This window comes from Bradyrhizobium sp. MI1.10, from assembly GCF_055811035.1.
Genome location: NZ_JBVVPN010000036.1, coordinates 1 through 54,998, shown reverse-complemented (window position 1 = coordinate 54,998; position 54,998 = coordinate 1). Strand labels below are relative to the sequence as shown.

Genomic DNA, 54,998 nt, shown 5'->3' with positions numbered 1-54,998 from the left:
CGTCGTAATCGCCGTTCTCGGCCATGGCGAGGCCTTCCTCGCCGTCGGCGGCGTGGTCGGCAATGTGCCCGACCTCGCGAAACGCCTTCACGAGGTAGTCGGCGGATTCGCGGTCGTCTTCGATGATGAGGAGGCGCATCGTGCGTTCGGCAACGGTCAAGGGAGTGAACCTTCTCTAAACATGGCGCGAGCGGCAATCGCATGCAAGCCGAGTGAGCGACTCTGGCATCGAGAAAAAGGCGGGCGGTGAAGCTGGGGGGACTTCACCGCCCTAGGCCTTCCGACGGAGGGGGGCGTATTCCACCGGAAGGTAGACAGGGGAAGCAAACGTTGCGCTGCTCCCCCGAAGGGCGCCGTCGGCGGGGGCGACTGATGCCGGCGACACCCTTCATCTCGGAGGCCTCCTGAGGCCTGGCCCTTGGTTACCCCTTGGCGATGGGCACGGCGACGAAGCGCGACTGGCCGCCGCTCTTCACCCGCATCAGGACGCTGTTCTTGTTGTCGGTCCGCGCCGTGTTGATGGCGTCGCGGACTTCGCCGGCGGTGCTCACGCTCTTGCCGCCGACTTCGAGAATCACGTCGCCTTCCTTGAAGCCGCGTTCGGCAGCCGCGCTCTTCGGATCGACTTCGGTGATCACGACGCCTTCCTTGCCGGCGCCGGCCACGGAATCGGCGGGCGCGACGGTCATGCCGAGCTTGGGCACATCGGTGCCACGGCTCGCGCCCTTGCCGCTGTCCTTGTCGATGTCGGCCTTGGCCTCGATCGTGTTCGGCAGCTGGCCGAGGGTGAGGTTCACGACCTTGTCCTGGCCCTTGTGCAGCACGTTGAGCTTCACGGTCGCGCCGGGCGCCAGGCCGCCAATTGTACGGGCGAGCTCGCGGGCGTCCTTGACGGTTTCACCGTTGACCGACGTGATCACGTCGCCGGACTCGATGCCGGCCTTGGCCGCCGGACCATTCGCCTGCGGCTCGGCAACCAGCGCACCTTCGGCCTTCTTCATGCCGAGGCTGTCGGCGATGTCGGAGGTGACAGGCTGAATCTGCACGCCGATCCAGCCGCGGCTGACCGAGCCCTTGTCCTTGAGCTGCGCCACCACGCTCTTCACGGTGCTCGCGGGAATCGAGAACGCGATGCCGACGCTGCCGCCGGAGGGCGAGTAGATCGCGGTGTTGACGCCCATCACCTCACCGTTGGTGTCGAAAGCCGGACCGCCGGAATTGCCCTTGTTCACGGGCGCGTCGATCTGAATGAAATCGTCGTAGGGGCCGTTGCCGATGTCGCGGCCGCTGGCTGAGACGATGCCCGCAGTCACGGTGCCGCCCAGCCCAAACGGGTTGCCGACCGCGAGCACCCAATCGCCGATCCGCGGCTTGCCGTCGGCAAGCTTCGCGAACGGGAAGTTCGAGCTACCCTCGACCTTGATCAGGGCGAGGTCGGTGCGTTGGTCGGTGCCGATCACCTTGGCGGTGTAGGTCTTGCCGTCGTCGGTGGTGACTTCGACCTTGTCGGCGCCGTCGACCACGTGGTTGTTGGTCACGGCAAAGCCATCAGCCGAGATGAAGAAACCGGAGCCCTGGCCCTGCACGACGCGGCCACGACCGCCACCACCCTTCAGGCCCGGCATGCCGTCCGGACCGCCAAAGCGGCGGAAGAATCGCTCCATCGGCGAGCCCGGCTGGAACGGCGACTGCGCGTCATCGCCGTCATCATTGCTCGCGGTCTTTTCCTTGATGTTGACCTTCACCGAGATCACTGACGGCTTCACGCGCTCGACGATGTCGGCGAAGCCGATCGGACGCTCGACCTTGCGGACCTCGTTGTTGACCTGCGCATGCGCCGGGGTCGAGAACAGATCAGCTGGCGAGGTCGACGGGCCAAAGCCATAGACGGCGGCACCGAGGCCGGCGACGACCGAGGCCATCAGCGCGAACTTGCGGGCCGAGAAAATCGACGGGCGGGGCTGCCGGTAGGACGGAAGGTTCGAGAGGTCGGAACGGTCGGTCATGCAGAGATCTCCAAGGCCTTGAAATCCATTTGGTACCTGACGGCGGCACCTTACGAACCTGAAGATGGGGGCTGCCGCCTTACCGTGCGCTGGCGGCGGGGTTAAACTTTTGTAATGAACGGAGAATGTGGATGCGGCAGTTTATCGCGGCCGAAAGTAGCGAGCCTGTAGGAACTTAACGAAGTTCCATAAACGCCCGCGCAGTGCCGACTTCATGCGCGCAGCAACGCAGCTAGTGAGACTTGGCTTCATCCGCCATCAATGCGGCGAGACGCGCCTCTTCCTCCGGCGAGAGCGGCGGAGCCGGGACGTCTGCACCATTTCGCGAGCGCCGGCGGATTTGCAGCCATAACGCCAGGCCGCCGCCAATCAGCAGCAGCGGCGCGAGCAGCCACAGCAGTATGTTTTGGCGCTCGAAGCGCGGCTTGAGCAGCACGAACTCGCCGTAGCGCGCAACCAGGAAATCGAGCACTTGCGAATTGCTGTCGCCAGCCGCGATGCGCTCGCGCACCAGGAGCCGCAAATCGCGCGCGAGCGGCGCATCGGAATCGTCGATCGACTGGTTCTGGCAGACCATGCAGCGCAGCTCGCGCGACAAGTCGCGTGCACGCGACTCCTTCGCAGGGTCCGACATGATCTCGTCGGGCTGCACGGCATGCGCCGCAGGTAAGGCCAGCAGCAGCAGCGCGACGAACGCGACCATCATTCGGCGCATCGGATCACTCCGCCGGCTGCAGGCGCTGCTTGGCCCGCGCCGGTTTTGGCGCACCCACCCGCAGGCGCCGGTCCGACAGCGACAGCACGCCGCCGAATGCCATCAGCACTGGCCCCCACCAGATCAGCAGCACCAGCGGCTTGTGATAGATGCGCACGGCAATGGCGCCCTCGGCAGTGGCGTCGCCGAGCGAGATGTAGAGCTGGCTGGCGCCGCGCGTCAGCAGCGCGGCCTCGGTGGTCGAGGAGCCGCGGGTGGTGAAGCTGCGCTTGGACGGCGTCATCACGCTGAGCTTCTCGCCGTCACTGCTGACGTTGAACTCGGCGATCATCTCGTGGAAGTTCGGCCCTTGACGCTGAAACAGGCCATCCAGCTTGACGTCATAGCCGGCGACATGGGCGACGTCGTTTTGTTTCATGGTCGCGATATATTCGCTATTCCAGGTGGTCTCACAAACGATCCCGATCAACGCGACGCCGAGGCCGGCATGCGCAAATACCGAGCCCCAGGCCGAGCGCGGCAGACCGCGGGCACGATGCAGCGTCGTCGCGAACGGCAGGCGAAACAAACCAGTTCGTTCGGCCAGATCCGTCGCTGCGCCGGCAATGACGAAGACGCCAAGTCCGATTGCCAATGGCGCGAGCGCGCTGCCGCCGCGCGCCCAGCCCCAGACCATGGCGACGGCGACGAGCCCGGCTACGCCTGCCGCGAGCAGACGCTGGGTGACGCCGAGCAGATCGCCGCGTTTCCATGCCAGCATCGGCCCGAACGGCACGGCGAGCAGCAACAGCGCGAACAGTGGCGCGAAGGTGAGATTGTAGAACGGCGCGCCGACCGACATCTTGAAATCGGCGAGCATCTCCATCGCCAACGGATAGAGTGTGCCGAACAGCACCACCGCGCAGGCGACCGTGAGCAGCAAATTGTTCAGCACCAGCGCGCCCTCGCGCGAGATCGGCGCAAACAGGCCGCCCTGCTTCAACGACGTCGCGCGCCCGGCGAACAGCGACAGGCTGCCCCCGATGAACAGGCAGAGAATCAGGAGAATGAACACCCCGCGGGTTGGATCGGTCGCGAAGGCATGCACCGAGGTGATGACCCCCGAGCGCACCAGGAAGGTCCCGAGCAGCGATAGCGAGAAGGTCAGGATTGACAAGAGGATGGTCCAGACCTTCAGCGCGTTGCGCTTCTCCATCACCAGCGCCGAATGCAGCAGCGCGGTGCCGGCAAGCCACGGCATTAGCGAGGCGTTCTCGACCGGGTCCCAGAACCACCAGCCGCCCCAACCCAGTTCGTAATAGGCCCAGTACGAACCCATGGCGATACCGAGCGTCAGGAAGATCCAGGCGACCAGCGTCCACGGCCGCACCCAGCGCGCCCAGGCTGCGTCGATCCGACCCTCCAGCAGCGCCGCGATCGCGAAGGAGAACGAGATCGAGAAGCCGACATAGCCGAGATAGAGCATTGGCGGATGCACGGCGAGACCGATGTCCTGAAGCACCGGATTGAGATCGCGTCCCTCGATCGGCGGGTTGGCGATGCGCAGGAATGGGTTGGAGGTCACCAGGATGAAGAGATAGAATGCGCTGGCGATCCACGCCTGTACGGCCAGCACATGCGCGCGCAGCGACAGCGGCAGATTGTTGCCGAAGGCGGCCACCAATCCGCCGAACAGCGCAAGGATCGACACCCACAAGAGCATCGAGCCTTCATGGTTTCCCCACACGCCGGTGATCTTGTAGAGCAGCGGCTTCATGGAGTGGGAATTCTCGTAGACGTTGACGACCGAGAAATCCGACTCTACGTGCAGCATCACCAGTGCGACGAACGACGCACCGACGAACAGGAGCTGCGCCAGCGCGGTGGACCGCGCCACATTCATCAGCGCGTCATCACGCAGTCGCGCGCCGATCAGGGGCACGATGGACTGGATCAGTGCCAGTCCGAGCGCCAGCACCAGCGCATAATGTCCTGACTCCGCGATCACCGCACTGCTCCCTGCGAATTGCCCTGCGCGGTTGTGGCCGCGGGCTTGACGCCATCGGAAGCTTTGGCGCCGTAATCATCCTTCCAATGCCCCTGCTTCTTCAGGGCATCGGCGACGTCCTTTGGCATGTAGGTTTCGTCGTGCTTGGCGAGCACGGTGTCGGCCTTGAACACGCCATCGGCGTCGAGCGCGCCTTCGGCGACGACGCCCTGCCCTTCGCGGAACAGATCAGGCAAAATGCCCTTGAAGGCGACCGGAAGCTTTGCGCCACCGTCGGCGACCTCGAAGGTCACCGCGAGATTGTCGCCGCGCTGGAGCGAGCCGGGCTGCACCAGGCCGCCGAGGCGAAACCGCTTGCCGGGCGCGACGTGCTTCTCGGCGACCATGGTCGGCGTCGAGAAGAACACGATGGAGTCGCGCAGTGCGTTGAGCACCAGCGCGGCCGCGAGCGCGAGCACGGCAAGCGAGCCGCCGATGATGGTCATACGTCGCTGCTTGCGCGTCATGGCGTATCCATTCCCTGCCCGTCTCGTCCTGACATCGTCATCCGTCGAGCCCGAGTGTCTTGAGGCCTTCATCGAGCTGGCGCAACCGCGCTGCATCGTTGGCAACCGCCTGGCGGGCATCGGTCGATGCCCCCACCGCCTTGTCGCGATCACCCATGACGAGATAGGCGCGCACCAGGCGCAGCCAACCCTCGACGTCGTCGCCATTCTGCTTGAGGCGCGTGGCGAGCCGTTCGACCATGCCGCGAACCATGGCGTTGCGATCGCCCTCTTTCATGTCCTTGGAAGCCGCGAGGGTCTCATCCGACAGCGCCGGCATCGTAGCGCCACCGCCGCCGACTCGCGCGAGCGAGCTCTGCACCAGAGGGCGCCACGGCGCATCCGCCGGCGCTTTCGCCAGCAGCGCTCGCCAGATATTGGCGGCGTCGTCCTTGCGGCCGTCCTGCTCGGCGGCGAGACCGAGGAAGTAGTTCGCTTTCGGATCATCCGCGCTGAGCGCGCGCGCGCGCTCGAACTCGGTCTTGGCTTCGGCGGTCACGACGCCACCGGCGGCGGCCGAGATCGCTTCGCCGAGGTCGGACCGGCGCTCCGCACTCTCGCCATTGTAGGTGAGCGAGTTGCGATAGGCGCGCACGGCGTCGTCGAAGCGGCCGAGCCGCTCCAGCACGGGCGCGATTACGTTCCAGCCGCGCCCGTCGGTTGGATTCTTTTCCAGATGTTGCTCGACCTGTACGACCAGATTCTCGAGCGACTGCGCCATGCCGGACCCGGATCCGCGCTCCCGCTGCGCCAGCGGAAAGTCCTGAAGCCTGGGCGAGCCGAGCGGCACATAGACACCAATCGCAACCAGCGGCAGGCCGGCAAGCGCCAACACGGCCGCCGCGCGGCGCCATTTGAGGCTGGATTTCGGTGCCGTTGCGGGCTCGCTTCCGGCCGCGGCGAGCAGCCTGCGGCTGACCTCGACGCGCGCGGCGTCGGCTTCGGGCGCTGCGATCAGCCCTGCGGCAAGATCACGCTCGATCTCGGCGAGTTGGTCCTTGTAGACCGCGACTTCGCTGCCCTGATTTTGCGCGCGTCCGCTACGGCCGAGCGGCAAAAGCACGGCGAAGATCGCCGCGACCGTCATCAGCGCGAACACGAACCATAGCGTCATCTGGCAAGCTTCCGGCAGCGCGCAAGCCGCGCCCACAGGTCGCTTTACACCACGGCCGGACGATGCGGCAATTGACAATTGTCAATTCGGCGCGACCGCGCACAGTCCCGAAACGGTGAAAATCCAACGGCTTAGCCGATCTCGAAGTCCGCGCTTTGAGCGGCGTCCTCGCCATGCCCGTTAAAGGCCTTCAGGAAGTATGTTCCCGGCTCGATAGCGTCGGGCAATCTGATGCGCAACGCCCCGACGGGAACGGGCGATGCAACCCTGGTGACGGTCTCAGGAAGCTGCCGACCGCTTGCCTTCTCGACCAGCACCACCTTCGCGCCTACCATCAGCCTTTGATATTTGGCAACGACGACGCGATTTTCGATTTCGATGGAACTGATAACGGATTTCATGCGCCCACAGATAGAAATATCAGAAAGTTGCACGGCGACCGTAGGGCCAGCCACCGACACCGTCAACCTGAAATTGTGACTGCTGAAATATGCGCCTGGATCAGCTCGCGCGCGACGATTTGCGCTCGCCCGTGGCCGCGTTCTCCGCGGCGCGGCTCATCAGCGAGGCATAATCATCCCCGAACAGCACCTGGCAGAAGCGGATCGCGGCCTGCACCTGCTGCTGCCGATAGGTGCGGACCTTGTGATCGGCGCCGCGCAGCGACTGCACCAGCTGCTCGGTCGAACGCTCGACATATTGCTGCAGGTCGGAATAGGTGCGCAGTGTCACCTCGTTGATTGCAAGCTCGCTCGCATAATTGCGACAGGTCGCGACGAAATCGATCAGCGCCACGGTTTCCTCGACCTCGGTGCTGTCGATCCGCGCGCCCGGCGGAATGTCCTTCTCGGCGCGCTGGCGCAGGATGCGGCGGACCCGGCCGGGAACACTGTCGATCTCGGATTGCAGCGCGTTGGAGATGTCGGCCCGGATCGAGGTCAACTGCTTGCCCCAGGCGGAATCATTGCGCAGGTCGAGCTCGGTACGCAGGCCCCTGACGCCGTCGTGCAGCGTCTTGAGATTGCCGGCGACATTATCGAAATGGCCGCGCTTAATGTCCATGCGCAGGATGGCGGCCACGCAGGACAGGTCATGCAGCGCCATCGTGACCGCGACGCCATAGGGCGTTGCCGCGACACGGATCTCGTCGTCGGACGCGGCAATCTTGATGGCAAGGCGGATGATCTGCCACGGCGCGGTCATCCGCTGCACGACGATCGAGAGCGCGAAGGGCAGCATCTGCGGCGTCTGGAGGACGGGAATGTTGAGCGCTGCAGTCACCGAGGCGATCTGGGCATCGCCGAAGGCGCGCAAAGAGCGCGGCAGCTTCTCGTTCAAGGTGGCGATGGCGTCGCGGACCGCGAGCACCGCCCCGGTCGAATAGAGATCCTCGATCACGTTGGGCGGACCGACGCGGGCGAGCGCACGCGATTTGTCACCCCCGCCCGGTCCCGTCAGCTCGAAGATGGCATCCGCAGCGACCGCCTGGAGCTTCGAGGCCAGCGCTTCGACTTGCCCTGCGCTGTCGGCCGGCATGCGCGCCAGCGCCGCCTCGAATTCATTCAGCTTGGCCGGAGCACCGTCGCGGCCGAGCCATTGCCAGATCGGAGCCAGCGAAGAGCGGCGGATCTGCCCGGCCCGGATCGGGGCGCCTGCTTCGACCAGGAATGGTTCCAGCACCTGGAACAGCAGCCGCGACAGATCGTCCGTACGCGGCGGTGGGGCCTCGTCGGCTTCCGTCTTGCGGACAATCTTGCGCAGCTGGTCGAGCACGAGGGTTGCCACGGCCGTGTCCTGGCCGCGCTCGAGCGCACGCTCGAACTCCCGCATCAACAGCGCCTGCGCCTGCGGCGGGAGCTGCGCGAGATAGTCCCTCAGCCGCTCGATCGATGTCTGGCTCATGCGCCCGGGTAATGAACGGTAAAATGGCGGACGTGGGGTCCGTCCTGCTCGATCATAGGTGGGGCCACTTAAGAAGCCGTTTAGGAAGTCGCTCCGAATACCCCTGGTTTCGTCCGGATCGGTGTGCCGCAGGCCGAATAGTCGCGTCGGAACAAGGGATTATATTCCGGGGAGGACCAGCTCCGCCCGCAGGCCCCCCGTCGGTGCGCGGCCGAGGGAGAGGCTGCCGCCATAGAGCGCAGCGAGCTCGGTCACGATCGACAGCCCCAGCCCCGACCCGGGCTTGGATTCGTCGAGCCGCTGGCCGCGCCGTGAGACCTGGGTGCGCTCGGCCTCCGACAGGCCGCGGCCGTCGTCGTCGACGATGATATGCAGCCGCGGACCGCTGCTCGCCTGATGCGGCGCTTCCACCAGAACTTCGATGAAGACCCGCGAGGCCGCCCATTTGCACGCGTTGTCGACGAGATTGCCGACCATCTCCTCCAGATCCTGCCGCTCGCCACGAAATTTCGCCAACGGATCGGCCTCGGCCTCGACCACGATGCCGCGGCCGCGGTGGATCTTCTCCATGGTCCGCCGCAATGCCTCGATGGCCGGTGCAACCTCCGTCACCGTCGCGACGACCGAGACCCGCGCCGCGATGCGCGCGCGCTCGAGATGATGGGCGACCTGGTCGCGCATCACGTCGGCCTGCTCCATCACCTTGGCCGCGAACGGGTCGGTGGCATGCGCGCCGGCCTCGTTCACGATGACCGAGAGCGGCGTCTTGATGGCGTGGGCGAGATTGCCGACATGGGTGCGTGCGCGCTCGACGATCTCGCGATTGGCGTCGATCAGCGCGTTGGTCTCGCGCGCCAGCGGTGCGATCTCGACCGGGAACTCGCCCTCGAGCCGCTCCGCCCGCCCGGACCGGATGTCGGCGATGGATTCGGAGATGCGCTTGAGCGGCGCGAGACCGAAGCGGACCTGAAACACGGTGGTCAGCAGCAACACGATGCCGAGCGCGGTGAAGGTGCCGCCGAGGTAGTAATCGAAACTGCGCGTCTCGTCGAAAATCTCGGTGTCGTCGCCGGCGACACTGACGAGAAATTTGCCGTCCGCGCCGAGATCGACCGGCCGCTCCACCATACGCAGATTCTGTCCCTCGGGACCGTCGACATAAGCGATCCGGATGCCGGCGGCGGTAAGCTCGGTGCCCTGCTCTTCCAGCTTCGGCAGCTTCTTGTCCCAGAGCGAGCGCGAGGAGCGCACCTCCGGCTTTTCGGTGTCGGTCCGCGTGATCTGCCAGTACCAGCCGGACAACGGCAGCTCGAACAGAGGCTCGCCGAGCGATTGGAACTGGCGGTCCGGGGGCTCGTCGGGGGTGGCGACCTCGGCGATCAGCGTGCGGAGATAGAGATTGAGCCGGCGGTCGAAGGCGCGCTCGGTGGCATTCTTGTAGACCGACGACAGCACCACGCCGGTGATGGCCAGGATCACCACGAGCCACGCGGTCGCCGACAGAAACAGGCGGTTCGCGAGCGAGCTGGCGGGCATCGGAATGATCCCGGAGGCGCGGGGTGGCATGGGGTCGGAACTCATGACCCGAACAAGGCCTCTGCCGGGCCGCCCGTCAAGCCAAGATACGTCTAGACAAGATAGTCCGAGACACCACGCTTCAAGCGCCGGGGGTCGGCGGGGTCAGGAGATAGCCGAGGCCACGGACAGTCTGGATGATGTCCACGTCGAGCTTCTTGCGGATGCGGCCGACGAAGACCTCGATGGTGTTGGAGTCGCGGTCGAAGTCCTGGTCGTAGAGATGCTCGACCAGCTCGGTGCGGGACACGACGCGCCCCGAATGATGCATCAGATAGGCCAGAAGCCGATATTCGTGCGACGTCATCTTGATGGGATTGCCGGATACGCTGACCCGGCCGGTCCTGGTGTCGAGCGTGACGGGGCCGCAGCTCAGCTCGCTCTGGGCATGACCGGTGGAGCGGCGCAGCAGCGCGCGGATACGCGCCAGCACCTCCTCCAGGTGGAACGGCTTTGCGACATAGTCGTCGGCACCGGCATCGAAGCCCTGGACCTTGTCGCTCCAGCGGTCACGCGCGGTGAGGATCAGGACCGGCATGGTACGGCCGTTGCGCCGCCAGGCTTCCAGCACCGAGATGCCGTCCTTCTTCGGCAGGCCGATGTCGAGCACCACGGCGTCGTAGGGCTCGTTGTCACCGAGATAATGCCCCTCCTCCCCGTCGAAGGCGCGATCGACGACATAGCCGGCGTCGGTCAGCGCCTTGGTAAGCTGGCGATTGAGATCGGGGTCGTCCTCAACGACGAGCAGGCGCACGCTTCTCTCCAGAATTAGGCCGCATGAACACCCGCACAGATGAGCAATTCCGGCGTGAACTGAATATGAACACGGGGAACCGGCCGCGTTACTTTTTGGTCATATCCGACCTGTTCGCGATCAACGCACTGCGCCCCCCCCCCCCCCCCCCCGCCCCCCCGGGGGGGGGGGGGGGGCGCAATGTGCCGCGTTACGCGGCGAGTCGGAAGGTGCGAACCGTCCGGTCGATCTGCCGATCAGGTCCGGAAGAAAACGAACCAGATGACCGCGAGGATCAGGATCGCGAGCCCGGTGGATATGGCGAGCAGCGCCGCCACCGACGGCCCGGGCTCGCCCTGGCGCGCCTCGGTCGGAGTTTCCACGATCTGACGTTGGTCTCGCGTGGTTGCCATGGTGACCTCAATTTCTGGCCGTCGCGTCGGATGGCTGCGACTCCTCGCGGCGGAATGTCCCGTGGCAACGCATGATCGGATATGATGTTCCGGCCTTTGCAGCCGGATCAGGCTGCAACCGCGCGCCGGGCGGCCGGTTAACGCAGATGCAAGATTCAGCGATCCGCCTTGCTATGATTCGGTGTTCCCCGATGGTATCTTCGTCTTCTGTCCCCGTTGCGTTTGGAGTAGCCCATGGCCCCCCGCGCCAATTGGAAGGGTTTTCTGCGTTTGTCGCTCGTGACCTGCCCGGTCGCTCTCTATCCGGCCACTTCGGATACCGAGAAGGTCTCGTTCAACCAGATCAACCGCAAGACCGGCCACCGGATCAAGTACCTCAAGGTCGACGCCGAGACCGGTGACGAGGTGACTTCGGAGGACATCGTCAAGGGCTACAAGGTCGACACCGACACCTATATCGAGGTCACCAAGGACGAGCTCGACGACATCGCGCTGGACTCCACCCACACGATCGAGATCGACGAGTTCGTACCGAAGACCGACATCGACAGCCGCTATCTGATCCGTCCCTATTATCTCGTGCCCGATGGCAAGGTCGGTCACGACGCCTTTGCGGTGATCCGCGAGACGATCCGGAGCATGGACAAGGTCGCGATCGGCCGCGTGGTGCTGACCAACCGCGAGCACATCATCGCGCTGGAGCCGCTCGGGAGCGGCCTGATGGGGACGCTGCTGCGCTACCCCTACGAGGTGCGCGGCGAGAACGACTATTTCGACGACATCCAGGACGTTAAGCTGACCAAAGACATGCTCGACCTTGCAAAGCACATCGTCGAGAAGAAGTCCGGCGCGTTCGAGCCCGAGCTGTTCGAGGACCACTACGAGACCGCGCTGATCGACCTCATCAACAAGAAGCGCAGCGGCGCGCCCATCGCAGCAAAGACCGCGCCCAAGACCGGTGGCAACGTCATCAACCTCATGGACGCGCTGAAGAAGAGCATCGCGAACGAGAAGGACGCAGGCCCCGCGGCGAAAGTGGCCAAGGATGTGACCAAGGACGCCCTCAAGGGCAAGAAGCCGAAAAAGCGCGTCGAAGGCCAGCGCGAGATGCTGCTGCCAATCGCCGGCAAGGGCGGCAAGGACGCTGCTGCGAAAGCCGCTCCCAAAAAAGCCGACAAGCCGGTGCGCGCGCCGGCTCGGGCGAAGAAGGCCGGCTAGCAGCATCGCACAGCGACGACGCCGTGATGCCTCCCCTCGTCGATCGGCCGACCTGACATGCCCTGGTCGACCGCATTCGACGATCCCATTTCGTTACGTGGCGGGCGCAAGCTGCGGACGCTGCAAGAAGCTGCCGATCACATCATGCGACTGCCCGAGGACACGCAGCATGCGAGCCACTGGCAGACCGCGATCGAAACCCTGATCAACGCGGCCGAGACCGGCGGCGGCTGGATGATGTTCGCCCGCATCGCGGTATTGCGGGCGATGAATGCGGACGGTCGGCGCGACTGAGCCGGCGCCCCGCTCAAGAACAGGCTCAACAATCCGTTAAGCCAAGCCCGCGCTTTCAGCGTCTGCCCGCGGTCGCGGGGACGACACGTAGTCCTACGGAAGGCAAAATTAACCGACGCTTCCCGCTCCGCGCAGCATTGTTGCGCCTCGATTGAACCCGGGATTTGCAGGCTCGTGCAGCAGCAGGACGCCAGAAAGAACTACATCGGCATCGTCAACGACGCGGCCGAGGAAGAAAGCCTCGCCGGCAGCTCCGCGCGGGCGCAGCCATGCGCGGTGAGCTATCTGGTCGGACGCCTGGCAACGGTGCTGAAACGCCCCGGCAAGGCCGCGCCGGAACGCCAGATCTCGTCCTGAGACGGGATGACGATATCGCCAAATGCGTCCGAATTGGGTGACGAAACCTTAAGTCAATCGGTGACACCATACCAAACGGCAGGTGAGGACCATCCACCTGGGTTTTGACGCGCCCGCGAAAAATTGCTGAATCAATTTACCATTCCGAAAACGGCACCAGCCTAGGTTGGACGGATGAACAGGAGTTGACGATGACTTTGCTCAAGTCATTTCTTGCCGATGAAAATGGTGCCACTGCCATCGAGTATTGTCTGATCGCCACCGGCATCGCGTTTGCGATCATCGCGGCCGTGAACAACACCGGCAGCGCACTCCTGAGCGGCAAATTCAACTCGGTCGGCGCGGCGGTCAAGTAGCCGGCATTGCCGGCGCGCCGCAATCTCATCAGCACAAGTCCGCGTGCAGCGCGTCGGATGACGGGCTCCTCCTTCCGATGCGGCGACGACCCAGCTTGATTTTCGCGAATTCGCAATATGGCGTTGTGTCGGGCGGTTGCGCCATCGTAGAGCGTAAGCTCAAACTGCAGCGGCCCGATGACATGATTTCTTCTGACAAGCCGACCTCGACAATCCGGGCTGGTCTTGGCTCGGACCGATCGGTGGCGATCACCGTTCTTGCTGTCCTGGCGGCTGTGTCGTTTCTTCCGGTGCGGCTGACCCCTATCCCCGCGATGGTCGACTATCCCAATCACCTCGCCCGGATGTATATTCTGAGCCAGAACGGCACCCCCAACGCCAATCCGCATTACGAAGTGGCTTGGGCATTCTATCCCAACCTTGGCATGGATCTGCTGGTCCCGCAGATGGCGCGGCTGATCAGTGTCGAGAACGCCACGCGGCTGTTTCTGCTCCTGAGTCAATTGCTGATCGTTGGGGGCGCGCTCTTGCTCGAATGGGCGCGGAAGGGACGGGTCCATCTCGCCGGCTTTGCGGCGCTCGCGTTCCTTTACTGCCTACCGTTCAGCTGGGGCTTCGTGAATTTCGAGTTCGGACTGGGCCTCGCTCTCTGCGGCATCGCCGTCTATCTGATGCTCGCGGAACGCCCATGGCCATTGCGTTTCGTCGTCAACATGGTCTTCGTCGCTGCGCTATTTGCGGCGCATTTCTTCTCCCTCGGCATCTACGGCGCGACGCTCGGCCTTTACGAGCTCTCGCGCATCCGCCATGGGCGAATATCGTACGGTGTCGCCGCCGCGCGGCTCGCCGCGCTGGCCGTACCGGCGCTTGCCCTGTTTGGGATCATGCGCATGACCGCGGGATCGATCGGAAGCGAAGGAACGAACTGGTTCTTCGGATTCAAGCCGATCTGGCCGTTGCGCATCATGAACGGTTACAATTTGACGATCGCGGCTGCGACCGGGCTTGCGCTGATGATCTCGCTGTTTTTCGCCGCAAGACGCGGCGTCCTCAAGCTCGAAGCAGCCGGGATCTGGCTCGCGACCGGCTTCGCGCTGCTCTACGTCGTCATTCCCTCGAAGCTGTTCGGAACTTCGTTCGTCGACCTTCGCGTGATTCCCGCTGCGGCTCTGATCCTGCCGGCCTTCTGCTCTATTACGCTGCCCAGCCGGACATGGAGAATGGCAGCGCTCGCCGCGATCAGTGGCATCATCCTGGTCAATCTCGCCGTCGTGCTCGCGGTGTGGTTGCCTTACCGCACCGACTATGCGGCCATCGTCGAGTCGTTCCACAAGATCGATCGCGGCTCGCGCATCCTGGTCGCCAGCACGGACGACAATGGAGACCCGCCCTTCGCCGACCTCACCTCATATCCGATGTATTATGCGCCTACGCTCGCCGTGCACTATGCCAACGCGTTCGTGCCCAATCTATTTACGGAAGCGGGCAAGCAGCCCGTGCGGCCACGCGAGGACGTGCGCCGCCTTGCCATTCCCTACGGGGGGCCGATGCCGCTGGGCGTGCTGACCGCGATTGCGGCAAGCCGGCCGCCGGATGGCGTTCCGCCGTTCGTCAGCACCTGGCCCCAGGACTTCGACTATCTCTACGTCCTCGGGCCGCGGGTCGCGAACCCGTTGCCGGATCTGCTGGAAGCGCTGGATACCTCGAAGCGATTTGTTCTCTACAAGATCCGCCGCAAGTCCTAGGCCGCAAGTCCTGGGCCAAAGCCGCGGCTGCTCGGCGTGGTTAATCGGGCATCACCATCCGCGCCGATTCAATGGAAGCCGCCCCGGCGCGCCACATCCTTAATGGTTGTGGCAAGGCGACCTTAACCACCGCCGGCATAGACTTCCGCTCCTGCAACGAGTTGGACTCTCTCGCATGGCGGCCAATTTCCAGTCGATCCGCTACAGCCTCGTCATCCCCGTGTTCAACGAGGAATCCGTGTTGCCGGTGCTGCTGCGCAGGCTCGACCTGGTCCTGTCGCGGCTCGATGGGCCGGCTGAAGCGATCTTCGTCGACGACGGCAGCAGCGATTCCAGCTCGATCGTGCTACAGGCGCTCGCCACGCGCGACCCGCGCTTTCGCTATATCGGCCTGTCGCGAAATTTCGGGCATCAGATCGCCATCACCGCCGGCATGGACGCCGCGCAAGGTGAAGCAATCATCGTCATGGATGCCGATTTGCAGGATCCGCCTGAAGTGATCGAGCAATTGATCGCAAAATGGCAGGAAGGCAACGACATCGTCCACGCCCGCCGCCTGTCGCGCGACGGCGAAAGCCGATTCAAGCGCGCGACCGCGCATCTGTTCTATCGGCTTCTCGGCAGGATGTCCTCGGTCGGCATCCCCGCCGATGTCGGCGACTTCCGCCTGATCGATCGCAAGGTGCTCGACGCGCTTCGGCAGATGCCGGAGCAAGACCGCTTCGTGCGCGGCATGATCGCCTGGCTCGGCTTCCGGCAGGCCGAGATCGCCTTCCACCGCCTCGAACGTGCAGCGGGCGAGACCAAATATCCGCTGTTCAAGATGGTGCGGCTCGCGATGAACGCCGCGCTCGGCTTTTCCGATCTGCCCTTGCGGCTCGCAATCTGGTGCGGATTGACGGTCTCGGGTCTGGCACTGCTCTACGGCGGCTGGGTGATCCTGTTGTGGCTCAGCAACGACAGTCACCTCGTCACCGGCTGGTCCTCGACGATGGTCGTCGTGTCCCTGCTGTGTGGAATGAACATGCTGATGACGGGTATCGTGGGGCTCTACGTCGGCCGCATCCATGCCGAGGTGAAACGTCGCCCGCTCTATGTGGTGCAGACACGCGCTGGCTTCGACCGCAACGAGACGGCGGCCGCACCCGCGATCCACGCCGTCAACGAGTGAGCCGGCGCATGACCGAACTCTTTGACGGTTATCACGACAACTACCGTGACGTGGTCCAATCCTCGATCGACTTCTCCGGCTTGCCGCATCACTTCTTCATGCGCGCCAAGGCCGATCTCCTGGGCAATCTGATCGCGCAGCGGCTCGACAAGGAGAGGCCCGACATGCTGGACGTCGGCTGCGGCGTGGGCAGCCTTCATCCCCTGCTGCACGGCATGGTCGGCCGCTTGAGCGGGATCGACGTTTCTTCGGCCAGCCTGGCGCAGGCACGCGCTGACAACGGCAAGGTCGACTACCGTGAGTTTGACGGCCGCACCTTTCCTTTCGACGATGCCAGCTTCGATCTGGTCACCGCCGTCTGCGTGATGCACCACGTCGTGCCGGCCGAATGGGCGCAATTCATCGCCGAGATGCGGCGCGTGACGCGACCCGGGGGACTCGTCTGCGTCATCGAGCACAATCCATACAACCCGCTGACCCGCCTTGCCGTCGCGCGTTGTGAGTTCGACCGGGACGCCGTCCTGCTCGGGGCGGGTAAAACCCGAAAATTGATGGCTGCCGGCGGCTTGCGCGAGATCGGTGCGCGCCATTTCCTGCTGCTGCCCTGGGACACCAAGCCGGCACGGCGCCTCGAAGCGACCCTGAGCGGCGTGCCGCTCGGCGGCCAATACGTCGCCTTCGGGACCGCTTGATCTATTTTTGCGGCATATCTCGCCGCTTGTGCACGACCGCCACGTCGTCGCTGTAGACGCGCTGCCATTGGGGCAGCCGGTCCAGCATCGCTATCGCCGGCGTTCCCGGCGCGAGCAGCGTTGCGCCGATGTTGTATTCGTCGAGCAACTTGAGAAAGTCGCCGAGATCGACCAGCGCCAGGGCACGATTGTAGCGGTTGATGAACGCTCCCCCGTACAGTTCACCGCGACCGTCGATAAAGGTGGGAATGCCGGCAAAGATCAAATAGCCGCCAAAGGAATAATCGTTGAGCACGTGCCCCGCCGTGGCGAGCTTGGCTTCAGCGATGGCAGCCTGAGGGGTAATGGCCGGAGCCGGTCGTATGTCACGCGCCAGCGTCGCCCCGCTCACCACGATCAACACACCCAGCGTGGCCAGGTTCAGGCCGCGTGACGAGCCGGGAGCATCTTCTCCCACCGGTCCGCCGAACGTCCGCCCCAGCGGAGCCGCCAGATAGAGCGGCGCCAGCATGGCCAGCAGATCCGCATTGCGGATCTGGGCCAGCGCGAAATGCAGCAAGCCGATCACGACCAACGCACGCACGACCGGCAGCGTCACGCCACGCGAGAGCGCGAAGATGCCGGCCAGCAGCAGTAATTCGAAGAAGCCTATGTGGCTGAAATCCTGCGGCCGCCATTCCGCGATCCAACCGAGCGCGGGGCCGAGGCCGAGCGTCGTCAGCGGCATCAGCAGCGGTTCCGGCCCGTAGGGCGTCAGGCAGGACGCCGCGACCGCGAGCGCGGTGAACGGCAGCCACCGCAGGAACACGCGTGGCCATTCGCTACGCTTCTCGCGCAGCAGCGCCTCGAGCCCCGCAGGGCCGATCAGTCCAAGCGCCAGCACCACACTGCCGTGCAGATTGGCCCACACGACCAGTAGAGGAAGGGCCCAATACGGCGGAGGCCCACCACGATCCATGCAGCGCACCAGGGCAGCCGCCCAGGTCACCATCAGCGGCAGCACCAGCACGTGTGGCCGCGCCAGCATATGCGGCGCCAACAGGATGACGGCCGCGATCACCATGAGCAGCGTCTGGGTCGGCGAAAGCTCGCGCAGCAGGAAGAACGTCAACAAACCAAAGGCGAGCGCTATCGCCGCGGCAGCGACGACGAGGACGCCCTGCCAGCCGGCAAGCGCGTAGGCACCGGCGTAGATGATCTCCGAGAGCCATTCGAAGGTGATCCAGGGCGCGCCGTGCCTCGAAAAGGAAAATGGGTCAGTCGCCGGCAGCATGCCGTGCGCGATGATCCAGCGCCCGACTTCGATGTGCGAATAGCTGTCGGGATCATTGAGCAGCCGCGGTCCAAGAATCAGCAACAGGGCATATACCCCAAGGCTCACCAGCCAGGGAAGCGCAGCACGCGCCGAAAACGGTTGAACCTCGCTGTGGACGACCTGGTCACTCATGGCGAGCGCAAGTTAGGGCGCAAGCGTTAAATTCCTCTTTGACTTCACCGCGCCTGGCTTGGTGCGGCGGGCCGGTCACGCTTTGTGAACTATACTCCCGGCTGCGAAATCCAGGCTGCGGCGCTTTGACGACCATGTGGGTCCTGATACGCTTCACACTGTCAATCCACCAACCACAGCTGCTTGAAGGATGCGGATGAGAAGCGTGATGCTCCTGGCTTTCAGCCTCATCGTTGTCGGCGTCTGGTCGCAGGACAGCGCAAGAGGACAGACTTCGGCCGCCCCGCCGGTTTCGCTTTCTCCGCCCAATGCATCGCCGCCGCATGCGGGCGCCAAAAATTCCAGACCTCCGCCGGCAGCATCCATCAGAGAAGCTTCGCCGCCGGTGATCGGCGGGCTTCCATCGGCGCCGAACCCGGCCGCCGACTACGATGGCTTCAGCGTAGGCCCCGGCGAGGGCAATGACACCTCGAGCCAAGTGGTGCCGCCTGTGAGGTCACGCACGGCGAAGGGCTCCAGGGCGGATCCGGGTGCTAAAGGCGCCGCTGAGCAATTGATCGATCAAGAAGACGAGGCGTTGAAACGCAAGCTGAGGATCTGCCAAAGCTGCAAGTAGCGGTCGTAGCGGATGGAGCGCGGCGAATTCGTCATTGGTATGTCCGGGTAGCACGGCCCCGGATTGCGCTGCGCTCCATCCGGGCTACGGCAGCTCGCTGCATAGCTGACCTACCGCGACTCTCATCGCCCGCGCTTTACCCTTTCCCCGATTCCTGATCCTCTCTTCCCTAATCGGCCGGACCAACCGGCCTGCCCAGGGAGAGAAACGCCATGAAGCTCGGCACCGCGATTGCGGAAATCATGAAGCGCGAGGGGATCGAGATCCTCTGCGGTTATCCGGTCAATCATCTGATCGAGCATGCGGCCAAGGCCGATATCCGGCCCGTGATGGTGCGGCAGGAGCGCGTCGGCATCCACATGGCGGATGCGATCTCGCGGGTGACATCGGGACGCTCGATCGGCGCGTTCTGCATGCAGCACGGCCCTGGTGCGGAGAATGCGATGGGCGGTGTCGCGCAATGCTACGGCGAATCCGTTCCCGTGCTGGTGCTGCCGATGGGCTATCAGCGCAGGCTCGCGCATATCGAGCCGAACTTCAATTCGAGCGAAGCGATGAAGGCGTTTTCGAAATCGTCGGAGCCGATCATCCTGGCCGCGGAAGTCGCCAACATTTTTCGTCGCGCCTTCACCAAGCTGAAGAACGGCCGCGGCGGGCCTGTCATCGTCGAGATTCCCGCCGATATGTGGAACGAGGACGTGCCGGAGCCGCTGAACTATACGCCGGTGCTGCGCACCCGCTATGGCGCGGACCCTATTCATGTGAAGGAGGCGGCCGACCTGCTCGTCAACGCCAAGCGTCCGGTGATCTATGCCGGCCAGGGCGTGCATTACGCGCAGGCCTGGCCGCAACTGAAACGGCTGGCCGAACGGCTCGCCATTCCCGTGACGACCAGCCTTGGGGGCAAATCGTCCTTCCCGGAGACGCATCCGCTCTCGCTTGGCTCTGGCGGCCTTGCGGTGCCGCGCGCGGTGCCGAAGTTCCTGGCCGAGACCGACGTCATTTTCGGCATTGGCTGCTCCTTCACCGAGACCAATTTCGGCATCGCGATGCCGAAAGACAAAACCATCATCCACTCCACACTTGATCCGAACCATCTCAACAAGGACGTGGAAGCCAGGATCGGCCTCGTCGGCGATGCCGGGCTCGTGCTCGATGCGCTGCTGGAGGAGATCGGCAAGACCGTCACCGCAGATCGCGACGCCTCGGCGGTCGCGGCCGAGATCGCGGCCTCGCACAAGGAGTGGCTGGCGAAATGGATGCCGAAGCTCACCAGCAATGATGCGCCCTTAAGCCCCTATCGCGTGCTGTGGGACCTGCAACACACCGTCGACATCGGCAATACCATCATCACCCACGATGCCGGCAGCCCGCGCGACCAGCTCTCGCCGTTCTGGAAGTCGGTCGAGCCGCTCACCTATCTCGGCTGGGGCAAGACGACGCAGCTCGGCTACGGCCTTGGGCTAGCCATGGGCGCGAAACTCGCAAAACCCGACAAGCTCTGCATCAATGTCTGGGGCGATGCCGCGATCGGCTTCACCGGCATGGATTTCGAGACCGCGGTGCGCGAGCGCATTCCGATCATGTCGATCCTGCTGAACAATTTCTCGATGGCGATCGAATTGAAGGTGATGCCGGTTTCGACCGAAAAATACCGGTCGACCGACATTTCCGGCGACTACGCCGCGATGGCGCGCGCCTTCGGCGGCTATGGCGAGCAGGTGACGAGACCTGAGGACATCATCCCCGCGATCAGGCGCGGCATCCAGAAGACGCAGGAAGGCATTCCCGTGCTGCTGGAGTTCATCACCAGCAAGGAGACCGAGGTGTCGCGGCCGGGCACGTGAAGCGGACCGGATTCTGGCAGCAAACTCGCTATCGCGGACGCTGGCTCCGGCCGCAGGAGATGTGATAATCCGCCCTGGTGCCGCGCTTGTCGCGGCATCAAGCCGGATTGCGAATGACCGCCCCTTCCAACGACATCGCGGAACTTGAGCGCCTGTTACAGGCGGCCACAGCCGAGAACGCGCAGCTTCGCAGTGAGCTCGCGATTGCGCGCGATCGTCAAAGCGCCAGCGCCGGGATTCTGCGCACCATCGCGGCCTCTCCGTCCGATGCCCGGCCGGTCTTCGAGGCGATCGCGTCCAGCTCCCGGCGTTTGCTCGGCGGCTTCTCCGCCACCGTGCTTCAGTTCATCGATGACGAGCTCCACCTCGTGGCGTTCACACCAACGAGCACCGAGGCGGACGAAGGGCTGAAGGCGTCGTTCCCGCGCAAGATTGCCGACTTTCCGACCTTCGCGCTGGTGCGCGGCGGCGAGACGATCCAGTTTCCCGATAGCGAAGCCGCGGAGGTCCCGGAGCTGAACCGGAACCTTGCGCGGCTGCGCGGCTTTCGCAGCGTGCTGTTCATGCCGCTGATGAATCGGGGGACGCCAGTCGGCATGATCAGCGTAACTCGTGCCGAGCCCGGCGCGTTCGCAGCCGACCTCGTGCAGTTGCTCCAGACCTTTGCCGACCAGGCGGTGATTGCGATCGAGAACGCGCGGCTGTTCAACGAGACGCGCGAGACGCTGGAACGCCAGACCGCCACCGCCGACATTCTGAAGGTGATGGCCGCTTCACCCTCCGACGTACAGCCGGTGTTCGACGCCATCGCCGCCAACGCCAACCGGCTGATCGGCGGCTTCTCCACGGCAGTTCTGCGCTACATCGACGGCGCCGCGCATCTTGCGGCGTTCACGCCGACCGATCCGGCCGGCGATCGCGTGCTGCAGTCCTCGTTCCCGGTGCCATTCGCGCAGTTCCCGCCCTACCGGCTCGTGGCCAGTGGTGTGGCGGCGCAATTGCCCGACACCGAGGTCGAACCGGCGGCGCGGGACATCGCGCGCGCCCGCGGCTACCGCAGCATGCTGTTCGCTCCCTTGATGAGCGACGGTGAGGCCATCGGCGTCATCATCGCCACGCGGCGCGCGACCGGCGCGTTCGGCGAGCATCATGTGCGGCTGTTGCAGACCTTCGCCGACCAGGCGGTGATCGCGATCAAGAATGTCAGCCTGTTCAACACCACGAGGGAAGCGCTGGAACGGCAGACCGCGACCGCCGACATCCTCAAGGTGATTGCGGCCTCGCCCGCGGATGTGACGCCGGTGTTTCAGGCGATCTCCAACAGCGCCAAGTCCCTGGTCGGCGGACATTCCTCCACCGTCACACGCGTCATCGACGGCCTGCTGCACCTGGCCGCCTTCAGCACCGACAACGAAGCCGGCAACGAAGAGCTGCTCAGCTCGTTCCCGACGCCGCTGTCGGCATCCGGCATTCACAGCCGGGTGGCAAGAAGCGGAGAGTTCGCATTCCGCAGCGACATGCAGAACGAGCCCGACCTTACGGACGCCATGAGAGAGCTGGCGCGGACGCGAGGTTATCGCAGCATCCTCGTGATCCCAATGCAGCGCGACGGCGTCGCGATCGGCACGATCGGCGTGACGCGGCCGGAGGCCGGTCCCTTCCCGGACAAGGCGATCGCCCTGCTCAAGACCTTTGCCGACCAGGCCGTGATCGCCATCGAGAACACGCGCCTGTTCAACGAGGTGCAGGATCGCACCAGGGAATTGGCCAAATCGCTCGACGATTTGCGCGCAGCCCAGGACCGGCTGGTCCAGACCGAGAAGCTGGCGTCGCTCGGCCAGCTCACCGCCGGCATTGCGCACGAGATCAAGAACCCGCTCAACTTCGTCAACAATTTTGCATCGCTCTCCGCCGAGCTGACGGACGAGCTGAACGATGCGCTCGCGCCTGTCCCGTTCGCTGACAATGTCCGCAGCGAGGTCGACGAGCTGACCGGACTGTTGAAGGACAATCTCGCGAAAATCGTGCAGCATGGCAAGCGCGCCGACTCCATCGTCAAGAACATGCTGCTGCATTCCCGCGAGGGCGGCGGCGAGCATCGGCTGAGCGACATCAACGCGCTGGTCGAGGAGAGCCTCAACCTGGCGTATCACGGCGCCCGCGCCGAGAAGCCGCAGTTCGACGTGACGCTGAAGCGCGAGCTCGATCCGGCGGCCGGGCAAGCGGAAGTGTTTCCGCAGGAGATCACCCGGGTGCTGCTGAACCTGATCTCGAACGGCTTCCACGCGGTGGCCAAGCGCAAATCGGATCACGGCGCCGTCGATTACGAGCCGGTGGTGATCGCTGCAACCCGCGACCGCGGCGACAGCATCGAGATCCGCATCAGCGACAACGGCACCGGCATTCCGCACGAGGTAAAGGAAAAGATGTTCGATCCGTTCTTCACCACCAAGCCGGCCGGCGAAGGCACCGGCCTCGGATTGTCGATGAGCCACGATATCGTGGTCAAACAGCACGGCGGCACCATCGACGTCGCGACGGAGCCGGGCAAGTTCACGGAATTCACGATCCGGCTGCCGCGACAGAGCAGCTTTTCAGACCAGAACAAGAGATAGACTCGCCCGGAGGATGCCGTGACGAATCTGGCTTGGCTCGTTCGACGGCAATTGCTCTCGCTGTCCGGTGTCGGCCTCATGCTGGGCGCTCTGTTCTTTGCTGCCGCGCTGACGCCGACGCTGATTCCGCGGAGCTATCTCACGCAAGGCGCGCTTGCCGGCGGCTGTTTCGCGATCGGCTATTTCGCCGGCGTGCTGTGGCGCCAGCTGTGGCATTATCTCGAATTGCCCGAACCTTCGCCGCGGGCAAGATCGATTGCGAATGCGCTGGTCACGGCCGGTTGCCTGCTGGTCGTCGTTATCTTCCTGCGGCGAACCGCCGAATGGCAGAATTCGATCCGCACAGTGATGAAGATGACGCCGGTCGAGACCGCGCATCCGCTCAAGGTCTGCGTCATCGCCCTGATCACGTTCGCCGTGCTGCTGGTGCTGGGGCGGCTGTTCGTGTTTGTCGCCCGCTTCCTCGCCGTGCGCATAAAGCACGCCATTCCGCGGAAGCTCGCCAACGTGCTCGGCGTGCTGATCGCAGGCCTGCTGTTCTGGTCGATCGCCAGCAACGTCCTGGTCCGGACCGCGTTCAACGCGCTCGACTCCTCCTTCCGCGAACTCGACGCCCTGCAAGAGCCAGAGCGGCCGCAACCGGCCGCCCACGATCGAACCGGAAGTTCTGCCTCGCTGGTGAAGTGGCAGGAACTCGGGCGCATGGGGCGCCGGTTCATTGCCTCAGGCCCGACCGCGACGGAGATCAGGGCCGTTACGGGACAGCCCGCGCAGAATCCCGTGCGCGTCTATGTGGGCCTCGGCAGCCGCGACACGGCGCGGGCGCGCGCCAGGCTTGCGCTCGACGAGCTCAAGCGCCAGTACGGCTTTGAACGCAAGGTCCTGATCGTCGTCACACCGACCGGGACCGGCTGGGTCGATCCATCCGCGATGGATACGGTGGAATATCTCCATCATGGCGATGTCGCGAGCGTCGCGATGCAATATTCCTATCTCAATAGCCCGCTGTCGCTGCTGTTTCAGCCCGAATACGGAGTGGAGGCCTCGCGTGCGCTGTTCACCGAAATCTACGGCTACTGGACGAGCTTGCCCAAGGACAAGCGGCCAAAGCTGTATCTGCACGGGCTCAGCCTCGGTGCCATGAACTCGGAAAAATCCGCAGAATTGTTCGAGACAATCGGCGACCCCATCGCCGGCGCGCTATGGAGCGGAGCGCCATTCGAGAGCCGCATCTGGCGCTCGATTACCGATAACCGCAATCCAGGATCACCGGCCTGGCTGCCGGAATTCCGCGACGGCCGCTTCGTGCGCTTCATGAACCAGAACGGGCCGACGGTGGCGCCGGATACGCCCTGGGGCCCGATGCGCGTGGTCTATTTGCAATACGCCAGTGACGCGATCACATTCTTCGCCTACCGCGATGCCTATCAGGCGCCGGCCTGGATGAATGCGCCGCGCGGGCCTGACGTATCACCGGAGCTGCGATGGTATCCTATCGTGACGATGCTGCAGCTCGCCCTCGACATGGCGGTCGCAACCAACACGCCGATGGGTTTCGGCCATGTCTACGCACCCGAACACTACGTCGATGGCTGGGTCGCGGTCACAGCTGTCGGCGATTGGTCTGCCGAAGCGCTCGCACGGCTCAAGCAGCAGCTCGCAGCGAAAGCGCGGAAGACGGGCAATGGCGACGACGATCCCGATCGCGGTGGCTAACCCCTACTCCGCCATCTCCACCTGCTGCGTGACGGACGGACCGGCCAGCGGCCGCTCCTCCATCATGATCAGGCAGAGCGCGGCGCCGGCCATCAGCGCCGTCGCGGCGCCGAAGACGTAGCGGAACGCATGCCGCATGTCGTCGGCGGGAATCGCATTGACAGCGCCGTGATGTTCGCCGGCGAGCGGAACGTCGGCACCGAGCGCGATGAGCAGGATGGCCGCGAACGCCGCGACCGTGAACGAGGACATCAGCGAGCGGAAGAAGTTCAACGCGCCCGTGATGGTGCCGATCTGCGGGCGGGCGACCGAATTCTGCACCGAGACCACGCAGACCGGAAAGGTGGTGCCGAGGCCAAGCGCAAACGCAGCCATCAGCGTCAGCAGTGCCCAGAGCGGCAACGTCGTCAACGTGAGGCCGAGGCCGCACAGCGCAGCCCAGGACGTTCCGACGATGGCGACCCGCTTGTAGTGCTTGGCCCGCGCCATGGTGCGACCGGCGATGGCCGCGCCGCAGGTCGAGACCGCCGCGAGCGGAATCAGCGCGAGGCCCGCTTCGCTGGCGCTGAGGTGATAGACCGCCTCGTAATAGAGCGGCAGCTGCACTGTGAGGCCCGTGATCGCACCGAGCGCGCAACCGCCGGCCGTCAGCCCGAACGGCACAACCGATCCTCCGAGCAGCGGCAGCGGCAGGAACGGCTCGTCCGCGCGGCGTGCGTGCCACACGAAGGTGGCCGCGAGCGCGACGGCGCCGCCCACCATCGCAAGCACGGTTGGCGAGAGCCACGGGAAGCGCGTGCCGCCCCAGGTCAGCACCAGCATGAAGACCATGGCGGAGGCCATCAGCAGCACGCCGCCGAGCCAGTCGACCTTGCGCTTGCGGTGGAACACCGGAATCTTCTTCATCCTGGGCAGCAGCAGCGCGATCGCCGCGGCCGCGAGCGGCACATTGATCCAGAAGATCATCGACCAGTGCAGATGCTCGGCGAACACGCCGCCGATGACCGGGCCGAGAATGCCGCCGACCATCCAGACGCTGGAGAAATAGGCTTGATATTGGCCGCGCTCGCGTGGGCTCACGACGTCGGAGATCACGGTCTGCACGACAGGCATGATGCCGCCGCCACCGAGCCCCTGGAGACCGCGTGCAAGAATCAGCATCGGCAGGTTCGGCGCGATCGCACACAGCACCGAGCCCGCGACGAACAGGCTGAGCGAGATGATGATCATCACGCGGCGTCCGTAGATGTCGCTGAGCGTGCCGAATACCGGCGCGACTGCGGTCGAGGCGAGCAGATAGGCGGTGATGACCCAGGAGAGATTGGAGACGTCGTGGAACTGGCGCCCAATGGTCGGCAGCGCGGTTGCGACGATGGTCTGGTCGAGGGCTGCCAGAAACATCGTCAGCATCAGGCTGATGACGATGGTGCGGACCTCGTCCTGCGACAGCGGCGCCGGCAGCGCGAGCGAGGGAGCGTCGTCGACGCTCAAGACCTCGCTCGAAAGGCGGGACAATTCCTCGGCGATATCGTCGGGCAACGTTTGGGTGTCGGCAGAACTGCTCTGCCGCTCGAACTTGTTCATCTCGATCGGAAGCCATGAGGCGGCCCAACGCCGCGAAGGATTCGTTCTATGCAGCCAATGTAGACAGCAAAGTTCTTCTCGGGCAGGCACCGCGGTGCATGGGAGCATCCCACCCCACGGCCATCCCGAAGACGTGATCTATCTGGTGCGACGGATCAGTCCTTCGGACGTCGCTTCAGGCGGGCCCGTTTCGGCAGCTGCGCCGGCCATTGCACGATGTGGTTCTCGAGCTCATCGTCCGGGATCTCCACCTCGCTGCCTTCGACCCGACCGCGTACGGAGACGCCGGCCTCATGCACGGTATTGGGATCGCCTGACACCAGCGGATGCCACCAATAGAGGTCGCGCCCTTCCGCCACGAGCTTGTAGCCGCAGCTCGGCGGCAGCCAGTTCAGGGTGCGGACATTGGCCGGGGTCAGGCGGACGCAGTCCGGAACCTTGTCGGAACGATTCGCATAGTCCTTGCAGCCGCAGGTCACTCCATCGAGCAGCTTGCAGCCGACATGGGTGAAATAGATGTCGCCGGTGCCATCTTCCTCGAGCTTGTTCAGGCAGCAGCGGCCGCAGCCGTCGCACAGGCTTTCCCATTCTGGCCCCGACATCTCTTCCAACGTCTTGGTTTTCCAGAAGAATCCTTCCTGGCCTGAAGGTCGTTTGGGAGCTGCGGTCATGCGCCTCAACAAAAGTTCGAAAGAGCTACGGCTGGTGCCATCTAGGGCGTGCGGCCGTGGGGCCGCAAGCGACGCCCGCGTGAGGCCCGTAATGAACCGGGGTCAATTAGGCCTGTTGTTCAAAATCGCAAGCGTGACCATTGGTTTATAGGCCCTGCTCGGCTAGAAGGAACAGCAAGTCCCCACCGTCGCTGGCCGGGCGCCTTGGGTTTGCCGCAACACTCCCGCAAGACGTCTCGATGCCGCCCCAGCGGGGTGCTTGAACGCTTTCGAACCAAGCCGCAAGGGTTCTAGGTGCGCCAGATCATACCACCGCATTGGAAGGCCTGGATCCGGAATTTCTTCCTGGATCTCGATGCGCGCATCGACTCCTCGCTGTTCTCCTCGGCCAAGGGCATCCGCGAGCTCTACGAGCGCTACTCGACCTTCATGGACCGCTTCTATGTCGGGCGGTGGAAGCGCTGGGTGTTCATCGAGCCGCTGTCGGAAGCTGCGACCCTCGGCCTCGGCGGCCTGGTGGTGATGCTGACCCTCGCCATCCCGGCCTTCCGCGAGACCGCGGACGAGGACTGGCTGAAGAAGTCCGACCTCGCGGTGACCTTCCTCGACCGCTACGGCAACCCGATCGGCAGCCGCGGCATCAAGCACAACGACTCGATCCCGCTGGAAGATTTTCCGGACGTGCTGATCAAGGCGACGCTCGCGACCGAGGACCGCCGCTTCTACGAGCATTTCGGCATCGACATCGCCGGCACCGCACGCGCGCTCGTCACCAACGCCCAGGCCGGCGGCGTCCGCCAGGGCGGCTCCTCGATCACCCAGCAGCTCGCCAAGAACCTGTTCCTGAGCAACGAGCGCACCATCGAGCGCAAGGTCAACGAAGCCTTCCTCGCGGTCTGGCTGGAATGGCGACTGACCAAGAACGAGATCCTCAAGCTGTATCTCGACCGCGCCTATATGGGCGGCGGCACCTTCGGCGTCGACGGCGCCGCGCATTTCTACTTCAACAAGTCGGCACGCGACGTGACGCTCGCCGAGGCCGCGATGCTCGCCGGCCTGTTCAAGGCGCCGACCAAATACGCGCCTCACATCAACCTGCCCGCTGCCCGCGCCCGGGCCAACGTCGTGCTGGACAATCTCGTCGACGCCGGCTTCATGACCGAGGGCCAGGTGTTCGGCGCCCGCCGCAATCCCGCCTTCGCGGTCGACCGCCGCTACGAGGCGTCGCCGAATTACTATCTCGACTACGCCTTCGACGAGATGCGCAAGCTGGTCGACACCTTCCCGAAATCCTACACCGAGCGCGTCTTCGTGGTCCGGCTCGCGATCGACACCAATGTGCAGAAGGCGGCGGAAGACGCGGTCGAGAACCAGCTGCGCCAGTTCGGCCGCGACTATCACGCGACGCAGGCCGCGACCGTCGTCTCCGATCTCGACGGCGGCATCCGCGCCATGGTCGGCGGCCGCGACTACGGTGCCAGCCAGTTCAACCGCGCCACCGACGCCTATCGCCAGCCGGGCTCGTCGTTCAAGCCTTACGTCTACACAACCGCGCTCCTCAACGGCTTCACGCCGAATTCGATCGTGGTCGACGGCCCGGTCTGCATCGGCAATTGGTGCCCGCAGAACTATGGCCATTCCTATTCCGGCGCGGTGACGCTGACGCAGGCGATCACGCGCTCGATCAACGTTGTACCCGTCAAGCTGTCGATCGCGATCGGCCAGAAGGAGCAGCCGAAGGCGCCGAACCCGGCCAAGATCGGCCGCGCCAAGATCGTCGAGGTCGCGCGCCGCTTCGGCCTCAAGGCGCCGCTGCCCGACACGCCGTCGCTGCCGATCGGCTCGGACGAAGTTACCGTGCTCGAGCACGCGGTGGCGTACGCGACTTTCCCCAACCGCGGCAAGGCGGTGACGCCGCATTCCGTGCTGGAAGTGCGCACCGGCGCGGGCGATCCGGTCTGGCGCTGGGACCGCGACGGACCGAAGCCGCGCCAGGCAATTCCCGCCTCCGTGGCCGCCGACATGGCCGGCATGATGAGCCACGTCGTCAGCGAAGGCACCGCGCGCCGCGCAGCCCTCGACGGCATTCCGACCGCGGGCAAGACCGGCACGACCAATGCGTATCGCGACGCCTGGTTCGTCGGCTACACCGGCAATTTCACCTGCGCGGTCTGGTACGGCAATGACGACTATTCGCCGACCAACCGCATGACCGGCGGCTCGCTGCCGGCGCAGACCTGGCACGACATCATGCTCGCGGCGCATCAAGGCGTCGAGGTCCGGGAAATCGCCGGCATAGGCATGGGCCAGAAGCTGCCGCCCGAGCGGATCGCCAACGCGCAGGCCAATGCGGCGCCGAAGGTGCTGGAGACCAAGCCCGGTCCGCCGCCCGTATTGACCAAGCGCGGCGCTGACGTTTTGGTGCGGGTCGAGAAGCTGCTGGATGACGCGGCCCGGACCGCGACCAAATCGGCCGCCACCGACCCCAAGCAAGCCAAACCGGCATCGTCCACGAGCGCGCTCGCCTTCCCGCAGAACTACGCGGAAGAGAATGCGAACGCATCCGCCCCGCGCAAGAACTAATCGAAACAAGAACTGATCGAAACAAGTGCGGCTGATCCTGATCACATTGACGGCTCTTCTGCTCGCAACCGTGGTGGGCGTCGGCGCGACTTGGATGACGACGACGCGCGGCACCGAGATCGGCGCGCTGACCATCGGCCCGTGGACCGCGCGTCCGCGCACCGGCACCGCCGACGTCGATCCCTATTCGCGCGCCACCATCGTGCGCAACGGCGAGCTGCCGATCGGCACCGGCGACGGCGTCGCCTTCACCGCGACCGCCGATGACAAGAAGAAGGTGCTCGACGGCCGCTGCGACGTCGTGGTCTCCGGCGTGACGCCGCCGGCACGGTTCTGGACGCTGACGCTCTACGACCGCAAGGGTCATCTCGTCCCGAATTCGCTGCAGCGCTACGGCTTCACCAGCCAGGAGATCGTACGGCAGTCCGACGGCTCGTTCGAGATCCGCATCGCCTCGCGCTCCCGCGCCGGCAACTGGCTGCCGACCGGCGGCATCGAGCGCTACGCGCTCATGCTGCGGCTCTACGACACCCCGGTCGGCGTTGCCACACGCACCCAGCGCGACGCACCAATGCCCACGATCACGACGGCGGGCTGCTCATGATCCGGCTGTTGTTCACCATCGTTGCCGGCGTAGTGCTGGGCCTCGTGGTCCATCTCGTCAGCGTGCTGGCGTTGCCGCGGATCGCGACCCAGGACGCCTATTCGCGGCTGACGCCGATGACGAAACTCAACGGCGTCACGCAGCTTCCGCTCGCCGATCCGCAGACCTCGCCGATGCCGTTCATGGACCCGGCCTTTGCACTCGCGATCTGCCGCTACGATCTGTCGAACGGGCCGATCAAGCTGACGGTGCCCGTCAGCCAGGCCTACACCTCGGTGTCGTTCTACACCCGCAACGAGATCGCCTATTACGCCATCAACGACCGTTCGGCCGGCAAGAAGGTGATCGAGCTCGACCTGATGACAGAGCCGCAGCACAACGAGCTGCCCGAGGACGAAGAGATCACCGCGGCCGACCGCCTGATCATCGATTCCCCCAGCACCACCGGCCTGATCGTGATGAAGGCGCTCGCCCCCGAGCCTGGCCTGATGCCGCAGGCGCAAGGCTCGCTCGCGGCCGCGAGCTGCGGACCGCAGACCGAGCCGCCCGCCAAGGCGGAAGCACCGCGGGGACGGCGCTGAGGCGCGCAGCTTCGGCGACGCGAAAACAAAAAGTCGAAAAACAACCCCATGCACAGTAGCGCTAGCATTGAAATCGTTAGCCATTTTGGTTGTGCCAAATAGGCGTTTGGACCGATACATCCCTGCCCGTCGCGCAGTTCAGCTTTGACTCGTCGGGCAAAACACTGGCAGAATGGGAGCATCGAAAGTTCACCCGCGCGGAGCAATCCGGCGCGGGTTTTTTCATGCCGGGGCAGATTGCCATGATCCGCGGATGGCTATCGTTGCCATAGCAGGCGGGCGGAATGTTCGCGGGAGACGGCGGTAGTTTCTGGTGCCCGCTTCAGGTGCGATGCACCGCTCGCGGTCCAATAACAGCAGGGAGGAGTTGCGGCCAAAGATTGAAGAAGAAGACGTAGATGATCGCAACTGCCCACCCGTAGATCATGCTGGCTGCAAGGCCGTACATGAAGCTGCCGACGGTAATCATCTTGAAACCGGGAAAGACCGCCATCAAACCAGCTTCTTGAAATCGCGATTTGACCCACATCAACTGCGGTTGCCGACCGTTGCGGGACCCGACGTTTGATTTGCATCAAGGGCTTTCATGCGAAACCTGCGAGTTTGGTTTTGGTCCTGTTGGCAACAGGGCAATCAGGCAATGGTGCCGTCTTGAGGATGCCGCGATGACCTTGCCGGACCATGTTCACGATCAGTCCGGCGCACGCCGGGGCTTGTCGCGCAACTCCCTCATCGTTATGGGGCTTGCCGTCATCGCGGCAATCTCCGGAGCGCTCCTGTTCACCCAGCATCAGGCTCATGTACTCGGTGCTCTGCTTTGGCTGCCCCTTTTGGCTTGTCCGCTTATGCATTTTTTCATGCACGGTAGGCATCGAGGAGCTGGGGGCCATCACCACGGCTGAATTTGGGAGCGCCCTATGCGCAGCAAAGAATTCGGCTGGTCTGCTTCGTCAATCCTTCTGGGGCTTTCCGGAATCATCCTGATCGGTGTCGGCGGGTATTTCCTTTTCCTTCGGCCTGCGCTGCTGCCGGAGGACATCCGCTACATGAACCTTACGCCTGTCGAGCTGGAATCGATCGGTCCAAGGTTGGCAAGGTGGCTTGCACACGTATTCAACGTAATGGGCGGCTACGTGATGGCGACGGGTGTGCTTACGCTCACTCTAGCCATGACGGCTTTTCGCCAACGAAGTACTTTGGCGCTGGCTGGTGCTATTGTTGCAGGTGTGGTCTCGATAGGCTGGATGGCGGCCGTCAACGTTATGATCAACTCGGACTTCAAATGGGTACTGCTCGGATTTGCGCTCATCTGGGCTGCCAGCATCGCGGCCTTCGCCGCTGAAGTTCGCCGGTTCGACACCAGCCCCGTTTGCTGATGTCCGCTAGGTGTCACAAGCCGCAGATCACGCTCAAGGTGGGTGACTTCCGCTTTACGTCGGTGAGCCGACATTTATGAGCACCCTCAGCCGGAGGGGTTCATCAGGCTAGAGATCAGATTGATGTTCCTCACAAGGCCTGATTGTTCCATCGGCGGAACATAGGCAACAACTTCAGGCGACGACCTCGCGCTTAGAATGGCGGGCTCGTTCGAGATTGTCCCCCGCTTGTGCGGTTGATCTACACACTTACTCTTTGGAAAAAGGCAGGAACATTCCTGCGATTGCCAAGTTTTCCCGATGCCCTTCCCCAAGGGCGACCCCGAGTGGCCCCAGCTCCATGCCCCCCAACATCCCCGCGAGCTGGGGCCCGTTTTTTCTCGAAATTTGGGCTGATAACGGGAACCAAGAACCTTTGTTGAGTTGGGCACCATTCGCCACCGCGCCTCAAATGACGTGGTGCCGACACACGAAGGACCTCAGCTGGCCCAGCTCCGAGCTGAAGTCCTTTCTGTGTCGTGCGCATTTTAAGCCGAATTCGGAACGAATATTCGACCCTTGAATCATTCCATGTCAGCTAAGTGTCGGATGTCCAACCGTGTCGCGCTTAAATCAGTTCGCCCGTGAGGCCGCAGCGGCATTGCTGCGCATGGCAAAAACAACAAAGGATCCCACGGTCGCTGCTGGCTTGGTACAGCGTGCGGCAGACCTGAAAGACCGCACCGGCGAGCTTCCTGCCATTGATGTCGAGGCCATGGCCGAAGAGCCGCCCAAGCCCTTGACGAAGAACTAAGGCTGCCTCGGTGGATGGCGTAGCTGAACAGGCCGCTCTCGACATTGCATGGTCTCGGCATAGTCGCGCCGCCATCTTGGCGCCCAGCTCCTTCTCGACGATTTCGACTGAGTTATCCCACTGCGCGTTCCTGCTCTCCGCCAAGGAGCCCGTCATGTCGAGACTAGCGATCGTATTCGTGTCGGCACTGTCTGTGACCTCTGCTACCGCGCAAAATACTGCGTCCGGACGATCGCACGAGCCGGCCGCTGCCAGCGCGTATGAAACACAGCCTTTCCTATTTGATGGACGGATGCGAGGCGACGGCATGAGGCAGCGAGGGCGTGCCGACAATCGTCACCCCAACGTCGGTGCCATTGACGTGCAACCGAAAGCAAACCAGCCAGGGCGCGAACGATGAGCCCGCGTGCCCGCTTTGATCTGCCCGCCCAGCTGTTCGCCCTGGACGAGGTGATCAGTTGCGCCGGCAATACCTCCAATCGGCCGCTTCCGTTGACGCGATGCAGCTACGTGTTGGTTGATGGGGCCACCGCGGAAATTTGCCGCTGAGCACCGAACCGACGCCTGTGACCCAAGCGGGCATAGCGCACTCCGGCGCGACGTCTGCACCTTAACTCATGGGGAGGTCGATCTCACGCGGCTTGCACTGTCAACTCGCTGACGCGATCTGGTGCATCGAGCATGGCCATGTGCCCAATGTCCGGCAATTCGAACGTGGCCCACGATTTGTCGCTTTTGCAGTCTGCCAGTGCCCTGTCGAAGGCCGGCTGAGGAAATTTCGGCAGGCGGATGTATGTCTTCTTCGCCACTTTTTGGAGCGCTCCGGAAAGCTTGACCTGCTGGAGATAGGTGCCGATCGGATGCGGAGTAACCTTGGACTCGGCGAATACCCGATCGCGTTCGGCAACGACACTGGGCGGATATGTCGGCGATCCACGGACGCCTGCCTCGCCCTTGTCGATGGCCGCCTGTATGCCTTTGCGAACCGGCTCGGCTGCGAAGTCCGCCACCCTTTGTCCATTTGCGGGAATGTAGGCATCAAGCCATACAACCGAGGAGACGCGATCGCCGATGCTTTCGAGCGCGCCCGAGCCTACGAAGCCCGCGTAGGACCACGCCACAAGACAGACGTTGTCGAGACTTTCCCATTTGATCAGGTTGACGACGTCGGCGATGTGGGTGTCCAGATTGACGTCCTTGCTCAGCAAATGCGAGCGCTCGGCTAAACCCGTGAGCGACGGAGCGAACACTTTGTGGCCGCCCTGTTCGAGCCGGTCAATGATCCGGCGCCATATCCAGCCGCCGCAAAAAGCCCCGCTGACAAAGACGAAGGTCTTTCGCGCCGATTGGGCGCGGGCGGCACCAATCACGCTGGATGCCGCTGTTGCCATCAGACCGCTTGCTGCAGCACTGCGAAGCAAGCGGCGGCGACTAACGTGAATTCCTGCCACGACGCGTATCCCTCTCGTGAGGCAATCCGCTACTATGAGTTGTCGATCATAGAGAGTATCCGCCAAAGCGGCAAGGCGGCTCGTGGGGGCGCGCCGCCCAGCTCAGAGAGGTCCGCTCAGCGATGCATGGTGCACGTGATTTGCTCAGGCCGAGTTCTTCGCTTCTTGACCCTGAGCGGAAGTCCGAGCCTCAGGATGCCGTTAGCTTGGCTGGGTCTCGGGAATTGTTCTAAGTTGCCGATTTGTTTTCAGGGAGCCTATTCGTGGTGTTTCAGAGCGACCAACTCCACCTGCGAACACTTGTACGGTACTTGCGGAATGAAATTTCCAAGCTTGTGTCGCGGAGGTTATCGTACTTCAGCACCTTCAAACTAGTCGATTTGTCCCGACTGACATACTTTCGTGTTTCACTCCCGACGGACGAGGTGTGGCTGATGTCATTTGGTGCCGGAGGCTCCGAGGTCATACAGTCGATGATGCTCTCGATCGATGAAACCAGGCAAATCTTCCGATCGATCGAGCGCGTGTATGATGATCAAGAATTGGTGGAGATCAAGCTTGGCGATTTGTCATGGAAGACAGACTGTCGGCTCCGGACGAATCCCGACAAAGTCACGATCTCTTTCAAACGTGGTGGGGAGCGAACGCGCGAAGACGTCAGGCGGCAAGACGTAGCCAGGGCAATCGCCGAGTTTCGCAGTCTATTTTGAGCCAAAGGGATGCTGCTAGTGCAGGTCAGCCCGTGGCCCATCAGCGAAGTAGCGGCGCACCTCGTTCAGGTCCACTAAGCGATGCATAGCGGACCAGGTTTGATCAGGTTGAGTTCTTCGCATTTGCCCCGAAGCGGACGTTAACGGTCAGTCTTTCATGCCATCCAGACCGGGATGATCTTTGTAAATGTTGTCCTGAAGCACCGCGTCTATCTGAGAGATGATATCGCCCACCGACATCCTCAAGCTCAGAAACTCATCTGCTGGAGAGGCCTCTTTGGCGAGCGTGAGCGCCAAGGATAACTCCTCAATGACCCGCTCTATGTGCCATTTAAATCGTGCGGCTGATTTCGCGTCCATAGAACCATCTTGCGGGAACAGGGTCTGCCTTGCAAATGGCAGCATACCCATCTCAGTTGTACCACTGAGGGAGCGAGGATCTCTACCATCAGGCGGCGCTCCGATCAGCGCTCCTCGATCGGATGCACTCATTTGCAGGGTGCGATGCTTTGCATCGCCGTCAGCTTGAATCATGTGGACGGGCGGCGCCGATCGTCGCTTTTGGCATGACCGGCACTTCAGCGACACCTTCAGCTTCCAGATCAGCGGATCGCTTGTGCGGCAAGGACGAGCATGATAGCAAAGGCCATCGGGTCAAACACAACCGCCCGACCAGCTTTCGAGCCAAGCGTTGTTTCGCTCCATTATGGAGGTGAAACATGTCTTGCGACAGCACCACTGGCTCAATCGGCACATCCAGCTCAGCCTTCGTTCCTTCTCCAAACCCTGGATGGTTCTGGAAACTCACGCTCGCACTGCTGGACGGCATCACACGGCGCCGCCAATACGACGAGCTTCTCGAACTGGACGACCGGCTTCTCGCGGACATCGGCTTATCGAGAACAATCGTTGGCGAGGCTCGACGGTGTTACTTCTCAGGTTGGCGCGACGATGGGTGATCGTCAAATCCTGTCAATGAGCGGCCACACCTGAGCGTGCGAAGGCGGCGCGTCTGCTTATCCCTGCGGATCAGACGGCCGCCAGGCTCGCGAAAAGGCTGAAGGACTTTTTGACCGCGATCTTTACGCCTCAGAAGTCCAGCTTGTCGCGTACGGCGTCAATTCCGGCTTTCGCGCACGCTTCGTCCGCGTCGCCGCCCGGAGCGCCGGACACGCCGATCGCGCCGACCAGGGAGCCGCCGGCTTCGACGATCAGTCCTCCGGCGATGACGACCGCTCCGGGAAGGTTGCGAATGCCCGCCTGCATCATGCCCGGCTGGCTGATCGCGTTCAGCTCGGTCGTGCTGGTCTTGAACGAGGCGGCTGTCCACGCCTTGCCTGCTGCCGTCGAGGGCGTGTGAGGACCTGCAAAGCGGTCGCGCAACATCACTTGCGTGACGCCGAAGCGATCGACGACGGCAACTGCAACCTGGTATCCACGGGTGCGGCAGTTCGCCAACGCAGCGCGCGCAAGATCGAGCGCCAGTTCCGGACCGAGCGATTTGTAGGCGACCAGACCTTCCTCCGCCCGCAGTGGGCAGATGGACACAATCAGCAGGGCCGTCGCGACCGACAGGCATCGAACGTTCATGGCAATCTCCGGCATAGGTGACCAAACGCCTATTTGGTCTCACCATATGTCAGATCATCGAACAGGGTCACGCTATCTGCCTTGGTCCACAGGCCGATCATGCCGGCGTCCGGAATGGTGGCGTCTTCCACCTCGAACAATTGCTTTCCGTCATAGCTCACCTTGAACCGACGTCCTGCGAAGTCGCAGCGCAGCACGTGCCATTGCCCGGATGACACCGGCGCGCTGACGCCATAGCCGCCTTTGCGACCCACGATCTCAAGCGACATTCGAACGCCCTTGATCGTCTTGTACAGCACGACATTGTCCTCCAGCGCGTTAGCCCGGACCACGTAGTAATTATCGGCATCCTTCGCACGCCAGATAACTCCCGCGGCGCGATCCTCGGAGCCGGCGACGGTCTTGAATTTCACCTCGACAAAGCCGTCGCGGATGGCCGTATCGCGCTTGATGGCGAGGGGAAACGTCGCCCGTCCCGATTGCTTGAGAACGTTCGGCTTGCTGGGCGCCGTCGCCTCGGCCTCCACGGTCCATTTCGGCTGTCCTTTGCCGGTCATCGTCAAGGTCCATCCGTCGGGCGACGTTCCGGCAGCAGCGTTGTCGAAATTCAGGGTCTCGGCCATGGCGTTCCCTCCCACGAATAAAACCAGCATGGATGCCAGCGCAAGCTTGCCCATGAGCTTGTTCATGTGCGTGTCCATGCATCAGCCCTTCGTGCTCGCCGTCTTGTCGAGCGCCGCACGGAGGCCCTCTGCGAGCTTGAGGGCATCGTCGTTGGCCCAGAAGTGCATGAAGAAGAGCCGCGGCTGTTCGTCCAGCATGTGGCTGTGCAGCGCGGTTACCTCGATTCCGTGCGTTCGAAGCGCCAGGATGACCGGGTTCACCTCGTCGCTGGTCAGCACGAAGTCGCCGGTGATGGCCGCCCTGCCCGTGCCCGTCGGTTGGAAATTGATGGCGATCGCGACGCCCATCGCGGCGACGGGGGTCAGCAACATGCCGTCTTCCGTGACGGGGTCGCGCCGCTTCACGTTGAACTGGTAGACGCCGCCATTCGCTTTCCCGTTCACTCCGATGATCTGGTCAAGTTTCGCCGTGTCGAGGTCGATGGCGGGCGGCGGGTTCGCCGGCGCCGTGACCGTCAGCGGGGTTTTGCTTTCGGCCAGGGCATCATGGAGCGCCGAGGCCAGTTTGACGGGATCGCCGTGTCCGGCGACGTGCATGTAGAACGTGGCCGGGCTCGCGCGCAGCAGATGATTGTGCACGGCTGTGATCTCGAGCCCGCTCGCAATCATTTTCGCCATCACGGGATTGATCTCGGTCTCGAGCAGCACGAGGTCGCCCATGATCATTGCGCCGCCATGCGCAGGCTTGAACGCGATCCAGCCGCCAAGAGCCAGCGCCGGCTTGATCGCAACCCCGTCCAACGTCACGGAGAGATCGCTGCGGGGAAAGCCGTAACGGCGGACGTCGTCCGAGACGGCGGGCTTGCGGCCCAGGGTCTCGTCCACCTTCTGCCAGTCGGCATCTTGGGCATATGCCGGGACGAATGGACCGAAGCGAAATGCAAGAAGACAGATGCCAATGCCGACCACGGCCCAGATGATTCTTTTCATCGTGCTGCTCCCTAGGCTTAGTTTCGCTCTTTGACCTGACCGCTGCTGTCGACGACCAGCGTCACCGCCTTGCCGTTCTTCACCGCCTTTGCGGTGATACCCTCGGCCGTCGACTTGATGTCGCTGACTTGCGCGTAGCCGGCCGCCTGGATCCTGGCGACGAGTTCCTCCTGCGTCAGAGCGTGCACGCTCGACAGCCCGCCCGCGACCGCAAGCAGCAGAACCGTGCGGAAGATTGTTCGTGTTCGCATGACCATTCTCCTGGTTTGTCCTGCCCCAGGTGAAGTCCGTTTCGCGATCTTGCCCTACGCGATACCCACACGGCGCAAGAGGCGGCGGGCATCGATGCGCACAGCGATGCGACCGGCGCGGACGCCGTGCCGAAAAGTCGAGCCGGTCTGACGGATGAAATCGGGGGTATATGATGACATGCTGCGCCCTTGGTGATCAGGACGCGATGCTTGGGCATGTCGCCTCACGGGGAGATCGCATATCCCCGAGCCCCAAGTAAAAGCCCCCGGGCGGGAGCTGTCAACCGGCGGGAGCTTCGGGCTGCCCACCAAAGCCACCGGCGAACGTCACGAAGAATTCACTGCTCCGCGGAACCGCGCCAGCCACATCTTGAAACTCGCGGACGGCCCCGCTAGTGTCCTTTGCGTGGGGACAAAGCAGACTCCCCGTGAGGCCTCGGTCCAAGCTCTGCGCAGCACGCCATTCGTGGAGCTTGCGCATGGACACCGAACGACACCCTTCTCACCAACACACCGTCGCCATCCTCTCACGCGGAGACGCTGCCGCGCGCCGCGACGCGACGGCACAAAACAGCCGCTTCGCGCAGCTTTTCGAAGCCCTCGCCGCCGTCGGTATCGCGGCGCGCCCGGCGATCTATGATGAAAGTTTCGCCGAGGACGTCCGTGAACAATTGCTCGGGGTGGACGGCGTGCTCGTCTGGGTCAACCCCATTCAAGACGGTCGGGATCGCGCTGGTCTCGACGCATTGCTGCGCGACGTCGCCGCACGCGGCGTGTGGGTCAGCGCTCATCCCGATGTCATCCTCAAGATGGGCACCAAGGAGGTTCTGTATCGTACCCGCTCGATGGGCTGGGGAAGCGACACCACTCTATATCAAACCGCTGCGGCGATGCGCGCCGAGTTACCGACGCGGCTCGCCGCCGGTCCGCGCGTGATCAAGCGCAACCGGGGCAATGGCGGCCAAGGCGTCTGGAAGGTCGAGAAGCTGCCGGCTTCTCCAATGATAAAGGTGCTGGACGCAACCAGGGATGGCTCCGAGGAACTGACGCTGGATGATTTTGTCCGCCGTTGCGCGGAGTATTTCGAAAATGGCAGCGTGGTCGATCAGCCATTCCAGCCTCGCTTGAGCGAAGGCGTGTTGCGTTGCTACATGGCGGGCGATCGCTGTGCCGGCTTCGGCTATCACAAGGTCAAGGCCCTGGTGGACTCGCCGGCCGCCCGTTCCGAGGCCGGACCACGGCTCTATTCGTCCAACGCAGACCCGCGCTTCCAGCGGCTGCGTCGGTTGATGGAGGACGAGTGGACGCCGCAGCTGACGTCGTTGCTGGATATTGCGCAACTTGACCTGCCTGTGATTTGGGACGCCGACTTCATGCTTGGCCCGGTCCGTCCCGACGGGACCGACAGCTATGTCCTGGGCGAGATCAATGTCAGCTCGGTGCATCCTTATCCGGACGAGGCACCGGCGGAAATTGCAGTGCGGGTTGCCGATCGGCTCCGGCGCAAGCTTTGACACATGCTCACGGTCCGCGCGCTCAAGCGCTTGCACATCTCCGTTTCATTCGACTTGCAGGACGGCGAATGCGTCGCCCTGCAAGGGCCCTCTGGCGTAGGGAAGACCCAACTCCTTCGCTCGATCGCGGATCTCGATCCCAACGAAGGAATGGTCAAACTGGACGGAACGCTCAGGGAGGCGATGCCTGCCCCGGCCTGGCGCAAGCGAGTGACCTATCTCGCCGCCGAACCGGGCTGGTGGTCCGACATCGTGCAAGACCACTTCAGCGGCTGGGATGATGCCTTACCGTTGGTCACGAGACTGGGGTTGCCGCGCAGTTGCGGTCCCTGGCCGATCCAAAGACTTTCGACCGGCGAGCGACAACGGCTGGGGCTGGTGCGAGCGCTGATGCTGAGGTCGCGGGTTCTTCTCCTGGACGAGCCGACATCGGCCCTCGATTCGGCATCGACGGCGGCCGTTGAATCCTTGATCGCGGAACGCATTTCGAATGGAACGAGTGTCGTTTGGAGCACTCACGACAACGCTCAGGCCCGCCGCGTCGGGTCGCGGGTCCTTGTGATGAATGCCGACGGTGGAATCGAGGAAAATCGGCCGTGAGTTACATTCATTTGGCATACGGCGATTTGGTTCTGCCCGCGCTCCTTGTCGTCATGGATGGCGCGCTCTCGCTTGCTCTCCGCCTCAAGCTTGAAAAGCAGCTGGCCATCGCCACCGTGCGGATGGCGCTTCAGCTGATACTCGTCGGATACGTATTGACGTTCCTGTTTGCCGTGGTCTCGCCGCTCTGGACCGCCCTCGCCGCCTTCATCATGGTTCTCTTCGCATCACGGGAAATCGTCGCTCGGCAAAAGCGACGCCTGCCGGGTATCTGGAGCTATGGCTTAGGGGCGGGATGCATGTTGCTCGCGGCCGGGACCGTCACGATGTTCGCGCTTCTGACGGAGCTACGCCCGGATCCGTGGTATCATCCGCGCTATGCGCTGCCATTGTTGGGCATGATCCTGGGCAACACCATGACGGGAATAAGCCTGGGCCTGGACGTGCTGACGAATAGCCTGGTGCGCGAACGAGCCGCCGTCGAAGCTTGCCTTGCTCTTGGCGGTACCCGCTATCAGGCGTTGCTGCCGGTCCTGCGGGACGCATTGAGAAGCGGCTTCACGCCAATCATGAACAGCATGGCCGCGATCGGCCTTGTCTCTTTGCCGGGGATGATGACCGGTCAAATCCTTGCAGGCGTCGAACCGATCGACGCCGTCAAGTATCAGCTCTTGATTATGTTCTTGATCGCCGGCGGAACGGGATTGGGAACTCTCGCCGCCGTGACGGGAGGCGCTCGCCTTCTCACCGATCATCGACATCGATTGCGCCTCGATCGAATTCTCACTGCCGAGTAGAATTGCGCGACCTCACGCCGATTGCGCCCGAACAGACTGGCCCTTCCGCGCCCACAGCAGCGCGAATGGACCCAACGCGATACCAGCCGCAAGGACAACGAACGCCAGCAGCCAGCCGGTGGCGCTCTGCGGGCCGCCGGCTGCGTCGAGCGCGGCGCCGGTGCCCCAGGCGCCGACGGCCGACAGGCCGAAGCCGACCGTCGAATGCAGGGCCAGGGTCGCGCCGCGATGTTCGGTTACGGCCGCGGCCGACATGCCGGCGGTCAACGCGCCGGAATCCGCCGGCACGGTCAGGCCATAGACGAGCAGCAGCAGTGCGAGCACCCAAGCCGGCGCCGTCGTGTTGAGGCCGATAACCAGCGCCACGCAGGCCGACGCGATCATCACGACCGTGATCGCGCGATGGCGGCCGAACTTCAGCGCGGCCTCGTTGCCGAGGATGCTGGCCGGCATCGAGATCACCGCAAAGCAGAAGCTCAGCACGACGGGGCTCAACCACGACGGCGCACCTTGATGCGCGACGACGAAGGTCCAGAACCCGACCAGCCAGGTGCGGATACCGTAGAGCTCGAAGCAATGGGCGCCGTAGCCGAAGATGTATCCGAGCGCCTCGCGGTTGGCGAAGACGGGCGCGAAGTTCAACAGACGTCCCGCCTTCGGCGCGGGCCGCTGCGCCTGCATCAGAAGGCACGCGACGATCATTGCGATCGGACCGAAGCCGGTGACAAGGAAAGCGGTCCGCCATCCCCAGCGGTCGGCGATCACTTGCGCGACCAGGAACGAGAGGCCGACGCCGACCGAGAAGCTCGACGTGTATAGCGTGACGGCGCGCGAGGTGTCGCCGGCGGGAAGCCGGTCGGTCAGCGCCTTCAGGCCCGGCATGTAGGCGCCGGCAAATCCAAGCCCTGCCAGGGACCAGATCGCGGTCGCGGACCAAAACCCTTGCGCGAAGAGTCCGAACGCGATGGTCGCCAGCCCGCTGACGATCGAGCCCCAGAGCAGGACGAGCCGTGCGTCGATCCGGTCGGTCAAGGTCGTCAGCACGGGCACGGCGAGCATGTAGCCGAACGCGTAACCGCTCGCCATCAAGCCGCCTTCGGCCGCCGACAGGCCCCACGCCGGCATCAGATGCTGCGCCAAGTTCGCGGAGAGCGTCACATGCGGCAGCAGATTGCCGACCTGGCCGATGCACATCACCGCGATCAGGGACCGGCCGCTCAGCTTACGAATGCTGTCCTCCCCCCAGCTCGACACGGCGCACCAACCACAATGGGCAACTCTCCGGCTTCTCCTGCAAGAACTAATGTCATGAACAACCGCACCCCGCGCCACCCGCCTTCTTCGCCGTTTCATCGGCGGCGCAGCAGGCCGATGGCTCTTCCTTCGCCGGCCCGCCGCAGCATCCCGCTGCGGCGCCCGACTCCACGCCGCCACGCGTGCAGACGCCGGTCTCCGGCAGCACGAGCTCCAACCTCGCGGCGGCTTTCTTGTCGCCGGCGAGATCGGCCGCAATCGACCGCACCTGCTCATATCCTGTCATCATGAGAAAGGTCGGCGCGCGGCCATACGACTTCACGCCCGCCATGTAGAAGCCCGGCTCATCGTGCGCGAGCTCGCGCGCGCCGTGCGGGCGCACCGTGCCGCAGCTGTGCTCGTTGGGATCGATGAGCGGCGCGAGCGCGACCGGCGCCTCGATGGCGGGATCGAGCCGCAGGCGCAATTCGGACAGGAATGAAAAGTCGGGACGAAAGCCCGTCGAGACGATCAGGTCGTCAACGATCACACTTCGCGCACCACAACCCGAGCCGGCCGCGATCTCGAGGCGGCCTTCGGAGTCCGACAGTTGCGTGACGCTGAATCCGGTTTCGACCCTGATCTTCCCGGCGGCCACGAGCGCGGCGAAGGTGGAGCCGAGCTCTCCGCGTGCAGCGAGCTTGTCATTCCGGCCGCCGCCAAAAGACTTGGCGGGATCGGCGCCCCGCAACAGCCAGATCGCTTGCGTCCCCGGCACTTCCTCGGCGAGATGCACGAGATCGATCAGCGTGCCCACCGCGGAATGGCCGGCGCCGAGCACCGCAACAGTCTTCCCGGCATATCTGGCGCGGCCGGCACCACGGACATCGGGCATGCCATAGGCGATGTGGCCGGCGCATTCGCGCTCGCCGATCGCGGGCAGACCATTAGCTCCGGCGGGATTGGGCGAGAACCATGTGCCTGATGTATCGATCACGGCATCCGCGCGCAGCACTTCAGGACCTTTGCCGTTCTGGTAGCGGATTTCGAAAGGCGCCTGCTCACGCCCCTTCGTCTTCGCCTTATCGAAGCCGACGCGGCTGATGGCCGAGACGCGGCTGGACGTCCGGATCACCTCGCGCAGTGGCGTTCGCGTCGCAAGCGGCGTCAGATATCGATCGAGCAGTTCGCCACCCGTCGGATAGGAGCCCGGGTCCGGCGAATTCCATCCCGTCGGCGCCAGCAGGCGCGCCGCGGCCTTGTCGATGTTATATTCCCACGGTGAGAAGAGCTGGACCTGCTGCCACTGGCGCACCGCGTGCCCCGCTTCGGATCCTGCCTCCAGCACGAGGGGTGACATGCCACGCTCCAGGACGTGCGCAGCTGCTGCGAGGCCGACAGGCCCTGCCCCGACGATGGCGATCCTCTTAGCGTTCATTCGGCTTCTCCCATATTTCTAGAATCATCGAACAATATCAGCCAAAAAGGATCACGCCGCGGTTTGCGTCGTCTTGCATCCGACTTCGTCTGCGCAGCACTCCGCCGCCAGGAAATCGACCAGACCCCGCATCGCGTCGAAGTTTGCGTGGCAGATCAGCGTGGTCGATTCCCGGACCTGACTGACGAGCCCGACCGAGACCAGGGTCTTGATGTGATGCGACAGCGTCGATGCCGGGATCTTCAGCTTGTCCTGCAACCGACCGACGGGCATGCCGGAGTGTCCGGCCCGGACCAGGGCACGATAAATCTGGAGTCGCGTCCGGTTGCCCAGGGCTTCAAGGCGTGCTGCTGCGTCATCGATCTTCATGCGTGCCACGATGTGCCGGCGGATGCCAAACTGTCAAACTATATTTCTGGAATGTTCGAAATACGGGCTGGGTCGCCCAGGGGGAATTCCGGATTGACGCGCTTCAATTACTTCCATAAATCTGGATATATGGAAACGGAAGAAGCTGGCCTCGCGCTCGCCGCCCTGGCCCAGTCGACCCGTCTGGAGGCCTTCCGCGCACTGGTCAGGCACGAGCCTGATGGTCTCGCTGCGGGCGATCTCGCACGGCTGTTGGAGGTCCCTCAGAACACGCTCTCGGCGCATTTGTCGATCCTGACGCGCGCGCGCCTCGTCACCTCGGAGCGGCACAGCCGTTCGATCGTCTACCGCGCCAACCTCACCGAATTCCGGGACGTCGCGGTCTTCCTGCTGCGGGATTGCTGCGGCGGGCGGCCGGAAGTTTGCGAGCCGGTCGTCGAAACCCTGCAAGCCTGCTGCAAGCCAAGACGCAAGGAGCGAAGCCGTGCCTGATCAATTCGATCTTCCGCGCCGCCTCGCGGCCGAGGCGCTCGGTACGGGCATTCTCGTCGCCACGGTGGTCGGCTCCGGCATTATGGCGGAATCCTTGACCAAGGATGTCGCGCTTGCGCTTCTCTGCAACGCGCTGCCGACGGGAGCCATTCTGGTTGTCCTGATCACGGTGTTGGGCCCGATCTCCGGCGCGCACTTCAATCCGGCGGTCACGCTGGTCTTCACCGGCAGGCGCGAGCTGCCGGTTAACGAGGCTGGACTTTATGTGGCGGCGCAGATCGCCGGCGGCATTGCGGGAACTATGGCGGCGCATCTGATGTTCGGACTGCCGCTGATCGATCTCTCGACGAAAATGCGAACCGGAGGACCGCAATGGTTCGCCGAAGCCGTCGCTGCTTTCGGTCTGGTCGTCACAATCCTGGCCGGCATCCGGTTTCAGCGGACTGCCGTCCCCTGGCTGGTCGGCCTGTACATCACGGCGGCCTATTGGTTCACGGCTTCGACCTCATTCGCCAATCCGGCAGTGGCCATCGCAAGGTCGCTGACAAACACGTTCTCGGGCATACGTCCCACCGACCTGCCCGGATTCATTCTCGCGGAGCTGTGCGGAGCCTTTGCCGGCATGCTGTTGATGAATTGGTTGCTCGGACGGCCCCAGGCGCAAGGCCCCATCCCAATCGCGGAGACTACCTCATGAGCGTCACGATCTATCACAACCCCGCCTGCGGCACCTCGCGCAACACGTTGGCGATGATCCGGCAGAGCGGCGTCGAACCCGTCGTGATCGAATATCTGAAGACGCCACCATCCCGCCAAACGCTTGTCGAGCTCATCAAGGCCCTGGGCATCTCCGCTCGCGCGCTGCTGCGCGAGAAAGGCACGCCCTACAAGGAGCTCGGCCTCGACGACCCCAAATGGTCCGACGACGAGCTGATCGACCAGATGCTCGCGCATCCCATCCTGATCAACCGTCCGATCGTGGTGACGCCCAAGGGCACACGCCTGTGTCGTCCCTCGGAAGCCGTCATCGATCTCCTGGACAACCCCGTCGGCCGGTTCGTGAAGGAGGATGGCGAGGTGGTCGAAGCGCGATGATTGCCGACATGGCCTCGCTCGCGTTTGCCTCGACTTAAAATTTCAGGGTCGTGCGCAATCCGAAAACCGAGGCATTTCGCAATGCCCTTCCCGGCAGCGGACTCGCCGGAGCCGTCGCGCCGCCACCGGGATGGACGATGTATTGAAAGTTCGGCTGAACGGTCCAGCCATCCTTGATCTGGTATTGATAGACGGCCGTGAGCAGCCCCTCGAAGCTTCGCACCGGCCAGCGCGGGTCGACCAACCTGGCATAATCGGCGTCGAGCGTCTGGGCCCGCTTTGAGACATGCGCATATCCGGCGGCAATGCCGAACTTGTCGTCGGGGCGCGCATTGCTAAGCCCGATCAGCTCGACGCCGCCATCTGCATAGACATCGACCAGATTACGGTCAGCCGGCGCGCCCGACACGCGTGCGAAAATGCCGATGCCCCGATCGTCGCTGTTCGGCACCCGATAAATCTGCTGCTCGAAGACCGCCCAGGCTCCAATATCGCCCGACAAGAGCCGTGGTTCCCCGCTGCTCGTTGGCGCGGCCAGCGAGACGCCGTTGGATGCGAAGCGCTGATCCCCGAACGATCCGAAATGACGCCAGCCACCGACCTTGAACTGGCCGGTCAAGTTCGGGTCACCCTTCCTGTTGTTCCAGGCATATTGAACCTGGCCGAGCAGAAGCGGCGGATCGTTGACCCGGAAATTGACGCCATACCGGTTACGCTCCTGCGGATCGCCGGGACCGGGACCGGCCTGGTCGCCGTCGAAAATCGCGCCAAGGATGGACAACTGCTCTGTCACGTTCCACAGGAGGCGCGCGCCCATGGCCGCCAAAGGCGGCGACGGCCCGCCGCTTGGCAAAGCAAGCGACGTGATCGCCGGCCAGCCCATCGAGGCGTTGGTGAAAACATCCGTGTACTTGGTATTGAAGAACTCGCTGTCGGCCGCCAGCTGTCCGAGCTTGAGCGATAGTTTCTTGTCGCCCCATTGCTTCTCGAAATAGGCCTCGTAGAGTCGCGTCGAGGGCAACGCTTCGATCCCGCTGACGACGAAGAAATTCTGCAGATTCGAGCGCGAGAGGCCGTCGCCGTGGATCTGAAACATGTTGGCGTGAAAGGTCAGCTTGTCGATGCCGACGAGCTTTTCGAAATCCAGATCGACGGCGAGACTGAGCCTGCCTTCGTAGACCGCACCTTTCTTCAGACCGCCGGTCGGATTTCCGAGCACCTCGCCGATATAGGTGGCCGCAAACTTCACCCCGTACTTTTGCCAGGGATTCGGCAGCAGCCCGAGCGTTTTCTCCTCGACCGTGCTCTCGCCGGTGTCGGGATCGGCAGGCTTGTCGTCGTCGGTTTTCTTGTCTTCCTGAGCCACGGACTGTGCAGCCGCAACCAGGCAAGCCGCAACGATCAACGCCCGCATCGAATGCCTGATTGCTCTGGCGGCCACGCTCACCTCCCGAGCGATCAATGACGCACGCCGCAGCCCGACATTCAAGCCGGTCGTCGACCAATGTGAGCCGGCGCGGCAATCCTGTTCCCGCGCGCGGCAGTATGTTCACTTCTATACTTTCGATCGTCAGATCTTCGGGATCTTCGCCCGCTCCACCACGCCGGTCCATTTGCTGATCTCGGTCTCGATCAGCGTCTTCATCTCCTGCGGCGAGCTGCCGCGAACCTCGCCGCCGACGGCGGTCTCCAGACGTTGCTTGAGGTCGGGATCCCTAAGAGCGTCCAACGTCGCCGCATTGAGTGCGGCCATGATGGCAGTCGGCGTTCCCTTCGGCGCCAGCAGGCCGGCCCAGGTGCGCACGTCATATCCCTTGATCCCGGCTTCCTGAACCGTCGGCACGTCGGGCAGCAATGCGGTGCGCGTCGGCGAGGTCACCGCCAGGCCGCGGATCGCACCGCCCTGGATCTGCGCGGCGAGCAGGACCGGGGTGCCGACGATCACCGGAACCTCTCCGCCGAGCAGCGCGGTGACCGCTTGAGAATCGCCGCGATAGGGCACGTGCACGATCTCGACGCCGGCGGCTGCGTTCAACAGCTCTCCTGCCAGATGATGCGTGCTGCCGAAACCGACCGATCCGAAGGAGAGCGCGCCCGGCTTCTGCTTTGCCATGGCGACGAGCTCGCCCAGCGATTTTGCCGGATAATCGCTACGCACGGCAATGACGAGCGCGTAATAGACCAGCGTCGAGATCATCTCGAAGCTCTCGGCCGGCTGGTAGGCGAGGCTCTTGTAGGTCGCCGCGGAAATCGCGTGGGCGCCGGTGACGAGCCCGAGCGTGTAGCCGTCGGGCGCCGCTTTCGCGATGGCATCCGCGGCGATGTTGCCGCCGGCACCGGGCTTGGCCTCGACGATGATCGGTTGTCCGAGCTTCTTCGAGAGCCCGTCGGCGATGATGCGCGACAGCGTGTCGGCCGCGCCGCCGGCGGCAAATCCATGCAGCAGCCGGATCGGGCGCGACGGATAATTGTCCGCCGACGCCGAAGTGATTGCTAAAAAACCGCCAAACAGAAAAATCGCCGCAGCAAGCCGCTTCATCCTTCGCATGGATGCGTCCTCCCTTTTGATTGTTCTATCGTTGGCCGCAGCGAGGCGGCGTTCTTCAAGTCGAGTTTGAATCTGCTAGCGGGCGAACTCCGTGCATTCAGGCGATGGCGGCATGCCCCAAACGTCGCGCGGCAGACCGACCCAGACTTTTGGCCGCTGCGGTCGATCGCGATGCCAGGGACGCGGCTCGAAATAGCCGAGCGCCTCGTCGGTCATGCGGTCGAGGTCGAAGAACAGCTCGACCAGATGCCCGTCGGGATTGCGGTGATAGATCGCCGTGTTGTGGCCGGGGCCGTGACGTACCGGTCCCCAGAGCACCGGGAGCTTATGTCGGGCGAGATGGTCGCACGCCTGCTGCATGTGGGTCGGCCCCCGCAGCTCGAACGCGACATGATGCAGGCCGCGGCCGGGCGCGCGCGCGAAGTTCAGCGTGTGATGTTCATAGCCGCTGCGCATGAAGACGAAGCGGTCCTCGATCCAGTCGGAGACCCGCAGGCCCATCATGTTCGCGTAGAACTCCGAGGCGGCGCGCGGATCGGGCGTGCGAAGGGCGACATGGCCGAGCTTGGTGACGGCAAGCGCACCGATCCGCTCCTGCGCGGGCGTCGGCGTCCAGCCCTGGATCAACTCGAAGCGCGTGCCTTCGGGATCGCTGAACGATAGCCGCCTCGAAACGCCAGGCAGTGGATCGCTCTGAAGTTCGGGCCGCAGATCGGCCTGCTTCAGCGCGGCGCCGAGCGCCTCGATCTGGACATCAGGCGATATCTCGAAGGCGATGCTCGTCAGCGCCGCGTCGCCGGGTTCGATCACCAGCGAAAGCTGCTCGGAATCGTTGGCGAGGAAGATGCGGCTGCCGTCGCGGCCGACGAGGCCAAGACCGATCACGGCGCGGTAATAGTCGAGCAGCCGCTCGGGATCGGGCGAGGCAAAGCTCGCGTGCCGGAGCCGGGTGAAGCGTGCAATGGGTGCTTGTGTCGTCATCGTGCAATCCACCCCCTCATGGCGTCATGATGATCTTGCCGAGCGCCGAGCCCTGCTCGAGCAGCGTGTGGGCCTGCCTGACCTCGTCGAGCTTCACGACCGCCGAGATCGCGGGCTTGATCGCATTGCGGCTCAGCGCATCGATCACGCTGCGCATGAGCGCGCGACGCTCGTCGCGATCGTGGTCGTAGATGTGGAAGGAGAAGCAGCGTATCGCCGGGCAGATGTCGAGATGGTCGCGCATCGCCGCCATCAGGTTTTCCTCCGGCAATCCGGCGAAGGCGTTGTACGACAGCAGCGTCCCCCATTTGCCGAGCGCGCCGAGATAGCCGGTGAACTCGGGCCCACAGACGTGATCGAGCACGAGGCCAACGCCCTCGCCATTGGTCAGCTCGCGGGTCCGCGCCACCACGTCTTCGCGGCGGTAGTAGATGACATGATCGGCGCCGTTGCCCCGCGCAAATGCGGCCTTCTCTTCGGTGGAGACCGTGCCGATGACTTTCATCTGCGCGAGCTTGGCGAGCTGCACCAGCGCGGTACCGACACCACCCGCCGCCCCGATCACCAGCACGCTCGCCGGTGCGCGCGGATGGCGGCACTCGTGCAGCAGCGCGTAGGCGACCTGGTAGTTCGACAGGCACACGGCCGCTTGCAGATCGACATTGTCGGGCAGCGCATGAATGGCGTCGGCGGGCGCGACCACATAGTCGGCGTAGCAGCCGCCGCGCTGCGACAGGTCGCGTGCGCTCAGCAGCACCTTCTGGCCGACCGCAAACCCCTCGACGCCAGACCCGAGCGCGGCAATGCGGCCGGCGACGTCGTTGCCGGGATTAGCCGGCAGCGGCGGCATCCATTTGTAGACGCCACGCCGGATCAGCACATCGGGCTGCCCCACCCCGAATGCTTCGGCGCGGATCTGCACCTGGCCGGGTCCGGGCATAGGCACCGGAAGCTCGACCAGTTCGAGTGCATCCGGCCCACCCGGCTGACGCACCAGCACCGCTCTCATGATGTCACACGCCTCCCAAGTCATATTTTCGAAAATAATACCGTTTACGAAAATTATTGCAAGATGCTCGTTGGCGCGGCATGTTGAGCCATCGATTCAATGACAGAAACCATGTCCGAAAGCGCCATTCGCCCCCGCAAGGAATTCGGCAAGACCGTTGCCGCCGACATCACCCATCGGCTGCGCGAGGAGATCATTGCCTGCGGCCTGGCGCCGGGCGAGCCGCTGCGATTCGACGTCCTGCGCGAACGATTCGGCGTCAGTTTCACGACGCTGCGCGAGGCACTGACGGCGCTTACCGCCGAAGGTCTGGTCGACGCGCAGGAGCAGCGTGGATTTCGCGTGGCCCCCGTCAGCCGCCAGGATCTGGTGGAGGTCACCGATGCGCGGGTGCTGATCGAGGTGGAATTGATCCGCCGCGCCATCGAGCGGGGCGACGACGATTGGGAAATCGCCGTCATCTCGACCCTGCACAGATTGAAGCGCATCGAGCAGCGCGATCCCGAGCATCCGTTGCGCGATCCCGAATGGAAGATCGCCCATCGCCAATTCCACCAGGCGCTGGTGTCCGCCTGCGGCTCCGCGACACTGCTCGCCATTCGCGCCGATCTGTTCGATCGCGCCGAGCGCTATCGGCATCTGTCGGCCAATTTCCGGCCGCGCCCACGTGACAAGGCCGGCGAGCACCAGGCGATCATGCAGGCCGCGATCTCGCGCAATCCGGATCTCGCGGTGCAGCTGATCGAGACGCATATCCGCACCACGGCTGACAACGTCGCGACCTACGCCGGGCACCTGCTCGACACCGAATAGGCGGCACGCTTTTTATCACCGTGGGCTTGCGTTTCACCACATTTTCGAAAATAATGAGCAAGATCGAAAATTCCAACCTTTGGGGCGAGACCATGAAGCTGCTGTCATTCTTGGACGGAAATCGGGAAAGCTGGGGCGCCGTTGTCGAAAATGGCGTCGTGGATCTCGGCCGCGCCCTGCCCCAATACCCTGTTCTCGCGGACTTCCTCGGCAGCGACGACTATGCGCGGCGCGAGGCCATCGTTGCCGGGCACAAGCCCACGATGGCGCTCAGTGACGTCAAATATCTTCCGGTGATCCCGCGTCCGGAGAAGATCGTCTGCGCCGTGCGCAATTATCTCGACCACCACAATGAAGCCGTGGCGTTCGGCATGAAGCGCGAGATCACGGAATTTCCGCCGATCTTCCTCCGGGTCTGGCGCTCCCAGGTCGCGCACAACGCGCCGGTAATCCGGCCGAAGGTCTCGGACAATTTCGACTGGGAGGGCGAGCTTGCCGTCGTCATCGGCAAGGGCGGCCGTCACATCAGCCAGGCTGACGCCTGGGATCACGTGGCGGGCTACTCGATCTACAACGACGTCAGCGTGCGTGACTGGCAGCGTCACGCCCAGCAGATCGCCTCCGGCAAGAACTTCGTCGGCACCGGCCCGTTCGGTCCCTGGCTGGTCACGCCGGACGAGATCGGCGATCCCACCAAATTGAAGCTCGAGACGCGCGTCAACGGTGCGGTGGTGCAATCCTCCGACACCTCGATGCTGATCTTCTCGATCCCGCGGCTGATCGAGTACAGCTCGACCATCTTCGACCTCGTCCCCGGCGACGTCATTGCCACCGGCACGCCGGCCGGCGTCGGCTTCACCCGCAAGCCGCCGGTCTTCCTCAAGCCCGGCGACGTGGTCGAGGTCGAGATCGAGAACATCGGCGTGCTGCGCAATCCCGTCGTCGACGAAGCCTAGAGTCAGCGCATGTCCTCCCAAGAGGTGGTTCAAGACATGTCCCATGACATCCGCAAGACCGCGCTCAGCGTCGAGACGATCTGGCACGAACGCGGTCCCCGGCTGGAGATGCCGCTGCTGGTCGGGACGGCCATTGCGGTCATCCGCAATCCCTTCGCGGGCCGCTTCGAACCCGACCTGATGCCGTTTCAGGCATCCTTGCGCGAGCTCGGGCGAGAACTCGCAACACGGCTGATCGCGCAGCTCGGCGGTGCCGCGCAGATCGAAGCCTATGGCAAGGGCATCATCATCGGCGAGGACGGCGAGCTCGAGCACGGTGCGGTCTGGCACGAGGCCGGCGGCCAGGGCATGCGCGAGGTGCTCGGTCAGCCCAAGGCGATCGTTCCGGCGGCGAAGACCATCGGCGGTCCGGGCACGCGGCTCATGGTTCCGCTCGGGCACATTCACGCCGCCTATGTCCGCAGCCATTTCGGCACCGCGGAGATGACGCTGTGGGATTCACCACGGCGCGACGAGATCGCCTTCGGGCTCGTGATGGCCACCGGCGGCCGGCCTCACACGCGCATCGGGGGCCTCGCGGCTTCCGCGATCTCCGTGCACGACGGACAGCGCTGACGGGCGCACGATGCGCTGAAGGATTTTGTCGGAAACCTGCTGAAGCAGCGCGCTAGACCGACGCAATCAAGCGCCGGCGCACTGCCGTAAAATGATCAACCCTTGAAACGATCAGCCCTTGGAGACGACCGCGCGGCCGTAGGGCGGCTGGGCCGCGACCGGCGGGTTGGCGGTCTGGGCGGCGAGCTCGCCGATGAGGCGGTCGGCATCGGCGGCCATGCCGTCGGGCGCCTGGATCACCAGCCGCTCCAGACCCCAGCGATAGGACGAGACGCGCTGCTCGAGGCACTGCTGCACCCACTGGATGATCAGCGAATTCTCCTGCATGCGCTCGATCGCGTCCTCTTTCTCCTGCGGCGAGAGGGAAGAGACACGCGCCATGCTGGCATTGCGCTTCTTGTCGAGGTCGATGACGCGGATCGCGGAGGCGAAGAACGGCTCGAAGCGGGTGATGTCGTTGCGCACGTCCTCCATCAGCTGCGTATAGCGCGAAGAATGCGAACGGTGCGGCTCGTCGATCAGCGTGCGACCGTACATGGTGCGGTCGAACACGATCTTTTGCCGCCAGGGCGAGGGCAGCGCCTTGTAGTCGCCGAACACGCTCTTCCAGGCGGGCCGCGACAATGGCGGCTCTATCAGGGGATAGGCGAGGTCGCGAAGCTGGCGCTCCTCGTCGGTGAGCTGGAATTGGGATGGCTTCAGGCCAACGCTGGAGGTGACTTCCGCGCCCAGCCAGCGATGCATGTCGTCGCTGCGCATGTCGGCGCGGGTGCGGCCGAAATCGCCGCCGCTACAGGCGGCAAGCGTCGCACCCAGCAGTGCGAGCATGATGGCCGTTACGACGGGCCGGATCTGGCGGAGGTTCTCCGGCATTGCAAAGGCCGAAGGCTAACGGCGACGACGACGGCGCCCCGGCGCTGTGCCCTGCTCCGGCCCGTGATCGCCGCTTGGCTCGTCGCTCTCGCGCTCGATGCGGATCACGGGAAGGATCAAAATCGTGCCCATGTCCGCGCGCGGAGCCACGTCCCCCGACGCGCTCACCCGGCGACCGGCCGGAAATTCGATGATGGTCCCCATATCAGCTCTCTTCAATTGCCGCGCGACCCGGCGCGCCTCTGCAACATGCATTCATTAAGATCAGTTCATGGTTAACGGGGTGTAAACGTGCCGGCGGGACCGTAACCGCACGGGCGCGACCCGCCGTCCCGTTGCGGCACGAGAACGCTTCAAAGCAAGCGTTCGGCTTCACGCCTCGTTTTCCTTAACGAGCCTTTAAAGGAGCCCGCGATAGGCTGGCGGCGAGTATCTCTTCCAGGTCGCGTATCTCTCCATGACCAAGTCGTTGTTTCCAGGATTCGACGGGCTGATGACCCTCTCCCGTCGCGAAGGCGTCGATGTTCGTCCGACGCTGCTGCGCGTGCTGACCGACCTCTATGTCCAGTCGAGCACCCACAGCGACGACGAGCAGCGCCAGTTCGTCGAGCTCGCCACACGACTGATCGACCAGGTCGACGACGCGACGCGCGCGGCGGTCAAGGCCCGGCTTGCGATCTATCCGTCGACGCCCGCCCCGATCATGCAGAAGCTCGGACTGTCAGCCGCGCAGGAGGGACGCAGGGTTCCGCTCGCGCGCGAAATCCCGGCGCCCGCCCCTGCCCCCCCTCCTG

The 54,998-nt window shown here is 63.9% G+C and carries 60 protein-coding genes and 1 pseudogene (1 of these 61 running past the window's edge); 29 read left to right on the top strand and 32 right to left on the bottom strand.

Features of this window, described 5'->3' with window-relative positions:
• The 11 genes from AC0L3K_RS30260 to AC0L3K_RS30210 all read right to left on the bottom strand — a co-directional run.
• On the bottom strand, positions 1–139 hold the beginning of the coding sequence (locus AC0L3K_RS30260) for a response regulator transcription factor (RefSeq protein WP_035969420.1). 542 nt of this gene lie to the left of the window's left edge; 139 of the gene's 681 nt are visible here — the first part of the coding sequence; the start codon lies at positions 137–139; its stop codon lies beyond the left edge, outside the window.
• 283 nt (positions 140–422) lie between these two features.
• Positions 423–2,006 (bottom strand): Do family serine endopeptidase, encoded by a 1,584-nt coding sequence (locus AC0L3K_RS30255; RefSeq protein ID WP_473367397.1) that lies wholly within the window; start codon positions 2,004–2,006, stop codon positions 423–425.
• Positions 2,007–2,238: 232 nt separating this feature from the next.
• Positions 2,239–2,721 (bottom strand): cytochrome c-type biogenesis protein, encoded by a 483-nt coding sequence (locus AC0L3K_RS30250; protein WP_354127474.1) that lies wholly within the window; start codon positions 2,719–2,721, stop codon positions 2,239–2,241.
• A 4-nt stretch (positions 2,722–2,725) separates the two neighbouring features.
• Complete coding sequence (locus AC0L3K_RS30245; RefSeq protein WP_354127473.1) at positions 2,726–4,708, bottom strand: heme lyase CcmF/NrfE family subunit; 1,983 nt, start codon at positions 4,706–4,708, stop codon at positions 2,726–2,728.
• A complete protein-coding gene (ccmE, locus tag AC0L3K_RS30240) occupies positions 4,705–5,214 on the bottom strand; it encodes a cytochrome c maturation protein CcmE (protein WP_354127472.1) in 510 nt (169 codons plus the stop codon). The genes AC0L3K_RS30245 and ccmE overlap by 4 nt, the downstream gene beginning before the upstream one ends.
• 37 nt (positions 5,215–5,251) lie before the next feature.
• Positions 5,252–6,367, bottom strand: coding sequence for a c-type cytochrome biogenesis protein CcmI (gene ccmI / locus AC0L3K_RS30235; RefSeq protein ID WP_007593383.1), 1,116 nt, complete (start codon positions 6,365–6,367; stop codon positions 5,252–5,254).
• 131 nt (positions 6,368–6,498) lie between these two features.
• Complete coding sequence (locus AC0L3K_RS30230) at positions 6,499–6,768, bottom strand: hypothetical protein (RefSeq protein WP_007593394.1); 270 nt, start codon at positions 6,766–6,768, stop codon at positions 6,499–6,501.
• A 100-nt stretch (positions 6,769–6,868) separates the two neighbouring features.
• Complete coding sequence (locus AC0L3K_RS30225; protein ID WP_473254611.1) at positions 6,869–8,269, bottom strand: hypothetical protein; 1,401 nt, start codon at positions 8,267–8,269, stop codon at positions 6,869–6,871.
• A 159-nt stretch (positions 8,270–8,428) separates the two neighbouring features.
• Complete coding sequence (locus tag AC0L3K_RS30220; RefSeq protein ID WP_473367396.1) at positions 8,429–9,805, bottom strand: ATP-binding protein; 1,377 nt, start codon at positions 9,803–9,805, stop codon at positions 8,429–8,431.
• A gap of 121 nt (positions 9,806–9,926) precedes the next feature.
• Positions 9,927–10,598: a response regulator transcription factor gene (locus AC0L3K_RS30215; protein ID WP_007593400.1), complete on the bottom strand. Its 672-nt coding sequence runs from the start codon at positions 10,596–10,598 to the stop codon at positions 9,927–9,929.
• Between the two features lie 236 nt (positions 10,599–10,834).
• Positions 10,835–10,990 carry a hypothetical protein gene (locus tag AC0L3K_RS30210; RefSeq protein ID WP_007593402.1) on the bottom strand — a complete coding sequence of 52 codons (156 nt, stop codon included), beginning with the start codon at positions 10,988–10,990 and terminating at the stop codon, positions 10,835–10,837.
• Between the two features lie 234 nt (positions 10,991–11,224).
• Here AC0L3K_RS30210 and ku point away from each other — a divergent pair, with 234 nt between their 5' ends.
• From ku to AC0L3K_RS30175, 7 genes are all read left to right on the top strand, one after another.
• A complete protein-coding gene (gene ku / locus AC0L3K_RS30205) occupies positions 11,225–12,208 on the top strand; it encodes a non-homologous end joining protein Ku (RefSeq protein ID WP_354164369.1) in 984 nt (327 codons plus the stop codon).
• 57 nt (positions 12,209–12,265) lie between these two features.
• Complete coding sequence (locus tag AC0L3K_RS30200; protein ID WP_007593407.1) at positions 12,266–12,502, top strand: hypothetical protein; 237 nt, start codon at positions 12,266–12,268, stop codon at positions 12,500–12,502.
• Between the two features lie 174 nt (positions 12,503–12,676).
• Complete coding sequence (locus AC0L3K_RS30195; RefSeq protein WP_007593409.1) at positions 12,677–12,859, top strand: hypothetical protein; 183 nt, start codon at positions 12,677–12,679, stop codon at positions 12,857–12,859.
• 191 nt (positions 12,860–13,050) lie between these two features.
• Positions 13,051–13,215 (top strand): Flp family type IVb pilin, encoded by a 165-nt coding sequence (locus AC0L3K_RS30190; protein WP_007593411.1) that lies wholly within the window; start codon positions 13,051–13,053, stop codon positions 13,213–13,215.
• Positions 13,216–13,397: 182 nt separating this feature from the next.
• Positions 13,398–14,960, top strand: coding sequence for a hypothetical protein (locus AC0L3K_RS30185; RefSeq protein ID WP_473367395.1), 1,563 nt, complete (start codon positions 13,398–13,400; stop codon positions 14,958–14,960).
• Positions 14,961–15,135: 175 nt separating this feature from the next.
• Positions 15,136–16,131 (top strand): glycosyltransferase family 2 protein, encoded by a 996-nt coding sequence (locus AC0L3K_RS30180; RefSeq protein ID WP_007593416.1) that lies wholly within the window; start codon positions 15,136–15,138, stop codon positions 16,129–16,131.
• Positions 16,132–16,139: 8 nt separating this feature from the next.
• Complete coding sequence (locus AC0L3K_RS30175; RefSeq protein WP_007593418.1) at positions 16,140–16,823, top strand: class I SAM-dependent methyltransferase; 684 nt, start codon at positions 16,140–16,142, stop codon at positions 16,821–16,823.
• 1 nt (position 16,824) lies between these two features.
• On the opposite strand, the gene AC0L3K_RS30170 is transcribed toward AC0L3K_RS30175, so the two are convergent.
• Positions 16,825–18,270 carry a hypothetical protein gene (locus AC0L3K_RS30170; protein ID WP_473367394.1) on the bottom strand — a complete coding sequence of 482 codons (1,446 nt, stop codon included), beginning with the start codon at positions 18,268–18,270 and terminating at the stop codon, positions 16,825–16,827.
• Between the two features lie 196 nt (positions 18,271–18,466).
• Between AC0L3K_RS30170 and AC0L3K_RS30165 the strand changes: the two genes are divergently transcribed.
• From AC0L3K_RS30165 to AC0L3K_RS30150, 4 genes are all read left to right on the top strand, one after another.
• Positions 18,467–18,886: a hypothetical protein gene (locus tag AC0L3K_RS30165; RefSeq protein WP_219680757.1), complete on the top strand. Its 420-nt coding sequence runs from the start codon at positions 18,467–18,469 to the stop codon at positions 18,884–18,886.
• A 191-nt stretch (positions 18,887–19,077) separates the two neighbouring features.
• Entirely contained in the window at positions 19,078–20,733 is a 1,656-nt protein-coding gene (locus tag AC0L3K_RS30160; RefSeq protein WP_473367408.1) for a thiamine pyrophosphate-requiring protein, read from the top strand.
• A 113-nt stretch (positions 20,734–20,846) separates the two neighbouring features.
• The gene (locus tag AC0L3K_RS30155) at positions 20,847–23,348 is read left to right on the top strand and encodes a GAF domain-containing sensor histidine kinase (protein ID WP_473367393.1); all 2,502 of its coding nucleotides are present in this window, start codon (positions 20,847–20,849) and stop codon (positions 23,346–23,348) included.
• Between the two features lie 78 nt (positions 23,349–23,426).
• Complete coding sequence (locus AC0L3K_RS30150; protein ID WP_473367407.1) at positions 23,427–25,064, top strand: alpha/beta hydrolase; 1,638 nt, start codon at positions 23,427–23,429, stop codon at positions 25,062–25,064.
• A gap of 3 nt (positions 25,065–25,067) precedes the next feature.
• Here the strand turns inward: AC0L3K_RS30150 and AC0L3K_RS30145 are convergent, their stop codons facing one another.
• Both AC0L3K_RS30145 and AC0L3K_RS30140 read right to left on the bottom strand, forming a co-directional pair.
• Positions 25,068–26,648, bottom strand: a complete 1,581-nt coding sequence (locus tag AC0L3K_RS30145; protein WP_473367392.1) for an MDR family MFS transporter — start codon at positions 26,646–26,648, stop codon at positions 25,068–25,070.
• Positions 26,649–26,803: 155 nt separating this feature from the next.
• Positions 26,804–27,319, bottom strand: coding sequence for a YcgN family cysteine cluster protein (locus AC0L3K_RS30140; protein ID WP_007593435.1), 516 nt, complete (start codon positions 27,317–27,319; stop codon positions 26,804–26,806).
• A gap of 294 nt (positions 27,320–27,613) precedes the next feature.
• On the opposite strand from AC0L3K_RS30140, the gene AC0L3K_RS30135 reads away from it, so the two are divergent.
• Genes AC0L3K_RS30135 through AC0L3K_RS30125 form a run of 3 tightly spaced genes read left to right on the top strand, consistent with a single transcriptional unit; the run spans position 27,614 to position 31,087 of the window.
• Positions 27,614–29,902, top strand: coding sequence for a transglycosylase domain-containing protein (locus tag AC0L3K_RS30135; protein ID WP_473367391.1), 2,289 nt, complete (start codon positions 27,614–27,616; stop codon positions 29,900–29,902).
• Between the two features lie 25 nt (positions 29,903–29,927).
• Positions 29,928–30,506 (top strand): DUF1214 domain-containing protein, encoded by a 579-nt coding sequence (locus tag AC0L3K_RS30130; RefSeq protein WP_007593444.1) that lies wholly within the window; start codon positions 29,928–29,930, stop codon positions 30,504–30,506.
• Positions 30,503–31,087, top strand: a complete 585-nt coding sequence (locus AC0L3K_RS30125; RefSeq protein ID WP_007593446.1) for a DUF1254 domain-containing protein — start codon at positions 30,503–30,505, stop codon at positions 31,085–31,087. The genes AC0L3K_RS30130 and AC0L3K_RS30125 overlap by 4 nt, the downstream gene beginning before the upstream one ends.
• Before the next feature lie 322 nt (positions 31,088–31,409).
• Here the strand turns inward: AC0L3K_RS30125 and AC0L3K_RS30120 are convergent, their stop codons facing one another.
• Positions 31,410–31,580 carry a hypothetical protein gene (locus tag AC0L3K_RS30120; protein ID WP_219685595.1) on the bottom strand — a complete coding sequence of 57 codons (171 nt, stop codon included), beginning with the start codon at positions 31,578–31,580 and terminating at the stop codon, positions 31,410–31,412.
• A 91-nt stretch (positions 31,581–31,671) separates the two neighbouring features.
• Complete coding sequence (locus AC0L3K_RS30115; protein ID WP_246649599.1) at positions 31,672–31,887, bottom strand: hypothetical protein; 216 nt, start codon at positions 31,885–31,887, stop codon at positions 31,672–31,674.
• Here AC0L3K_RS30115 and AC0L3K_RS30110 point away from each other — a divergent pair.
• The 3 genes from AC0L3K_RS30110 to AC0L3K_RS30100 all read left to right on the top strand — a co-directional run bounded on the left by AC0L3K_RS30110 (position 31,825) and on the right by AC0L3K_RS30100 (position 33,256).
• Positions 31,825–31,989 carry a DUF2933 domain-containing protein gene (locus AC0L3K_RS30110; protein ID WP_354164706.1) on the top strand — a complete coding sequence of 55 codons (165 nt, stop codon included), beginning with the start codon at positions 31,825–31,827 and terminating at the stop codon, positions 31,987–31,989. The two genes, AC0L3K_RS30115 and AC0L3K_RS30110, sit on opposite strands and share 63 nt — an antisense overlap.
• Positions 31,990–32,004: 15 nt before the next feature.
• On the top strand, positions 32,005–32,463 hold the full coding sequence (locus AC0L3K_RS30105; protein WP_473367390.1) for a hypothetical protein: 459 nt from the start codon (positions 32,005–32,007) through the stop codon (positions 32,461–32,463).
• Between the two features lie 598 nt (positions 32,464–33,061).
• Complete coding sequence (locus tag AC0L3K_RS30100) at positions 33,062–33,256, top strand: hypothetical protein (RefSeq protein WP_007593453.1); 195 nt, start codon at positions 33,062–33,064, stop codon at positions 33,254–33,256.
• 632 nt (positions 33,257–33,888) lie between these two features.
• On the opposite strand, the gene AC0L3K_RS30095 is transcribed toward AC0L3K_RS30100, so the two are convergent.
• A complete protein-coding gene (locus tag AC0L3K_RS30095) occupies positions 33,889–34,707 on the bottom strand; it encodes an alpha/beta fold hydrolase (RefSeq protein WP_473367389.1) in 819 nt (272 codons plus the stop codon).
• A 434-nt stretch (positions 34,708–35,141) separates the two neighbouring features.
• Between AC0L3K_RS30095 and AC0L3K_RS30090 the strand changes: the two genes are divergently transcribed.
• Positions 35,142–35,417: a hypothetical protein gene (locus AC0L3K_RS30090; RefSeq protein ID WP_473367388.1), complete on the top strand. Its 276-nt coding sequence runs from the start codon at positions 35,142–35,144 to the stop codon at positions 35,415–35,417.
• A 147-nt stretch (positions 35,418–35,564) separates the two neighbouring features.
• On the opposite strand, the gene AC0L3K_RS30085 is transcribed toward AC0L3K_RS30090, so the two are convergent.
• Positions 35,565–35,951: a hypothetical protein gene (locus AC0L3K_RS30085; protein ID WP_473367387.1), complete on the bottom strand. Its 387-nt coding sequence runs from the start codon at positions 35,949–35,951 to the stop codon at positions 35,565–35,567.
• Entirely contained in the window at positions 35,938–36,225 is a 288-nt protein-coding gene (locus AC0L3K_RS30080; RefSeq protein ID WP_219684902.1) for a hypothetical protein, read from the bottom strand. Before AC0L3K_RS30080 ends, AC0L3K_RS30085 begins: the two co-directional genes overlap by 14 nt.
• Between AC0L3K_RS30080 and AC0L3K_RS30075 the strand changes: the two genes are divergently transcribed.
• Positions 36,137–36,376: a YjiS-like domain-containing protein gene (locus AC0L3K_RS30075; RefSeq protein WP_219684855.1), complete on the top strand. Its 240-nt coding sequence runs from the start codon at positions 36,137–36,139 to the stop codon at positions 36,374–36,376. The two genes, AC0L3K_RS30080 and AC0L3K_RS30075, sit on opposite strands and share 89 nt — an antisense overlap.
• 130 nt (positions 36,377–36,506) lie before the next feature.
• Here the strand turns inward: AC0L3K_RS30075 and AC0L3K_RS30070 are convergent, their stop codons facing one another.
• From AC0L3K_RS30070 to AC0L3K_RS30055, 4 genes are read right to left on the bottom strand one after another with little or no spacing between them, the layout of a single operon-like run.
• Positions 36,507–37,007: a GlcG/HbpS family heme-binding protein gene (locus AC0L3K_RS30070; protein WP_007593468.1), complete on the bottom strand. Its 501-nt coding sequence runs from the start codon at positions 37,005–37,007 to the stop codon at positions 36,507–36,509.
• Positions 37,008–37,036: 29 nt separating this feature from the next.
• Positions 37,037–37,696 carry a hypothetical protein gene (locus AC0L3K_RS30065; RefSeq protein ID WP_473367386.1) on the bottom strand — a complete coding sequence of 220 codons (660 nt, stop codon included), beginning with the start codon at positions 37,694–37,696 and terminating at the stop codon, positions 37,037–37,039.
• A 15-nt stretch (positions 37,697–37,711) separates the two neighbouring features.
• A complete protein-coding gene (locus AC0L3K_RS30060) occupies positions 37,712–38,620 on the bottom strand; it encodes a DUF1259 domain-containing protein (RefSeq protein WP_007593472.1) in 909 nt (302 codons plus the stop codon).
• A 17-nt stretch (positions 38,621–38,637) separates the two neighbouring features.
• Positions 38,638–38,871 (bottom strand): hypothetical protein, encoded by a 234-nt coding sequence (locus tag AC0L3K_RS30055; RefSeq protein ID WP_007593473.1) that lies wholly within the window; start codon positions 38,869–38,871, stop codon positions 38,638–38,640.
• A 479-nt stretch (positions 38,872–39,350) separates the two neighbouring features.
• On the opposite strand from AC0L3K_RS30055, the gene AC0L3K_RS30050 reads away from it, so the two are divergent.
• From AC0L3K_RS30050 to AC0L3K_RS30040, 3 genes are read left to right on the top strand one after another with little or no spacing between them, the layout of a single operon-like run.
• Entirely contained in the window at positions 39,351–40,385 is a 1,035-nt protein-coding gene (locus AC0L3K_RS30050; RefSeq protein ID WP_473367385.1) for a Cj0069 family protein, read from the top strand.
• A gap of 3 nt (positions 40,386–40,388) precedes the next feature.
• Positions 40,389–40,985: an ABC transporter ATP-binding protein gene (locus AC0L3K_RS30045; RefSeq protein WP_354127460.1), complete on the top strand. Its 597-nt coding sequence runs from the start codon at positions 40,389–40,391 to the stop codon at positions 40,983–40,985.
• A complete protein-coding gene (locus AC0L3K_RS30040; RefSeq protein WP_473367384.1) occupies positions 40,982–41,782 on the top strand; it encodes an ABC transporter permease in 801 nt (266 codons plus the stop codon). Before AC0L3K_RS30045 ends, AC0L3K_RS30040 begins: the two co-directional genes overlap by 4 nt.
• Positions 41,783–41,794: 12 nt before the next feature.
• Here the strand turns inward: AC0L3K_RS30040 and AC0L3K_RS30035 are convergent, their stop codons facing one another.
• The 3 genes from AC0L3K_RS30035 to AC0L3K_RS30025 form a co-directional block, all read right to left on the bottom strand.
• Positions 41,795–42,976: an MFS transporter gene (locus AC0L3K_RS30035; protein WP_473367406.1), complete on the bottom strand. Its 1,182-nt coding sequence runs from the start codon at positions 42,974–42,976 to the stop codon at positions 41,795–41,797.
• 112 nt (positions 42,977–43,088) lie between these two features.
• Entirely contained in the window at positions 43,089–44,453 is a 1,365-nt protein-coding gene (locus AC0L3K_RS30030; RefSeq protein WP_473367383.1) for an NAD(P)-binding domain-containing protein, read from the bottom strand.
• Between the two features lie 51 nt (positions 44,454–44,504).
• A complete protein-coding gene (locus AC0L3K_RS30025) occupies positions 44,505–44,822 on the bottom strand; it encodes an ArsR/SmtB family transcription factor (protein WP_007593490.1) in 318 nt (105 codons plus the stop codon).
• A 129-nt stretch (positions 44,823–44,951) separates the two neighbouring features.
• On the opposite strand from AC0L3K_RS30025, the gene AC0L3K_RS30020 reads away from it, so the two are divergent.
• The 3 genes from AC0L3K_RS30020 to arsC are packed head-to-tail and all read left to right on the top strand — an operon-like array spanning position 44,952 to position 46,409.
• Entirely contained in the window at positions 44,952–45,314 is a 363-nt protein-coding gene (locus tag AC0L3K_RS30020; protein ID WP_473367382.1) for an ArsR/SmtB family transcription factor, read from the top strand.
• Positions 45,307–46,011, top strand: coding sequence for an MIP/aquaporin family protein (locus AC0L3K_RS30015; protein ID WP_354127456.1), 705 nt, complete (start codon positions 45,307–45,309; stop codon positions 46,009–46,011). Before AC0L3K_RS30020 ends, AC0L3K_RS30015 begins: the two co-directional genes overlap by 8 nt.
• Positions 46,008–46,409, top strand: a complete 402-nt coding sequence (arsC, locus tag AC0L3K_RS30010; RefSeq protein ID WP_007593493.1) for an arsenate reductase (glutaredoxin) — start codon at positions 46,008–46,010, stop codon at positions 46,407–46,409. Before AC0L3K_RS30015 ends, arsC begins: the two co-directional genes overlap by 4 nt.
• 34 nt (positions 46,410–46,443) lie before the next feature.
• Here the strand turns inward: arsC and AC0L3K_RS30005 are convergent, their stop codons facing one another.
• From AC0L3K_RS30005 to AC0L3K_RS29990, 4 genes are all read right to left on the bottom strand, one after another.
• Positions 46,444–47,850 (bottom strand): carbohydrate porin, encoded by a 1,407-nt coding sequence (locus AC0L3K_RS30005; RefSeq protein ID WP_473367381.1) that lies wholly within the window; start codon positions 47,848–47,850, stop codon positions 46,444–46,446.
• A gap of 129 nt (positions 47,851–47,979) precedes the next feature.
• Entirely contained in the window at positions 47,980–48,957 is a 978-nt protein-coding gene (locus AC0L3K_RS30000) for a tripartite tricarboxylate transporter substrate binding protein (protein WP_219684860.1), read from the bottom strand.
• A 75-nt stretch (positions 48,958–49,032) separates the two neighbouring features.
• Positions 49,033–49,938, bottom strand: a complete 906-nt coding sequence (locus AC0L3K_RS29995) for a VOC family protein (protein WP_219684861.1) — start codon at positions 49,936–49,938, stop codon at positions 49,033–49,035.
• Positions 49,939–49,954: 16 nt separating this feature from the next.
• Positions 49,955–50,947 carry a zinc-dependent alcohol dehydrogenase family protein gene (locus AC0L3K_RS29990; protein ID WP_354202163.1) on the bottom strand — a complete coding sequence of 331 codons (993 nt, stop codon included), beginning with the start codon at positions 50,945–50,947 and terminating at the stop codon, positions 49,955–49,957.
• A gap of 111 nt (positions 50,948–51,058) precedes the next feature.
• On the opposite strand from AC0L3K_RS29990, the gene AC0L3K_RS29985 reads away from it, so the two are divergent.
• The 3 genes from AC0L3K_RS29985 to AC0L3K_RS29975 all read left to right on the top strand — a co-directional run bounded on the left by AC0L3K_RS29985 (position 51,059) and on the right by AC0L3K_RS29975 (position 53,331).
• Positions 51,059–51,760 (top strand): GntR family transcriptional regulator, encoded by a 702-nt coding sequence (locus AC0L3K_RS29985; RefSeq protein ID WP_473367380.1) that lies wholly within the window; start codon positions 51,059–51,061, stop codon positions 51,758–51,760.
• Between the two features lie 92 nt (positions 51,761–51,852).
• Positions 51,853–52,716 (top strand): fumarylacetoacetate hydrolase family protein, encoded by an 864-nt coding sequence (locus AC0L3K_RS29980; protein ID WP_473254643.1) that lies wholly within the window; start codon positions 51,853–51,855, stop codon positions 52,714–52,716.
• Positions 52,717–52,752: 36 nt separating this feature from the next.
• Positions 52,753–53,331, top strand: coding sequence for an amino acid synthesis family protein (locus AC0L3K_RS29975; RefSeq protein ID WP_473367379.1), 579 nt, complete (start codon positions 52,753–52,755; stop codon positions 53,329–53,331).
• 111 nt (positions 53,332–53,442) lie between these two features.
• On the opposite strand, the gene AC0L3K_RS29970 is transcribed toward AC0L3K_RS29975, so the two are convergent.
• Together AC0L3K_RS29970 and AC0L3K_RS29965 are read right to left on the bottom strand one after the other, a co-directional pair.
• Entirely contained in the window at positions 53,443–54,204 is a 762-nt protein-coding gene (locus AC0L3K_RS29970; protein WP_354127452.1) for a hypothetical protein, read from the bottom strand.
• Positions 54,205–54,219: 15 nt separating this feature from the next.
• Entirely contained in the window at positions 54,220–54,408 is a 189-nt protein-coding gene (locus AC0L3K_RS29965) for a hypothetical protein (RefSeq protein ID WP_007593508.1), read from the bottom strand.
• A 253-nt stretch (positions 54,409–54,661) separates the two neighbouring features.
• Between AC0L3K_RS29965 and AC0L3K_RS29960 the strand changes: the two are divergent.
• A pseudogene (locus AC0L3K_RS29960) lies at positions 54,662–54,998 on the top strand (DUF2336 domain-containing protein); the annotation flags it as partial.

What these genes read in the sequence shown, in the direction of transcription:
- AC0L3K_RS30255 (WP_473367397.1), bottom strand. Translation starts at nt 2,006, where the DNA reads ATGACCGACCGTTCCGACCTCTCGAACCTTCCGTCCTACCGGCAGCCC.
- AC0L3K_RS30250 (WP_354127474.1), bottom strand. Translation starts at nt 2,721, where the DNA reads ATGCGCCGAATGATGGTCGCGTTCGTCGCGCTGCTGCTGCTGGCCTTA.
- ccmE (WP_354127472.1), bottom strand. Translation starts at nt 5,214, where the DNA reads ATGACGCGCAAGCAGCGACGTATGACCATCATCGGCGGCTCGCTTGCC.
- ccmI (WP_007593383.1), bottom strand. Translation starts at nt 6,367, where the DNA reads ATGACGCTATGGTTCGTGTTCGCGCTGATGACGGTCGCGGCGATCTTC.
- AC0L3K_RS30230 (WP_007593394.1), bottom strand. Translation starts at nt 6,768, where the DNA reads ATGAAATCCGTTATCAGTTCCATCGAAATCGAAAATCGCGTCGTCGTT.
- AC0L3K_RS30225 (WP_473254611.1), bottom strand. Translation starts at nt 8,269, where the DNA reads ATGAGCCAGACATCGATCGAGCGGCTGAGGGACTATCTCGCGCAGCTC.
- AC0L3K_RS30220 (WP_473367396.1), bottom strand. Translation starts at nt 9,805, where the DNA reads ATGCCCGCCAGCTCGCTCGCGAACCGCCTGTTTCTGTCGGCGACCGCG.
- AC0L3K_RS30210 (WP_007593402.1), bottom strand. Translation starts at nt 10,990, where the DNA reads ATGGCAACCACGCGAGACCAACGTCAGATCGTGGAAACTCCGACCGAG.
- ku (WP_354164369.1), top strand. Translation starts at nt 11,225, where the DNA reads ATGGCCCCCCGCGCCAATTGGAAGGGTTTTCTGCGTTTGTCGCTCGTG.
- AC0L3K_RS30200 (WP_007593407.1), top strand. Translation starts at nt 12,266, where the DNA reads ATGCCCTGGTCGACCGCATTCGACGATCCCATTTCGTTACGTGGCGGG.
- AC0L3K_RS30190 (WP_007593411.1), top strand. Translation starts at nt 13,051, where the DNA reads ATGACTTTGCTCAAGTCATTTCTTGCCGATGAAAATGGTGCCACTGCC.
- AC0L3K_RS30185 (WP_473367395.1), top strand. Translation starts at nt 13,398, where the DNA reads ATGATTTCTTCTGACAAGCCGACCTCGACAATCCGGGCTGGTCTTGGC.
- AC0L3K_RS30180 (WP_007593416.1), top strand. Translation starts at nt 15,136, where the DNA reads ATGGCGGCCAATTTCCAGTCGATCCGCTACAGCCTCGTCATCCCCGTG.
- AC0L3K_RS30175 (WP_007593418.1), top strand. Translation starts at nt 16,140, where the DNA reads ATGACCGAACTCTTTGACGGTTATCACGACAACTACCGTGACGTGGTC.
- AC0L3K_RS30170 (WP_473367394.1), bottom strand. Translation starts at nt 18,270, where the DNA reads ATGAGTGACCAGGTCGTCCACAGCGAGGTTCAACCGTTTTCGGCGCGT.
- AC0L3K_RS30165 (WP_219680757.1), top strand. Translation starts at nt 18,467, where the DNA reads ATGAGAAGCGTGATGCTCCTGGCTTTCAGCCTCATCGTTGTCGGCGTC.
- AC0L3K_RS30155 (WP_473367393.1), top strand. Translation starts at nt 20,847, where the DNA reads ATGACCGCCCCTTCCAACGACATCGCGGAACTTGAGCGCCTGTTACAG.
- AC0L3K_RS30150 (WP_473367407.1), top strand. Translation starts at nt 23,427, where the DNA reads ATGCTGGGCGCTCTGTTCTTTGCTGCCGCGCTGACGCCGACGCTGATT.
- AC0L3K_RS30145 (WP_473367392.1), bottom strand. Translation starts at nt 26,648, where the DNA reads ATGAACAAGTTCGAGCGGCAGAGCAGTTCTGCCGACACCCAAACGTTG.
- AC0L3K_RS30140 (WP_007593435.1), bottom strand. Translation starts at nt 27,319, where the DNA reads ATGACCGCAGCTCCCAAACGACCTTCAGGCCAGGAAGGATTCTTCTGG.
- AC0L3K_RS30125 (WP_007593446.1), top strand. Translation starts at nt 30,503, where the DNA reads ATGATCCGGCTGTTGTTCACCATCGTTGCCGGCGTAGTGCTGGGCCTC.
- AC0L3K_RS30120 (WP_219685595.1), bottom strand. Translation starts at nt 31,580, where the DNA reads ATGGCGGTCTTTCCCGGTTTCAAGATGATTACCGTCGGCAGCTTCATG.
- AC0L3K_RS30110 (WP_354164706.1), top strand. Translation starts at nt 31,825, where the DNA reads ATGGGGCTTGCCGTCATCGCGGCAATCTCCGGAGCGCTCCTGTTCACC.
- AC0L3K_RS30115 (WP_246649599.1), bottom strand. Translation starts at nt 31,887, where the DNA reads ATGAGCCTGATGCTGGGTGAACAGGAGCGCTCCGGAGATTGCCGCGAT.
- AC0L3K_RS30105 (WP_473367390.1), top strand. Translation starts at nt 32,005, where the DNA reads ATGCGCAGCAAAGAATTCGGCTGGTCTGCTTCGTCAATCCTTCTGGGG.
- AC0L3K_RS30090 (WP_473367388.1), top strand. Translation starts at nt 35,142, where the DNA reads ATGTCATTTGGTGCCGGAGGCTCCGAGGTCATACAGTCGATGATGCTC.
- AC0L3K_RS30085 (WP_473367387.1), bottom strand. Translation starts at nt 35,951, where the DNA reads ATGATTCAAGCTGACGGCGATGCAAAGCATCGCACCCTGCAAATGAGT.
- AC0L3K_RS30075 (WP_219684855.1), top strand. Translation starts at nt 36,137, where the DNA reads ATGTCTTGCGACAGCACCACTGGCTCAATCGGCACATCCAGCTCAGCC.
- AC0L3K_RS30070 (WP_007593468.1), bottom strand. Translation starts at nt 37,007, where the DNA reads ATGAACGTTCGATGCCTGTCGGTCGCGACGGCCCTGCTGATTGTGTCC.
- AC0L3K_RS30065 (WP_473367386.1), bottom strand. Translation starts at nt 37,696, where the DNA reads ATGAACAAGCTCATGGGCAAGCTTGCGCTGGCATCCATGCTGGTTTTA.
- AC0L3K_RS30060 (WP_007593472.1), bottom strand. Translation starts at nt 38,620, where the DNA reads ATGAAAAGAATCATCTGGGCCGTGGTCGGCATTGGCATCTGTCTTCTT.
- AC0L3K_RS30055 (WP_007593473.1), bottom strand. Translation starts at nt 38,871, where the DNA reads ATGCGAACACGAACAATCTTCCGCACGGTTCTGCTGCTTGCGGTCGCG.
- AC0L3K_RS30050 (WP_473367385.1), top strand. Translation starts at nt 39,351, where the DNA reads ATGGACACCGAACGACACCCTTCTCACCAACACACCGTCGCCATCCTC.
- AC0L3K_RS30045 (WP_354127460.1), top strand. Translation starts at nt 40,389, where the DNA reads ATGCTCACGGTCCGCGCGCTCAAGCGCTTGCACATCTCCGTTTCATTC.
- AC0L3K_RS30035 (WP_473367406.1), bottom strand. Translation starts at nt 42,976, where the DNA reads ATGTGCATCGGCCAGGTCGGCAATCTGCTGCCGCATGTGACGCTCTCC.
- AC0L3K_RS30030 (WP_473367383.1), bottom strand. Translation starts at nt 44,453, where the DNA reads ATGAACGCTAAGAGGATCGCCATCGTCGGGGCAGGGCCTGTCGGCCTC.
- AC0L3K_RS30025 (WP_007593490.1), bottom strand. Translation starts at nt 44,822, where the DNA reads ATGAAGATCGATGACGCAGCAGCACGCCTTGAAGCCCTGGGCAACCGG.
- AC0L3K_RS30020 (WP_473367382.1), top strand. Translation starts at nt 44,952, where the DNA reads ATGGAAACGGAAGAAGCTGGCCTCGCGCTCGCCGCCCTGGCCCAGTCG.
- arsC (WP_007593493.1), top strand. Translation starts at nt 46,008, where the DNA reads ATGAGCGTCACGATCTATCACAACCCCGCCTGCGGCACCTCGCGCAAC.
- AC0L3K_RS30000 (WP_219684860.1), bottom strand. Translation starts at nt 48,957, where the DNA reads ATGCGAAGGATGAAGCGGCTTGCTGCGGCGATTTTTCTGTTTGGCGGT.
- AC0L3K_RS29995 (WP_219684861.1), bottom strand. Translation starts at nt 49,938, where the DNA reads ATGACGACACAAGCACCCATTGCACGCTTCACCCGGCTCCGGCACGCG.
- AC0L3K_RS29990 (WP_354202163.1), bottom strand. Translation starts at nt 50,947, where the DNA reads ATGAGAGCGGTGCTGGTGCGTCAGCCGGGTGGGCCGGATGCACTCGAA.
- AC0L3K_RS29985 (WP_473367380.1), top strand. Translation starts at nt 51,059, where the DNA reads ATGTCCGAAAGCGCCATTCGCCCCCGCAAGGAATTCGGCAAGACCGTT.
- AC0L3K_RS29980 (WP_473254643.1), top strand. Translation starts at nt 51,853, where the DNA reads ATGAAGCTGCTGTCATTCTTGGACGGAAATCGGGAAAGCTGGGGCGCC.
- AC0L3K_RS29975 (WP_473367379.1), top strand. Translation starts at nt 52,753, where the DNA reads ATGTCCCATGACATCCGCAAGACCGCGCTCAGCGTCGAGACGATCTGG.
- AC0L3K_RS29970 (WP_354127452.1), bottom strand. Translation starts at nt 54,204, where the DNA reads ATGCCGGAGAACCTCCGCCAGATCCGGCCCGTCGTAACGGCCATCATG.
- AC0L3K_RS29965 (WP_007593508.1), bottom strand. Translation starts at nt 54,408, where the DNA reads ATGGGGACCATCATCGAATTTCCGGCCGGTCGCCGGGTGAGCGCGTCG.